Here is a 57671-nt window from a genome sequence, read left to right as displayed (position 1 = left end):
AAAAGACGCGCGAAAATATTAGGCGGAAGCGTTGATTCTGCCGGATTGGGCGCTATTACGGCCATCCGGTTTGTATAGCGTCTTCTCAGCGATTTGACGGATATAGTCTAACATTGACTGATTATGCTTCATGCGTACCGATAGCATCTGACCGGTTAGCTCATTCATGCGCGCCGCTCGCTCACTCTTCTCCAGCAAACGTTCCCATGCCGCTTGGCAGCCGGCATCTGAGGCAGCTGACTGAGCGCCGTTAGCACCATCGGCATAACCAAGACGTTTTTGTACGCCACGCCGTACCGTTTCGATACGCTCAAGCTCTACAAGCAAGGTTTGTTTCTCGAGCGCGACCTGCGTCAACGCATCGCCGTCAACATCGCCTTGAGTTAAAAGGTTTTGTTCACGGGCCAACAGCGTGGTGAGTTGATCAATACGCTGTTGCTGATCGCTCAGCAGGTTAACAAGGCTCATGCAAGCGCCCCTTATAAGTCTTTAAGATTGGCAATTAGGCCGTCGGCGATACGATCAGCGCGCATTTCCAAACGGCCATCGCGAATAGCATCGCGAATCTCTTCTACCTTGGCAGTATCGATATCTTGAGTTTCATCAATAGCCGATTGACTCAACTGCGTTGACTCACGGGTAGAACCGTCTGATTTGGCTGGCGTTACACTATCAGCCTTTTGTGTGTCGTCCCGCTGCTGGGCTTGGTTAGAGCGTAATAGCGAGTTAATGTTATCAATTTTCACGTTGTCTGCCTCATCGTCAACGTCGATGCGATTGGCGCTAAGTATAGCGGGTATAACACCAATTATCGGCAGTAATGGGGATAACTTTAGGTATTACGTCAAAAATCTACCACCAAAACGCCTTCATTAGTGACGCGTGCGGTCATGATTTCACGCGACCCAAACCGGACCCTTACGCGCTCACCAAGAGCGCCATTTTCAAGCGCCTCACCTTCGCGTGAAACACGAAAAGCGGGTCCTTGTGCTATGACCGTGACCCGCTGTCCGCGTTCAATCAGGTGAGGGGCTTGTAGGTAATGCGATAAAAACGCATTACCGCTGCGGATAGGGCGTTGGGCTATCTTTCCGATGATATCTTCTTCAGACGTGAGTGCTTGGGCCGAAAGCTCACCAAGGTTGCCGCCGCGCTCATTAAGCATTTCTGAGGTAATCAATGTGCCGCGCTCAATATCCCTTGCCGCCACCACATAATTACCAATGACATCAACCTGCGCCTGCAGGTAGCGCACTTGTCGATTGCCATCACCACAGCGGACCCCAACCGAAACACGGCCGAGCGGCGCTTGGTTGGCATTGGGTAAAAAGGGCTCTGGGTTAATACAGTCGGGCAAATGTGGCGACGGTGGGCTTAAATCAATAACAACCTCTTCGCCCAAGGTCTGTGTCTCCTGGTACAAAAACTGATGCACTTGCTGGACGAGGTTGTCGTCATTCGCCTGGGCATTGGTGAAGCACATCATGCACGCGCTTGCCAGTAAGGTGAGCACTTGCCGGAAAAATCGCGTACTTAGCAACGTGGAGCGCTTTCGAAACATGGGTGAGGCCGCTTACTTGAGAGCTAGGGGAGGAGGCCAATGAGAAAAGCCGACTGCCAAGTGTAGCGAAAAGGGTCTAGTCGTATCGTGTGAAATGCTGGTGGAAACGCAGGCTGTTCCATGCTTTAGGATGACAGTTCGAGACGTACTCTTCACCATCAACAAAAACCCTTTTATTTTTTGCCTCAAAGCGAGGATCGGCATGATTGATCAATTGGAATCTGCCTTTAATTATCATCAGAAAGCAGTGGGTCTACGCCAAGCACGCCACGAAGTGCTGGCGGCGAATATCGCCAATGCGGATACACCCAACTACAAAGCGCGTGATATCGACTTTGCCAGTGAACTCAAGAAAGCGGTAGACGGTACTCAGCGCACATCGGGTGATAGCGAAGGCGGTTTAACGCTGACACGTACTGCTGGCAGCCATATTGCTGGACAAGGCCCTGCATGGCGTGGCGCGGGCAACGCCGACTTACTTTACCGTATTCCTGATCAGCCTAGCTTAGACGGAAACACGGTAGATATGGACCGTGAGCGCACCCAGTTTGCCGATAACGCTGTTCGCTACCAAGCTGGGCTCACTATGCTTAACAGCCGTATTCAAGGGCTGAAAACTGCGATGCAGCCTGAATAGTTTAGGTCAGAATCGTTTATTTAGGCCAGAATCGTGAGGAGTTAACAAAGTATGTCGATGTTTTCCGCGTTTGACATTGCCAGTTCGGCAATGAGCGCCCAATCCCAGCGAATGAACGTCACCGCCAGTAATATGGCCAACGCCGATAGTGTCGCCGGGCCGGACGGCGAGACCTATCGAGCTAAACAGGTGATGTTTGAGACCCAAGCCCAGAGCACACGCTATGGGGTTGGCGGCGTTCGTGTGACTGAAGTGGTCGAGGATGAGTCGCCGCTACGCATGGAATATATGCCCAGCCACCCGTCGGCAGATGAGGACGGCTACGTGGCCAAGCCCAACGTTGAGCCCGTGCATGAAATGGTCAATATGATCTCTGCCTCGCGCTCTTATCAAGCCAACGTCGAAGTCTTTAATACCAGTAAGCAAATGCTAATACAGACGCTGTCGCTGGGTGAGGGGTAACGCATGAATGTCGATACGAGTGTATTGAATAACATAAATGGCGGCGGCGCGAATGGCCTTTCTGCCCGTCAATCCGATGAGCTACGTGAAAGTTTTATGACGTTGCTGATCACCCAGCTGGAAAATCAGGATCCGCTCAATCCGATGGAAAACTCGGAGATGACCTCGCAGTTAGCGCAAATAAACACGGTCAGCGGTATTGAGGAACTGAACAGCACTTTGCAGGGCATTACTAGCCAAATGGATGCTAACCAGGCGCTTCAGGCAAGCGGCTTAATTGGTAAAGGCGTCATGGTGCCTGGCAAGGATATTTTATTAGAGCAAGATAGCGAGGGGGACGTTTACTCTACGCCTTTCGGTATCGAACTTGCTAAGCCGGCGGATAACGTTAAAGCCACCATTGTGGGTCAAGGTGGCCAAATCATTAGAAAACTTGATCTGGGCTCGGTAGATGCCGGCGTCCAATCGTTTGAGTGGGATGGTATCAATGATCAGCAAGAAGCCGTTGCCAGCGGCAAGTATTCGGTTCAGTTAGAGGCGACTAATGCCGCCGGTGAGAAAATTGAATCCACGGCCTTGCAGTACGCGGTAGTCAATCGGGTGACGCCTAATGATGGCAGCGGCAGCGTTCGGCTGGATCTTGGCGCCATTTACGGCCAAATCAATCTGAATGACGTTAAACAAATTCTTTAACTATTAATTAAATGCCGCATTTGATTAAACGCAGCTTTCTTAGGGGAATGTCATGAGCTTTTCGCAAGCACTCAGTGGTTTAAGCGCCCAGCAACAAAAATTAGGCGCGGTAGGTAATAATATCGCCAACTCTCAGACCGTTGGCTTTAAGAGTTCCAACGTACAGTTTGCTGATGTTTACGCTCAGTCACGTATTGGACTTGGCGTGCGAACGTCGACAGTTCTACAGGACTTCAGCCAGGGTAATGTTGAATCCACCAACCGTAATATGGACTTAGCCATTGCGGGTGAAGGCTTTTTCCGCTTCCAGCAGCCAAGCGGCGAAGTGGGTTACTCGCGTAATGGCCAGCTAACCATGACCGCCGATGGCGATCTGGTGAATGCCCAGGGCGCGCAAATTATGGGCTACGCTGCCGATGAAGAGGGTAATGTCCAGGCAGGTGGAGACGTAGCAGCCCTTAACGTGGATTCGGAAGACCTTGCAGCAAGTGCTACGACGGCCTTATCAGTAAAGCTCAACTTAGATTCTGGTGCAGAGGGTATAGATACAAGCGCTGGGACGGGTGCCGGTGCCGTTGCTTTTAATGCGACTGATGCCAGTACTTATAATTTCTCAACGAACGCTACTATTTATGACTCTCAAGGTAACGCGCGTAACTTAACCATGTATTTCATTAAAGATAACAATGCTGTGAATCAATGGCAGATTCAAGGACGTGTCAATGGCGGGCCAGAGGATGCTGCGGAATACGGCCCGTTTAATCTGGGGAGTCTGGAATTCAATCAAAATGGTGTATTAGATACTTATAATCCAACCGCTCTTTCATTAAATACTGATGAGTTCGGTGCAGGTGAACAATTTGTGGCGCTAAATGTTGATTTAACATTTGATGGATCTAAGCAATTTGCTCAGCCCTCCACCGTTAATGATATCACTCAGAACGGTTATACCTCCGGTTCTTTAGTAGGCGTAACCATCGAAGATGATGGCACAGTAATGCGTAACTACTCTAATGAGGAGTCGCGTGCTGCGGGTCAAATCGCGATGGTGAGTTTCCGCAACCCAGAAGGGTTAAGCCCCGCGGGTGACAACCTTTGGACAGCAACCGGGGCTTCGGGCCAAGAGCTGGTCGGTGCGCCGGGTACCGGTCAACGCGGCTTGATTGAGGCAAGCGCTATCGAGACCTCCAACGTCGACATGGCGGGTGAGCTAGTCGATATGATTGTCGCTCAGCGCGCGTATCAGGCTAACTCGCAGACTATTAGCACCCAGGACGAGCTCCTGCAGACCATTATTAACCTTTAATGATCGGTCATTTGGGTAAGGAGTAAGTAGCGTGGATCGAATGCTCTATACCGCCATGAGTGGTGCCAAAAACAGTATGGATCAGCAGTCGGTGGTGAGTAATAACCTATCGAATGTCACTACGACTGGTTTTCGTGCTCAGCTACAGGCCGCGCGTTCCGTGCCCGTGCAGGGCGATGCGTTACTGGCCACACGTACGTCAGCGGTGACGACGACGCCCGGCAGTGATTTTTCTCAGGGCCCCGTTGAGTACACGGGCCGCACCCTGGATGTCGCGATGCAGGACGACGCGTGGATGGCGGTCCAGGCGGATGACGGTACCGAAACCTACACGCGACGGGGCGATTTGCAGCTCGACAGCGATGGCGTTCTGCTCAACGTCGGGCGTCCAGTCATGGGTGACGGCGGCCCCATTGCGGTACCCCAGGGCGCACAAGTCTCCATCGGTGCTGACGGCACAATTAGTGCTATTCCTGAAGGCGTAGGCCCAGAAGCGCTGGTCGAAGTTGGTCGCATTAAGCTGGTGACGCCTGACGAGGGAGCGCTAACGCGAGGTGAAGACGGCCTGTTTCGTGCGCCACCGAACGAGGAAGGCGAGCCAGGGGCCTTGCCCGCTGATGAAGATGCCAAGCTGGTAAGCGGCGCATTGGAAGGCAGTAACGTCAGCGCCATTGATGCCATGGTTTCCATGATTGATGTGGCACGTCGCTACGATATGCAAATGAAGGTACTGAGTACCGCTGACGAAAATGCTCAGCGCGCCAACGGTATCCTATCTATCCAAGGTTGATGTTGGCCATTCAGCGCTGATGTAAGTCAGTCGGTCAAGGGAGCATAACTATGATTAAGTCCTTATGGACAGCTAAAACCGGCTTGGAAGCTCAGCAAACCAAGCTGGACGTGATTTCAAATAACCTGGCCAACGTGAGTACTAATGGCTTCAAGCGCTCACGCCCCGTGTTTGAAGACCTGCTGTATCAGAACATGCGTCAGCCAGGCGCCCAGAATAATATTCAAGACCGTCTACCGTCCGGGATGCAGGTGGGCACCGGTGTACGCGCTGTCGCCACTGAACGCCTGCATACCCAAGGTGGATTAGAGCAAACTGAAAACTCCCGCGATCTGGCAATCAATGGAGAAGGTTTCTTTCAGGTGCTGATGCCAGACGGTACGACGGCTTATACCCGTGACGGCAGTTTTCAGCTAAACGAAAACGGCCAAATGGTGACGGCCAATGGCTATCCTGTTGAGCCCGCGATATTTCTACCTGAGAACGCCTTGTCGGTGAATGTCGGCGCAGACGGTACGGTAAGCGTCCGCCAGCCCGGCGTCGCAATTGATAATGAAGTGGGGCAGATAACTGTCAGCACCTTTATTAACCCAGCTGGCTTAGAGAGTGTGGGTGGCAACCTCTATCTAGAAACGGGAGCTTCAGGTGCGCCTAACGAAAATATGCCGGGTATGAATGGCGCGGGACGGTTGTTCCAAGGCTACGTGGAAACCTCCAATGTCAATGTGGTTGAAGAAATGGTCAACATGATCCAGACACAGCGTGCTTATGAACTTAATAGTAAAGCGGTCTCTACCAGCGATGAAATGTTGGCGCGGTTGAGTCAGCTGTAACGGTTTTCCAATAAAGTTTACTAACAGGCATGCGTCATGCTGGAGTTGCACCCAATGTTACGTCGTATTGCACTAGCTGGCTTGGCGCTCTTAATACTTATGGTTGCTGGCTGCGCGCAAATTCCGCGTGCTTCTGTGGTAGGAGAGCAAGAGCAGATCAGCATCGTGGATCGCCCGCCACCTATTCCCAATGGCTCTATTTATCAGGCACGGCAAGGCTATCAGCCGCTTTTTGAAGATCGTCGACCGCGAGCCATGGGTGATATTTTGACGATTGTGCTGGATGAGGAAGTCAGCGCGAGCAAAAATTCGCAATCCAATGCAGGGCGCAGCGGTAGCGCTAGCCTTGACCTCGCGCAACTTCCGGATGCGCTCGATACGCTGGCAGAATATGGTTTTGACCTCTCTGGTGAGAACGACTTTACTGGCAGCGGTGGCTCTCAGGCCAATAACTCGTTTACCGGCACCATCACGGTGTCGGTATTAGAAGTCATGAATAACGGTAATTTACGCGTGCGTGGCGAGAAGCAAATAGCCATCAATCAGGGAACGGAGTTTATTCGTTTTTCCGGGGTGGTTAACCCGCGCACAATTACCTCGCAAAATACCGTACCTTCCACCCAGGTAGCAGATGCGCGCATAGAGTACGTAGGGGACGGCTATATCAATGAAGCGCAACACATGGGTTGGTTACAACGTTTCTTCATAAATGTCTCACCGTTCTAGCGCTATGCGAGCTACCGATGACAGCACCAATAGTGGCAGATCGTTCAACAAAAGAGCTACGGCGGGTAATAGCGATGCGGGCAAGTAACGTGAGAATCAGTAAGTTGTGGATAAATAACTATCGAGCACTCAGCACTGGAATTATGCAACTGGGTGCCTTACTGCTGATGTGTGCACTGGCGTTACCTGCCCAGGCGGAGAGTGTTCGCGAGCTTTCGAGCTTTGCCGGTGTGCGCGATAACCAACTCGTGGGCTATGGCTTAGTCGTGGGCCTGGATAGTACCGGTGACCAAACGACGCAAGCGCCCTTCACTAGCCAAAGCCTAACCAACATGCTCTCTCAGTTGGGAGTAACCGTGCCTGCAGGCACTAATTTACAGTTACGCAATGTGGCAGCGGTGATGGTGACCTCCGATTTGCCACCTTTCTCTCGGCCAGGCCAGCGTTTAGATATCGTGGTGTCATCGATTGCCAATGCGCGCAGTTTGCGCGGTGGTACGTTGTTAATGACGCCTTTAAAAGGCGCCGACGGGGATACCTATGCGATTGCCCAAGGCAATATGCTGGTGGGCGGTGCGGGTGCCCAAGCGGGTGGCAGTAGCGTTCAGATTAACCAGCAGGCATCGGGCCGGATTCCCAACGGTGCCCTGGTAGAAAAAGAAGTGCCGCTTAATTTGGGCGGCAACGGCGGCATATTAGAGCTACAGCTCAACGACTCTGATTTTGGCACTGTCCAACGGATGGTGACCGCGATTAACAATGAGTTTGGTCAGTCTGTTGCCTATGCGCGTAACGGCCGGGTTATCTCGCTTGATGGCCCTATGGATGACAATGCCAGGGTCAACTTTATGGCCCGTGTCGAAAACGTTCAGGTGACGCCTACGCAAGCACCGGCACGCGTTGTAATGAATTCACGCACTGGCTCAGTCGTAATGAACAGCGCGGTTACGCTGCGGGAAGCGGCAGTCGCCCACGGTAGCTTATCGATCATGATTGATACGCAGTTCGGCGTTAGCCAGCCTAACCCCCTTGGCGAAGGGGAGACGGTGGTGGTGCCCGATGCGGATATTGATATAGAGCAGCAGGAAGCTTATCTGCAGATTGTAGAGGGGGCGCAGCTCAACGAAGTGGTCAATGCGTTGAATGCATTAGGCGCCACGCCGCAGGATTTGATGTCAATTTTGGAAGCGTTAAAAGCGGCGGGGTCACTGCGCGCCGAGCTGGAGATCATCTAATGAATGCGACTGATATGAGCAATCAATTTGCGCTGGACGTACAGGGCTTTCAGCGGCTGCAGCACACCGCTCGAATCGACCCCGAAGAAGGCGTCGGTTCGGCCGCCCAACAGTTTGAAGCCCTCTTCGTGCAGATGATGATGAAAAGCATGCGCGATGCAATCCCGACCTCCGGGTTGCTGAACAGCAGCGCGACAGATACCTACCAACAAATGTTGGACCAGCAGTGGTCGCAGGTCGTTGCGTCCAAAGGCGTGGGGCTCGCGGATGTGCTGATTGAGCAACTCAAGCGAGAGGGCGCGATTTCCAAAGGTGACGATGGTGCATCGTCTGCCGATCAACAGACGCAGGCGCTAATTGCCGGCATTCCGCGAGGCACGCCGCGTATCTTGGATAGCCCTCTAAACCCGGGTGATAAACCAGTTCCTGAGGCAGCTGCAGAAAGCCGTTTCTTGACTGAGTTAGATGCTGTGCGCGAGGGCCAGAAGCCGGAAGCTGCGCCTGTTCAGCCGGAGACGAACCGCCAGGCGGGCAGTCAGTTGCCCCATGTTGATCAGTTTATGCAAACACTGGCAGCGCCTGCTCAGGCCGCAAGCGCTAACAGTGGCGTGCCCGCTGAGTTGATTCTGGCCCAAGCCGCGTTGGAAACGGGCTGGGGCAAGCACGAAATTGCGACTCGAAACGGTCAAAACAGCCACAATCTATTTGGCATTAAAGCGGGGAGTCAGTGGCAGGGCGAAACGACGGATGTGGTGACCCATGAATATATCAATGGCCGCCGGACGCAGGTGGTTGACTCCTTCCGGGTCTACGATTCGTATGAACACGCCTTCACTGATTATGCCAACCTAATTGGTAACAACCCGCGCTACGCAGCTGTGACACAAGCACCCACTGCCGAACAGGCTGCTAGAGAGCTGCAGCGTGGCGGCTATGCTACCGACCCGCGCTACGCGGATAAATTGGTGGCGGTAATGGATAGTATCGGGCCGCTCAACGCTGGTGGCGATTTCTTGGCTGATTCTCGCTAGCCCTTTTCTCAAGTTTTTCTGCGCAGTGCCGATACTTATAGCATATATAGGTAATCGCCTAAGGAATTGAACCATGAGCATGTTTTCGATCGGCTTAAGCGGTCTTAATGCGGCGCAGAATGCCCTTAATACCAGCAGTAATAATATCAGTAATGTTTACACGCCTGGTTATAACCGTGAGCTGCCACAGCTGGGTGAGGGGCGTGCGGGAGGCGGGGTCAAGGTCAATAATATTGAGCGGCAATTTAATACCTATGTGGCCGATCAGTTAAACAGTGCCAAGACACAGTCGAGTGCTCTGGATACTTATTACAGCCAAGTTACCCAAATCGATAATCTGCTCGCAGATCGTGCGGCGGGCCTTTCGCCATTGATGCAGGGGTTTTTCTCATCGCTAGAAGACTTGGCGGCGTCGCCTTCTGACCCGGCGGCGCGTCAAGGCGTGCTGGGGACCGCGAATACGCTGAGTTCGCAGTTCCGTTCCTTTGATGGCTACCTACAGGATATGCAGGGCAATATTAACGGCCAGATCAAAGATGAAATTACTCAAATAAATAACACCACCGAGCAGATTGCGGGCTTAAATAAAGAGATTGCGCTGGCTCGTGCGCGTACAGGTGAAGCCCCCAACAGCTTGTTGAACCAACGTGACCACATGGTTTCCGAGCTGAACGAGCGTATGGACCTGCGCCTGAATATTCAGGATGGCAAAACATATAATGTCAGCTTGCCCAACGGCCAGCCGCTGGTGACGGGCACCGACTCGTTTCAGCTGGAAGCGGTGCAGGCGGAGTACGACCCCCAGCGCACAGTCGTCGGCTATCGCGATGGCGGTGGCAATCTGGTTCAGCTAGACGAGTCGACAATAACGGGCGGAGCGTTGGGCGGCTTGATGACTTTCCGTTCAGAAACCCTGGACAAGACGCAAAACCAGATCGGCCAGCTAGCCGTATCTTTGTCGACCGCTTTTAACGATCAGCATAAGCAAGGTGTAGATCTTAATGGCGAGCAGGGTGAAGATTTCTTTGCAGTGCGCTCACCGCAATCCTATGGCCATCAAGGCAATAGCGACCCTGGACTACTAACGTCGGCGGAGTTTGATCCAGAAACTGTCGATAAGCTGCGTGCCACGGATTACACCGTCTCGTTTGACGAAAACCTTGAGCCTGTGGTGACGCGTAATGATAACGGCCAAGTACTCAATAGTACGGATCCTGACAATACCAACTACGTTGACACAACCGGTTGGACTGGTGGTGTTGGTAATGGCTCGGGTGAAATTGCCTTTGGCGGTGTGACGCTTTCGTTTAGCAGCGGCAATAATGTTGCTGTAGGTGACCGCTTTGAAATCCAGCCGGTGCGGCGTGCAGCCAATGGCATGGATACCAATATTGCTGATGTAGACAAGATTGCCGCGGGCGACGCAGGTTTTATTAATGTAGGAAATGACACGGGTAACTCGTTTGAACGTGAGGGTGATTTAAACGTTAGCGATTTAGGTATAACTTCTACCGCTTTTGCCGATAATAGGAAATATCAATTTGAGGTGGAGTCGGATGGCACGCAAGGCACGCTGACAGTGACACCGGCGGCAACTATAACGGTTAATGATGCGCCCTTTGATCCGTCTAGTGAGAAGCTGTCTGTTGGAGACACTATTAAAGTTGACGGTATCAGCTTTACGGTTGGTGCCCTCCCGGATGCTGGTGAAACATCATCATTAACTGTTAACCAGACTATTTTTGCCACTGGCGATAACCGTAACGCTTTAGCGATGCAAGACCTGCAGTCCCAGTCCATTGTTGGCGCTAGCGCGACGGTTACCGGCGCCTATGCCTCCATGGTCAGCGATGTGGGTAATCGCACCAATATTACTCAGGTGAACCTGGACGCTAGGCAGGGGTTAACGGATCAGTTGACGGCGGTGCAACAGTCCGAATCTGGAGTCAATCTGGACGAAGAGGCCGCTAACTTGATTCGTTATCAACAGTACTATCAGGCCAATGCGCGTGTGATTGACACCGCAGGAACGCTGATGGACACCATCTTGAACCTGCGCGGTTAATTGGGGAGCTTAAATCATGCGTATTAGTACCGTCACCATGTTCGAGCAAAGCACGGCGTCTATGAATCGCCAGCAGAGCGACCTGATGAATATTAGCCAGCAGATTGCCAGCGGCCGACGTGTGGTTAACCCCTCCGACGACCCCCAGGCGGCTTCGCGCGCGATTGGCGTTGACCAGGCCAAGGCCGTGACTGAGCAGTATTCCGATTCGCGGGTCTCGGCGAGGAATTCATTGTCGCAGACTGAAAGCATCATCAATAGCGTCAGCGATGCGATCACCAGTGCGAAAGGGTTGCTAATTCAGGCATCTAGCGACACGCTGAGTGACTCCAATCGCGAATCAATCGCCAGTGAACTCAAAGGCGTTTATGAAACGATGCTGGGCCAGGCCAATTCCACCGATGGTAACGGCCGCTATTTGTTCGGTGGTTATAACGACAGCAACCCGCCTTTCGTTAAGCAGGGCGAAAGTGGCGTGGTCTACCAGGGTGACAGCAATGCTCGTGAGCAGCGCGTTGATGCCACACGTTTAATGCCGGTCGCCGACAATGGCGAGACTATCTTTAAAAGCGTACCCAGCGGCGCTGGCTATATAGCAGAAGCAAAGAAAGATAATGGCGACCTCAATCAAGGTAATGTGACATTCCGCGGGCCGCAAATAACGGATGTAAAGGATTCAGAAGATTTCCGCATCACTTTTAACACCCCTGCTGATACATTTAAAATTGAAGCATTCGATGGTACTGATTGGACAGCCGTTGCTGGTCAAACAGCTGTTCCTTACACGGGTGATCAAGACGGCTCCTCCCAACAGATCCCCGTTGGGGGGATGTCAATTACTCTGGAGGGGACGCCAGCGGCTGGAGATGAAATACTGGTTGCCAAATCAGGCGGCGACGTTCGCGGTGCTGATCTTTTCCGCACCATGGAAGAAGCCATTCGCGTATTAGAAAACCCGGCAGACGATCCCGTCAAGAAAGCCGATCAGCGTAATACCTTGAATACGGCTATGCGCGATCTGGATAATAGCTTGGATAACGTTCTAACGGTACGCGCGTCTGCTGGGGCACGGCTCAATGAGCTTGACGTGATAGATGCTGTTAGTAGCAACCGAACGCTAAATTACACACAGACACTGTCAGATTTGGTAGACCTTGATTACACGGAGGCGATCTCCGAATACAGCTTGCGGCAAGTAGGCATGCAGGCGTCGCAAAAAGCGTTTGTCGATATTAAAGGCTTATCGCTATTTAACTACATGTAACTGCTGTCGTTTTGTTATGTCTTATTATCCCCATACTTCTTTGTGAAGCATGGGGATTTTAGCTTAAGGGGGCCATGGTTTCGATGAGCCCCTGCATGAACGCCAGCCCTTGGCTGAATAAGCGCTCTAGAAAGCGGCTAAGATCGGTCATCAGCACCATCATTAAGATCAGCCCCACAATCAGAGAAGTGGGGAAGCCAATATTAAACACCGTGAGCTGAGGGGCGGAGCGGTTCAAGATGCCCAGGGCTAAATTGATCGTCAGCAGTGAGCCGACAAGCGGTAGCGCCAGTAACATACCCGAAGCGAAAATCGTTCCTGCATAGCGGGCGATCAACTCAAAGGCGCCTGGATTAAAGGTGCCAATACCAATGGGTAACGTCTGGAAACTCATTATCAGCGTTTCCAGCACCATAAGATGACCATTCATGGCCAAGAACATCAGCAGTGTGATCATATAGAGAATGCGCGACAGTACCATGATATTAGTACCGCTCGCCGTATCAAAAAAGCTGGCAAAGGCCAGACCCATTTGCAGCCCGATAAAATCGCCAGCCGCTTGAACAACCGCAAAGATGATGTGCATCACCATGCCCATGGCTAAGCCAATCAGGATTTGTTCGATGATAACGCCGAACCCCGCCCAGGACATGATGGCGATATCCGGCATGTCCGGTAGCACCGGCGCAATGACAATGGCAATAAGGGAAGCAAGGCCAATTTTGGCTCGGTTAGGAATACTCGAGTGTCCCCAGAGGGGGGAAGCGGCCATAAAGGCGGTGATGCGCGCAAACGGCCATAAAAAGGCCACTAGCCAGCCTTGTAGCTGCGCAAAAGTGATTTCCACCATCGAGCTACATCACCATATTAGGGATGTTGGTAAATAACCGGTGGGTAAAGTCGGTAATGAGTCCAAGCAGCCAGGGGCCGGCAAATACCAGCACCGCAAAAACGGCTAGAATTTTCGGAATAAACGTCAGCGTCATTTCATTAATCTGGGTCGCTGCTTGAAATAAGCTGATGATAAGGCCGGTAAAAAGCGCAGCCAACAGCATGGGGCCTGCAAGTAACAGCGTTACACGCATACCCTGGTACGCAATGCTCATCACCATTTCGGGGGTCATAGTCGGTTCCTTTGCGGCGTTAGAACACCGCAGGGCTTATATAAAAACAAGCTTATGGAAGGCTATATCATGTAAAAGCTTTCAGCCATTGAGCCAATAATTAGCTGCCAGCCGTCGACTAAAATGAAAAGCATCAGCTTGAAAGGTAATGAAATAGTGATGGGGGGAACCATCATCATCCCCAGCGCCATCAGCGTACTAGCGACTACAAGGTCAATAATCAAAAACGGAATAAAAATAGTGAAGCCTATTTGAAAAGCCGTTTTCAATTCGCTGGTAACAAAAGCAGGCAACAATATCCGCATGGGTAGCTCTTCCGGGCCTTGCATGGGGCCCACGTCGGCTAAGCGTGCGAACAGTGCCAGGTCAGGTTCGCGGGTTTGCGCAAGCATAAATTCGCGAAATGGGTCTTGGGCAAGGAGTATAAACTCTTCAAAATTAATCGTTTCGTCAGTCAGGGGTACCCAGGCATTGTCGTAAACCTGCGCCAATACTGGCGACATAATAAAAAAGGTTAAAAACAGCGCGACACCTAATAACACTTGGTTGGGAGGCGTTGCCTGGGTCCCCATTGCCGTACGCAGTAGGCTAAGCACGATAATGATCCGAGTAAAGCTCGTCATCATCAGCAGCATCGAAGGCAAGAACGCTAGCGAACTTAAAAACAGCAGTGTTTGCAGTGAGAGTGACCACTGCTGACCCCCATCTTCTAGCGGCTGAGACGTAATGCCGGGTATCTGCTGAGCCTGGGCAGGACCTGCAACCAGAATAAAACAAACGCCAAGCGCCAACGCCAACCATAGCCAGCGCTGGGTGTCGTTCTTTGAAGTCTTAGAAACAGTCGGGTGCATAGAAGAGCAGGCTTTAAACAAACAGGGCCAAGAAAAGTACATCCGTTGCCTCATGGCGTCTGATGTGGATCGGAGGGCGCGGATGAGTCGCTGCGACGACCAGAAGCCAGTGCTTTTGATAAACGTTGTGCAAAACGAGAGGAAGAGGGAGGCGTCGATGTTGGCGAGCGTTCCTCTGGAGCAGGGCGCTCATGCAATTTAGTAATACGACCACCGCCAACACCGAGGACTAGCCAGGTATCTTCCACTTCGACAATCACAATGCGCTCACGATTCCCCACAGCAGTGCTGCCCACGACGCGTAAGTGGGCGCCGTGAGGCGAGCGAAGATTGCCCCAGCGTTTTAGCAGTGCAGTGCAAATCAAAATGATCGCAATAACTAAGGCTAATGCGGCCGCTGTTTTGCCTAAAACAGCCATGCCTATTAACGACTCACCACCGTTACCTAGCGCATCAAGCGAGCCATTTTGCGTTGAGGTCGTTGCAACGCTCATCGGTTCAATTTGTGAATACGTTCAGAAGGCGTGATGATTTCAGTAATACGGATACCATACTTGTCTTCGATGACAACGACTTCCCCTTGAGCGATCAAGTAGCCATTAATCAAGATATCCATTGGCTCGCCGGCCAGGCCTTCAAGCTCAATAACAGACCCCTGCGCTAACTCCAGCAATTGTTTGATGGTTAGCTTGGTGCGGCCTAGTTCCACGGTGAGTTTCACCGGGATATCCATGACCATTTCGAGTTCGCGTGCCTGTGAGCCACCGCTGTCAGGGCTCAAAGGGCGAAAAACTTCGTCACTCGCGGCTTTTGCGGCAGGCGCCTTATGCTCGGGCTCGGCAGCTTCCTGCTGGCTTTCTTCAACGGCCTCCTGTTCAGCCATAGCCGCTGCCCAAGGGTCTTCTTCTTCGCTGGCATCAGCACCTGAAGAGGCTTGTTCTTGCTCAGCCATAGCGGCTGCCCAGGGATCTTCCTCTTCGCTGGCAGCGTCGGCACTTGAAGAGGTCTCTTCTTGCTCAGACATGGCATCCGCCGAATCGTCGTCAGAGACGTTCTGATCAGGTTTATTGGGATCAGTCATGCTTTGGATTCCTTGGCTTTCTGTCGCGTAGAACCTTTAATAAAGTCCTTGGACGATACGTTATTCATAGCGGCATGGTCGATCATATGTAGCACACGCAGGGCGTGTTGCTGGCGTTGGCTACCGTACTCACACTGCATGACGGGCACGCCATCGACATTTGCAGTAATCGTGCTGGGTATATCGAGAGGCAGTACATCGCCTTTTTTTAGCCCCATCACATGAGAGATACGGCTGGGTATATGCGCAAACTCAGCGACTAATTCGACTTCCGATTGCCTTAGTTCACTTGCCATGCGGCGCGACCAACTACCGTCCTGGTCGTGGTTACTATCGTTAATGGGGTTCGCCAATAAATCGCGCAGTGGCTCAATCATGGCGTAAGGCATGCATATCTGGAAGTTGCTAGATAAGTTGCCGACTTCAATATTAAATTTAGTGTTCACCACAATTTCATTAGGTGAATTAGTGATATTGGCGAATTTAGACTGTACTTCTGAACGCAAGAAGCTGACTTCGAGCGGATGAACCACTTTCCAGGCTTCTTGGTAAGCATCAATGGCTAAGTTGAGCAGACGCTGAATAATCCGCTGTTCGGTGTTAGTAAATTCCCGTCCATCCGATTTGGTCACAAAGCGGCCATCGCCGCCAAAGAGATTGTCAACCACCATAAACACAAGATTGGGCGGAAACACTACCAGCGCCGACCCGCGCAGCGGCTTCATTGAGACAATGTTCAGGTTCGTAGGCACGGGGACATTGCGTGAAAAATTACTAAAGCTTTGATAACGAACCGACTCTACGGTGATATCCGCACTGCGACGTAATAGATTGAACAAGCCGTTACGGAAGTAACGCGCAAAACGCTCATTAATAAAATCCAATGCATGCAGGCGCTCGCGGATCACGCGATGCTGAGTCGAAGGATCGTAAGGGCGGATTTTCGACTCGGCATGCTCTTGCGGCGATGAAGCCGACGGCTCATCGTCACCACTAACGCCTTTCAGTAAGGCGTCAATTTCTTCCTGGGACAGTAGATCGTCCTGCGACATGAACGGCTCCAGTTCCCGAGGTTATTGCACAATAAATTCGGTGAATAAAACTTCACGCAAATCAAGCGGCGGTTGATTTTCTGCTAGCGGCACCTTCAGTCGATCAATAATCGCTTGAGCAAGCTGCTGCTTACCTTCAGACGAGGTAAGTTCTTCAGCCTGCTTGCCAGATAACAGCATCAGTAACCGGCTGCGCACCTGGGGCATGTGTTCTTGAATAATCGTTTTGCTCGCTTCATCACCCACGCGGAGCGTGATGCCCGTATAGAGCAAACGTGACCCATAGCTGTCATCGGCGAGATTGACGGTAAAAGGCTCGATACTCATGAAAATTGGCGCTTCTGGCTCCATTTCTTGCGTCGCGTCTTCTTCAGCCACCGTATCATCACGTTGGTCGATAACCATATAAATAGCCGCTGCCGCGCCTGCCGATGAAAGCAAGACCAGAATAATCATTATCCAGAGCAGTTTTTTGGACCCACCGCTTGTTTCTGCCATTTGCGATTCCTGTGAACTCCATGCGTGTCGCTTGCAAAGCATTATGCCTAAAGCGAATGCAGGTGATGAAATGAACAGGCTTACTAGGCAAGCCTATCTTTTGGTTTAGCTAGCTAGTGCCCGTGGTGCTAGAAATAGCATCAAAGGGTAGCAGGCAGCGCTTAAGCGTAAAGGTCAACCCGTCCGTCTAGGGCAAGGGGGCTCGTTTCAACGCCCTGGTTGAGCACTTCATCGCCACTGATATCACCGCCGCCTAACTCACCACCTTGCTGGCCACCCGATTGGGCAAAGCCCTGTTCGTTGGGGTCACGCTGTTCGCCAACGGAGGTTTCGCCCAGCGAAATGCCTTGTTCAGCCAATGCCTCGCGTAGCTGTGGGATCGCCTGTTCAAGTACTTGGCGTACCTGCGCATGGGCTGATAAGAAGTGTGCCTGCGCTCCCTGCTCGCCAAATTTGAGTGAAATAGACAAGGGGCCCAGTTCGGCAGGGTGTAACTGCATCTGGACGTGCTGTTCGCCGCCACGCTGTGCAATCTGTACCAGCTGTTGGCCTAGCTGCTGTGGCCATGCGTTGCTCGTGACAGGCGTGCTTAAACTAGCGTGGCCCGGCGCTACTGAGGGCGCAAAGCCCTGGGCAGGTTGCCCCGCACCCTGCGAGCTATGCCCCGCATTGAGTGACAGCCCAGCCAGTAAGGGCTCACCTGTGGTATTGCCTTTAGGGGTTCCCTCTGACGTCAGTAGTGCCCCCATAAGAGCTTCGCTACTGATCTGCGTTGAGGAACCATTAGCGCTGACTTGAGCAAAGACATTACCGGTTTGGGCGCGCGACGCATTAAGATCAGCGGGAGCTGCGTTAGCGCGGGTCAGGCTAGCTGTATCAAGGGTGAACGGTTGCTGTGTGCCTTGCGGGGACACAAGCGCGCTCAACGCCGAAACAAGCTGCGCCGCTTCACTTTGATCAATATTCAGCTGGTCGGCGATAGCCTCAAGGGCTAAGCGCGGTTCGGTCTGTGACTGGCTGATGCCGAGTTGTTCGGCTAAGGCTTGCAGCGCTTTGAGCTGTTCGCCCTGTAATGGTTGAGCGTCCAGCTGTCCCGCAGCGGTTTGCGGTGCTGCTTGTTGCATTGCCAAGCTCGCATCGGTAAACGATGAGATTAACGTCAGGCGTGAGGCTATCTCGTCAAGCGGCGTCGACGTTTCCAGGTCACCCAGCGCTAGCGCCATATCCGTCATTTCTGAATTAGGCGTTTGCAACTGCGCTAGCAGCGCAGATAAGTCGTTCCCACTGATATCAATGCCGAGCGCCTCGAGAGCCGTGCTCAACTTTTCGCTATCTATCTCGCCCCCTTCAGGTAAGGCATTAGCCAGTGGGTTTGACCGCCCTTGCAGTGAGCCTGTCTGCGACGGGCCTTGCGCGCCAGAGGCTTGTGAAAGCGCCTGTTTAAAAAAACCATTGGACGAGTCTTGGCGGCCAAGAGCACCTTGAGACGGGGTCTGAGGCGAACTTGGGCTAGCCGATAGCAACTGGTGAATATTCATATACAGTTCCTTGACACCGCTACTGCGGAGTGTCGTTATGCTGACGAGCCAAGCGGCTAGTCACCAGATCATCGTTCGTTTTTTGTTCCTGGCGCTCACTGCGGCGGTGCTCTTCTAATAGCCGACGCGACGCCAGTGTATCGTAGGAAGAAAGCTTGCGCTGCTCTTGTTGCCAGTTCTTTTGGCTTTGCTGAACGCTTGCCTGCTGGGCCGCTAACGCTTGTCGGGCACGGCCGAGGGCGGCATCTAAAGAGGCCAGAAATTGTTGGTAGTTGTACATCGTGGCAGGATCAATGCCGTCACGCATCGCCTTCTGTAGGCGTTCAGCGTATTCGGCACGGTAGCCTAAAAGCGACTGTAACTGAGCGCTGGTTTGTTTTTCAGTTTGTCGCTCTTGGGCGAGCAATTGGCCCGCTTGGTCGCGCGCGTCTCTGGCTAAATCGGTTAACATTTCGAGCTGCGATGTGCTCATTTACGCCCTCCAACCAGTGCCTGTAACGCCTGACGAGAATTCGCCAGCGTTGCACACTCCTCAATGTTTTGTTGCAAAAAGCGCTCCAGCGATGGGAACCGGTTAACCGCCTCGTCTAATTGAGGGTCGTGACCAGGACTATAGGCCCCTACGCTAATAAGATCCCGGTTACGCTGGTAGCGAGAAAACAGCTGCTTGAAAATACGCGCTTCCTGCAGTTGCTCAGGGCCAGTAATAGAGGTCATGGCGCGGCTAATCGAGGCTTCGATATCAATCGCTGGGTAGTGGCCGGCTTCCGCTAAGGTTCTCGACAGTACAATGTGACCATCGAGAATGGCGCGGGCAGAATCAGCAATGGGGTCCTGTTGATCGTCGCCTTCCGTCAGCACGGTATAAAACGCGGTAATTGAGCCACCGCCACGCTCGGCGTTGCCGGCGCGCTCAACCAAGCTGGGTAACTTGGCAAACACCGAGGGTGGGTACCCTTTGGTAGCGGGTGGCTCGCCGATGGCCAGGGCGATTTCCCGCTGCGCCATGGCATAGCGCGTGAGCGAATCCATAATCAGCAGAACATTGCGTCCCTCATCGCGAAAGCCTTCGGCAAGGCGTGTGGCGTAGGCGGCGCCTTGCAGGCGTTGCAGCGGCGAGGTGTCGGCGGGGGCGGCAACCACCACCGCGCGGCGGCGACCTTCCGGGCCTAAAATATTGTCGATAAAATCCTGCACTTCACGCCCCCGCTCGCCAATCAAGCCGACCACAATGACGTCGGCCTTTGTGTAGCGGGCCATCATGCCAAGCAGTACCGACTTGCCGACCCCTGAGCCAGCAAATAGCCCCATCCGCTGGCCGCGGCCTACGCTTAGCAGCGCGTTAATAGCGCGAATGCCGACATCGATTTGCGCGTCAATCGGGGCCCGTGAGAGAGGGTTAAGGGTCGGCGCACTAAGCGTGGCGCGGGGGGCTTCTTCAATGTTTTCTCGGTCATCGAGGGGGTTGCCGTTCCCGTCCAAGACTCGCCCCAATAAGCTATCGCCTACGGGAAAGCGGCGCGCGCTATTGCCATTGCCCTCATCAAGCGGTGAAACGCGCGCGCCAGGCATCAGGCCGATAACTTCTTCGAGCGGCATCAGAAACAGTTTGTCGCCGGCAAAGCCAACGACCTCGGCCTCCGCGTGTCTGTCGCTGTCGGCTAAACGGCCGTCGCTACCCGGGAGTTCAATTCGGCACGCGCTACCCACGGCTACCCGTAATCCCACTACCTCAATCACCATCCCCGTCGCGCGGATCACCCGGCCGCTGTTGCGGTAGCGCGGTAAACAGCTAACACGCCGCTGCGTGCGTCGTAGCGCCTTGTGCCAGCGATGTTGATGAGGACAGGTAGTCTCTGACATAGCGTATCCGCCTACGATGAAGGAGCGTTTGACGGTGGATGAGCGCTGACGCCTCTTTTGCGCGATTGCGCTTGAATCGTATGCCAACGGCTTTCAAAGGTAGCGTCTATTTCACCCTGGGCGCTGGTGACCCGGCAGCCACCGCGGGCAAGCTGATCGTCGGGCTGCAGTTTCCAATTTGCCGCACGCAGTTCGTTGCCCAAGTGCTCTTCAACTAGGGGGTGATCATCCGGATTGAGCCATAGCCGTTGCTGGCCGACCAGCGGCGGCTCGGTGTGTAATAACTCACGCACAATCGCCAGAACCTGCTCAGGCGATTCCTGCAAGGCATCGCTAGCCAGCTGCTTGCCTGTTGCCAAGGCCAGCTCAACGAGGTCATGGGAAATCGTTTCGTCGATGCGTTCCAGCGCATCGGAAAACTGCTTGGCCAGCGTTTGCAACGGTGTCACGGTCCGGCGAACTTGCTCTGTTAACTCAGCTTGCGCCTGGGTGGCACCTTCATCCAAGCCCTTAGCCAAGCCGTCTTGCTGGCCGCGTTCGAAACCCGCTTTATAGCCTTCTTCTTCGGCCTGCTGACGAATGCGCTCGTACTGTGCTTGACGTTCCTGCTCTTCACGCTGCCGCGCCTGTTCGGCAGCCTTTTGTGCGGCCTGAACCTTGCGTTGATGGGCCGTCGGCCCACTATTATCGTTATTATCGTTGGCCCGCTGGCTTGTGGTACTGCCCAGCTCTTCCATTTGCCAACGCCGCCAATCGCCATGGCGATCGAATTTTGGCGAGTGAGTCTCAGACATATTCATCATCTCCACCCGCCAGGACGATTTCACCCGAGTCGGCTAAGCGCCGTACGACCTGCAAAATGGTCTTTTGCTCAGTTTCCACTTGGGAAACCCTGATCGGGCCGCGGGCTTCCATATCTTCGCGAACCAAGTCAGAGGCACGCTGCGACATATTGCGTAGGAATTTATTCACCAGCTCATCTTGAGCACCTTTGAGGGCCACTACCAGCGAGTTGGTCTCGACTTCTTGCAGCACCATTTGAATCGCCCGGTTGTCGAGGTCGAGCAGATTCTCGAATAGGAACATTTCGTCGATAATTTTCTGGGCCAAATCTTCGCTGTGCGCGCGGACGGTCTCAATGGCGGTTTCCTCTTGGGAGGAGTTCATCAAGTTGAGTATCTCGGCGGCGGTTCTTACCCCGCCCATTTTGCTGCGCTTGAGATTCTGGCCATCCAGCATGCTGGTGAGCACTTCGGTCAGTTCTTGCAAGGCAGCTGGCTGAACGCCGCTAAACGTGGCAATACGCAGCACCACATCGTTGCGCAGTTTTTCTTCAAACAGCTCAAGGATATCGGAGGCCTGGTGGCGTTCTAAATGGACAAGAATGGTGGCAATGATCTGCGGGTGCTCATCGCGAATCAGCTCGGCCACCATGGAGGCTTCCATCAGGTTGAGCGTATCAATACCCGAGTTGTTGCCGGTTGTTTCGAGAATATCTTCGATGAGGCTGCTAGCACGATCGCTGCCCAGCGCTTTGGTTAGTACCGAGCGGATGTGATCGCTGGAATTCAGGTTAAGCGCTACAAACTCTTCATTTTCTTCGTGGAACGCTTCAAGCACTGTTTTCATATCGTCATGGGAGACCTGATTCAAGCGGGCCATTTCCATGCTGATTTCTTGCACATCGCCAGCGCTGAGGTACTTAAAGACCTCAGCCGCGCTGTCTTCATCGAGGGCAAGCAATAAGATAGCGCTCTTACGCGCGCCGTTCATTTCAGTAATTGAACTACTCATTATTATTCATCCAGCCACGAAGGATCATCGCGATCATGCGGGGGTCTTCTTGGGCCATTTCGCGCAGATCGTTAAGGTTGTGCTCGTAGAGTGACGTTTTACGGCGACGCTTGGGCTTGTTGTAGGTCTCATCGGACTCTGCGGAGGCCGCTTCACTCTCTTCGTCATCGTCGCTACCCACTTGAGCCTCAAGCGTGCTACCGGGCACTGCGGCTGCCATGGTTGGCGACTGGGTGTAGCGCTTAATTAGCGGGCGCAGAATCAACAAGTAGAGCAACAAGATAGCAAGGGCGACGAGTAGGTAACGGCCAATGTTGGCTGCCAGTGAAAGAAGGGTCGGATCTTTCCACCACTCGACGTCCTGCGTTTCTTCGACGCTACGCACAAAGGGCGTATTGACGACTTCAACTTCATCGCCGCGGAGCTGAGAGAAGCCCATTGCTTGTTGAACCAAACGTTCAATTTGCGCCACTTCATTGTCGGTCAAGGCCACATCGACCCATTCATCCTCGTCATTCATTTCTGTCCGAAAGTTCACCACTACCGCCGCCGAGAGGCGCTCTATCTGGCCAAGCCGGTGCTGAACATGCTCAATGCTGCGATCAACTTCATAGTTAACAACGTCGTCTTGGCGCAAGTTACGCAGTGCCTCGGGAGGCGCGTCCTCTTGTTGCTCCTCGGCGTCTTCGTCGTCTGGCTGGTTGATCGGGGACGGGGCGGTGCCGGGTGGCGTGTTGCTGAGCGCTCCCGGGATACCCGTTGCCAGCGGGTTTTCACCATCATAAGCGAGGCTGAGCTGACGACTACGCACGGCCGCTTCATTGGGCGGTTGATTAGGCCCGTAGCGTTCGGACGTTTGTTCGCGCCGCGAGAAATCGATTTGTGCGGCAACCTGGGCGCGCACGTTATCGGCGCCTAAAATCGGCGTTAAGATATTTTCAATACGCTGCTGGTAAGAGCGTTCTACCTCGGCGATATACTCAAGTTGGCTGCCATCCAGGTCGCCGCCATTGCCTGTCTCAGCCGACAGCAAGCGGCCATCTTGATTGACCACGGTGACATCTTCAGCGGCTAATTCAGGAACGCTACCGGAGACCATATGCACGATAGCGCTGACTTGGCCTTGACCCAGAACGCGGCCGGGTAAAAGGGTCAGCACCACGGATGCTTTGGCCTGCTCGCGATCGCGTATAAAGACCGACGGTTTGGCCATCGAGAGGTGGACCCGCACGCCTTCAACGGGGCCGAGCGACTCAATCGAGCGCGCCAGCTCGCCTTCCAAGCCGCGTTGGTAGTTAATCTGTTCGGCAAACTGACTAATCCCAAACGCTTGGCTATCCATCAGCTCCAAGCCAAGATTGCCGCCACGTGGCAGGCCCTGTTCAGCAAGCTGTAAGCGTAGCGTGTGGACTTGGTCGCTAGGCACCATTATCGCTTGGCCATTTTGGCTAAACTGATAAACAACGCCGCGGGTGTCGAGCTCAGCGATGATGCTGCCGCCATCCGCTTCACTGAGATTGCTGTAAAGAACGCGGTAATCGGGGCTGCTTGCCCACATAAAAAGCGCGGCCACAATAGCAATAGAGGCAGCGCCTGCAATAAGCAGGGCGACCAACGGATTACCACGCAGTTGCTTCAGCGTTCGCTCGATGGGCGAGCCGCTGGCGCTATCTTGCTGAGCGTTTCCACTGCGGGGAGCGGTTTGAGACGTGCTGTTTTGACGGCCTGCCGTTGCACCGGTTTCGCTCATGCGTCTCTCCAAAGGGGCAGGCAAGTCAGGTGTCGGCCGAGGCGCATCACCAAAGAAGGCATAGGCTATATCCGTCTATCGCGGTTGTCCGCCCCAAAAAATGGGTCGGAATTATGATGGCGGCCATTATCCGGTGACTAGTCGAGCCTAAAGGAACGATAAGCTTGGCTTTTTATGCCTATTTGTCCGTATGAGGCGGCACTGTTCGATGTTAAGGTTTTTGTATTAGTTAATTTTTGCGAAAAGGTACGCTTATGAGCACTCCCGCAATCCAGTCCACGCTACAGCAGATGCAAGGCTTGGCGAATCAGGCGGCGTCTACGCAGCTAATCGGTGGTGCCCAGGCCTCGGCGGCAGTGGGGCAGAGCGGTTTTGGTGGCGAGTTGCAGGCGTCTATTCAGCGCATCAACCGGCTCCAGCAGACGGCTAACAGCCAGGCGATGGCTTTTCAGGCAGGCGACCCTAACTTAGAGCTAAACGATGTGATGGTCGATATGCAGAAAGCTAGCGTGGCGTTTCAGATGGGGCTCCAAGTTCGCAATCGCTTAGTGTCTGCATATCGAGACGTTATGAACATGCAAGTCTAAAGGTGCATTGTTTATGCATTGCCTAGATATGCACTGTTTGGTAGGCGCGGGTGGATGATGCGCCGTCGTTCAAACCTCCAGGGAGATTATCTGCCCCTGCATCTCTTCCAGGCGCTCAGCGATTTTAATGACTTCCTCTGCGGGAATTTGGCGAATGACGTCCCCGGATGCCCGGTCAATAACGCGAGTAATTACCCGCGATGTTCCTTCGCTTAATTCGAACTCTAGGCCCCGTGGGCGCATTGTTTCATTGATACGCTGTACAGGTTCCACCAGTTCGCCCTGGGTAATTTCCCGGTCTTTTTCGCCAATGTTTGTCAGTTGGTTATTGGGTGTGGCGAGTTGAACCAGGGTGCTGTCTAGGCGCTGTCTGGGGCTTAAGTTTGTTAAAGTCGACGACAAAGACGACAAGGCTGTTGCAGGTTCTGCGGGTAGAGAGCTCATGGGCACGTTCCTCTTGAGGGTCAGCCTTGGCAGCCAGATTCTAGTCCAACAGAGCAAAGCGGCAGCCATGGCTCGGATTTTTAGCAATCAATTTACTCTTCTACATTTCTATCGGCGGCGCTGAGAAAAACTTTACACTATTTAGCGCCCAGTGCGTGTTTGCTTAATAGAACCGAGTACCTAACGAACTTTTCCTCTCGCCTGAACCTTTGTATTAAGCGTCGTAATGATGGCTTATTGTGCCTACGCCATATTGCTAGCTTCTGATATGCTTCTTTGCTTTGCGGTGAGCTAATTAACGCATCAAAGCGAGCGAGGCGAGCAATGGTAGCGCAGCAGGATGAGTTTGAAACAATAGCAAACCCAACAATGATTGAGTCCCTGCTGAATACGTTAATCGAAACGGGCGGCGTTTCGCTGTGTCTTGCCGCCGCTGATGCGCGTCCAGAGCCTATCGTCTTGATGGAACAGCATGTAGCGCAAACGTTAGTGATGGATCTCTCCTCAGTTGATTATTTGCTCCGTCATCTTCAAGAAGGTGCCGCTTTCTATTTGCGTGGTCAGGCGCAGGGTAAGGTGATAAAGACGCCGCTATTGCAGCTGACCGAAACGCGCCAGGCGGGGGGGCGTTTTCTATGCTGCAGCGATTACCCAGAAACCTTGGACGTACTCCAGCGCCGGGAGGCTTTTCGTGCCGAGCTGCGTATGGGGATGCGGGTGCCTGTCCGCTTGGGCGTTGGCGATAATGCGGTGGAGGGGGAGCTGTGCGACCTTTCTCAAGATGGCTGTCAGCTGGAGTTGCCATTGGCGGCCAGTGGCTTGTTGTCAGAGGCGTCAGACCCCTTGAAACTCGCCTTTACTTTCCCCGATGGGACGTCTTTTGAAGTGATGGCGAATCCCCGCCATCAAAAGACGGATGCCGAAAAGCACCTGCTCCGCGTTGGCTTTAGTTTTACTGGCTGCAGCGCCGAGCAAGAGCGCCAAATCTGGTACTTTGTGTGCGAAATTGAACGTGAAGCGGCCCGCTATAAGAAAGAGCAGCAGGGTGAGCGCCAGCCGTCGCCATTGTTCGCCCAGCCGAATAACCGCAAGGGCGCCAGCGAGCTTCTTGGGCGGCGCGATATCCAGCGCTATGCGACGCCCATGGCGCGTCGATTGGTCAAAGTAGCTGCCTATTTAGATGCGCAGCTGTTGTCGCTGCAGCAAGGCAGCGATATCGATGGGCGCCAGCTCTCCCGCTACGCCGACCGGATACTGGATTTTCATGAAGAGGATCGTGAGGCGCTATTGTTCGCCTCCCGCTGCTTGTTCCCAGAGCCTTTAGTGGTGCGTCACGGTATTGCCGTGGCCATTTGCCTGCTCGATTTTGTCGGCGGCAGCATGCCGCGCGAGTTGCGTAAGGCGGTGGTTGCCAGCGGCCTCATTCATGACCTTGGCAAGGCACTGGTTCCTCAGGTGTTATTCAAGGCCCCTCACTTTGAAGCAGGTCATCGAGAGGCCGTTAGTGAGCATGTCCCGTTGTTGCTTGACCGGCTAAACGGCTGCCAGTGGCTGTCGGCGGGGATCGTTCAGGCCGTCGTTGGAGGGATTAATGAGCGCCTGGATGGTAGCGGCTATCCCGGCAGGCTCAGCGGGGCTGATCTTAGCGAGCTGGCCAAGGCCAGTGCCATTGTTGACGTGATTGAAGCAATGCGCCGCGACCGTTCTGATCGGCCAGCGAAGACGGTGCAGCAGATATATCGCCACCTATTGCAGCATCCCCATCAGTTCGATATGCGTTGGATCAAACGTTATATCGAGCACTTCAAGGTTCTGCCCGTAGGGTCGCTGGCGCGTTTTTCCAGTCAGCAGCAGGGCTGGATTCTGCGTCTCGATGCTAAGGGTAACCCCACTGAAGTACTGCTTGCGTCGCAGGTTGAAGCCCCCATGCGTGACAATGTGGGAGAGGTGGTGAGTAGTGACATCACCGAGCGGCTTGGGCGATGCCTAAGCGAGGTTGCTGTATCTACCTGAAAGGGTAAAGGCCGTAAGGCGTGAGCGCATAAGCGGCGATCCTTTACGGTTTTAGATTTTCGACATAAAAGCGCCGCAAGGCATTAAAGTCGGCCTGCGTTACGCCGATACATAAAGGTAGCAGAGGGCAATTTGCTACCCTTTTAACTTTTTATACCTGTGGCAACCCATTGATGATAATGGGGTAACAAAGCCACGCACAGGAGTTTCGCTTATGACTTACTCTCGCGGTGGCGCCGCCTATGGCCGAGGAGCAAATGCTTATGCGCGCGTTGGCGTGGAAAGCGGAGTGATGTCGGCCGATCCTCATCAACTTATCGTCATGCTGTTTGACGGTGCCCAGGCCGCTATTCGTGCTGCGCGCATTCATATGCAGGCAGGCAATATAGCCGAGAAAGGTAAGTCGATCTCTAAAGCCCTGGATATCGTGAATAACGGTCTCTCTGCCGCTCTGGATCAAGATAAAGGCGGAGAAATTGCCGAGCGCCTAGCGTCGCTCTACGATTATATTGTCCGCCTGCTGTTGGCTGCTAACCTGCGCAATGACGAAGAGAGCTTGAATCAGGCCGAATCCTTGCTTGAAGACATAGCGTCAGCATGGCGCGACATTGGTCAACAACAGAGCGCGTGAGGCAATAATGTCATCTACACTTGCCCATGATGGTGAAAACGCTCAAAAAACGTTGTTAGAGAGCTATGAAACGCTTTTGAGTCGCGTTGCCCACATGCACGAACTTGCCGATGCCGAGCAGTGGGCGGAGCTGATTGACCAGCGAACCCACTATGTGGTGCTGGTGGAGCAGCTGCGTGAGTTGGATGCAACCGCGGTGCTTGATGCCCCTGCCCAACAGCGCAAGGCAGAGCTGTTGGAGCGTATCCTGGAGCACGATGTGGACATTCGTCGCCGTTTAGTCTCACGTCGCGATGAGCTGGGTAAGCTCATCGGCGTCACGCAGCGTCAGCGTGACTTACATCGCGCGTATGCCCCTCAGCAGGGGGCCGAGGGGCACTATTCAGCGGATGACGCTGACGAGACGAGGTCGACGTGAGCGGTATTACCCCGCTTATTGATACGCTTTTGCACCAGGTGCTAGGGCGTCAAGGCGAGGTGTCGTTGCAGCGGGCGCTGGAGCAGCCTGTGAAGCCGATTCCGCCAGGCGAAGGGCCGCGTGCGTTGATGGGCGATGCCAACTTGGATGGACGCCCGCCGACCTCACCGTTAAGCGATTTAAAACGTCTGCCGCTGCCTGGAGAGGGTGGACGCACGTTACCCCGCGGTGATGTGCCGCCATCTACACCGGGGTCGACGCAGACACACTTTAGCCCCGCTGCACGCACGATCGCCGATGTTCTGTTACGGTTTCCCGCGCCTCCTTCGGTGATGCGGCCCGAAGCGCCTCTCATTACCAGTCAAGAAGCGCCGTCAGTGAGCGCTGTTGCAACACGCCTAGAAGCGAGCATTCGCGATAGCGGTTTATTTTACGAGGCGCATTTAAAGCGCTGGTTTCAGGGCGAAGGCACCCGCCAGCAGCTCTTAAATGAGCCGCAAATGCAAGCTGGGCCACGTCCGCCCGCTCCGCCCGCTTCTCTTTTACCGACTGATTTGCGTGTCTCGCAGGCACTTAATGGGCTGGCGCCATTGGCGTCGCCGGGCGCGCCAATGAGCGGCCAAGGGGGAATGTCCATCCTCCCCAACTCGCCGTTAGTGCCGATGGCCGCTGAAGCGGGCTTGGTGTCTCGTTCAGGGGTTGCGACGGCTTCCAGTCAGCCGCCTGCTGCCGCTGCCCAGACTGCTTCGCCCCAGGCGCCGGCTGCGCCCCAAGCGTCTGCTTCGACGGCGGGAGAGGGGCGCGAAAGCAGTCAGCCAAGAGTCGATGTCAGTCATGCAAGGGAAATGAACGAGCTAATTGCTAATCGATCGGGTCGTGACGTCGTGCATGAAAGCCTGCAGAGTCTGGTGCGTCAGCAGCTAGAAATGCTGGTGATGCCGACTATCCGCTGGGAGGGAGATGTCTGGGCCGGTATTTTTATGGCCCTGGTGATTAACCTGCCCGCTCGCGAGGAAGGGCAGGAGGGGGGGGCGCAACAGGGTGAGCCCGACGGCGGGTGGCGTTCCGATATGCAGCTGGAAGTGCCCAATTTAGGCGCATTCAAGGCGTCGTTGTGGCTGTATAAAAATATGTTAAGTATCGATTTCACCACCGCAAGTAGCAAAGCGTATGAGCGCATCGACGCTGGCCTTCCGGCATTGGAAAAACGCCTGGGGGCTTTGGACTTGCAAAAAGTGCAGCTGCGGGCTCGCTATATTGAGGCGGAGGATGTGCATGGCGACTTCGGGTGAGCGTCGACGCCAAGCCGTTGCCTTGGCCTATCAAGACAATGACCGGGCGCCCCGTGTCGTGGCAAAAGGTTACGGTGACTTGGCCGAGCGCCTAATGGCTGAAGCTCAGCGTCAGGGTATTTATGTGCACGACGCGCCTGAGCTGGTCGCGCTGTTAATGCAGCTAGATTTGGACGCGGAAATTCCCGCGGGGCTTTACCAAATCGTCGCGGAACTTCTGGTGTGGGTGTTCGAACTGTCAGACGAGGGGCTCAGTTATCGTGATAGGCCTAAGTAGCCAATTACAGTTGATCTATGCAACCATAAGGCTAGGCAATAAAAAGTCATTAATGACGCCAATATAATGGTCACTATGTCGCGTCTAAGTCTTCTATGGGACATCATGAGTCAATCTAACTTTCTCGATGAAATTCAAGAAATTAATTTAGCTTATTTGCTTCTGGCGCAACGCTTGCTTGATGAAGATCGTGAGGCTGCTATGTTCCGCTTAAAAATAGACAGCGAAGTCGCCGAGTTAATTGTATCGCTTAATGCGCGTCAACTGACAAAACTGGCGCGGACCAGTCAGCTATTGTGCCGGTTTAGTCAGACCAGCGCCGAGCGGCTGCGTCAACTTACCGATAATCCTCGCGATCAAGGGCTGTCAGGTTTGCACGCATCGCTGTTACTCGCCGGCGAGGCGTTTGAGCCCATGCCGCCAGGAGGAGAGACGTGAGCCAGAAAAGCTTGGTTGATGAAATGCACCAAGTGCAGCTGGCCATTGAGTTGATTGAGCTCGGCGCGCGTTTGCAGGTGCTTGAAACAGAGACTGAATTAAGCCGAACACGTTTGATTAAGCTGTATAAAGAAGTGCGTGGAGTGTCACCGCCTAAAGGCATGCTGCCATTTTCCACCGACTGGTTTATTACCTGGCTACCGAATGTTCATTCGTCACTTTTTTACAACATCTATATCAGTTTAAAAGGTGAGGCTGACTGCGATCGCATTGATGCGTTTGTAAAAGCCTATCGGCTTTATGGCGAACAAATGGCACTTGAAAATATGGAGCCGGTACTGGGACTAACACGCGCCTGGACGCTGGTACGCTTTTTTGATAGCGATTTGCTCCAACTGAACCGCTGCACGCGCTGTAATGGACAATTTGTGGCGCATGCGCATAGCCCCAGCCAGCATTACGTATGCGGTATATGTCAGCCGCCTTCACGGGCAGGCAAGACGCGCAAAGCACAGCAAGATAGTGAAAAAATGTGACATCGTCAGCCCGAACAGTACACCCGCCTGACGTTGAGGTATAAGACATAGCAATGAGCGCTTCAAGATTACGGATGAGTGCATTGGCATAGATAAGCGCAAAAGCCAGTGATACTTTTTCATTAAAAAGCATCTCAGCCCTAGTATGATAAGGCTAAGTAATGCTCAGGCTGGAACAGCTTCGATTCATCAGAACAGATGACCAAGGTTTGGTTCCCTTAATCATACTGAAATACCGTAAGGACTGTGCTTGTGCTGATACCTATAGGCTATATAGTTGTTTTGCTATCTGTTTTTGGTGGCTATGTGCTGGCAGGTGGCAGCTTAGGCCCACTCTACCAACCCCTGGAACTACTCATCATTGGTGGGGCCGGTGTCGGTGCCTTTATCGCGGGTAACAATATCAAAGCGATCAAGGCAGCGTTTAAAGTACTGCCCAGACTGAAGCGAGCAAAAAAATATAACAAAGCCCTTTACATGGAACTCATGGCGCTGCAGTTCAAGCTGCTGTCCAAAATCCGTCGCGAAGGCATGCTTGGTATCGAACGCGATATTGATAATCCACAAGAAAGTCCCTTGTTCCAAGAACACCCAGACGTATTAGCTGATCCGCATATCATGGATTTCCTGACTGACTACCTACGCCTAATGGTCAGCGGCGGTATGGAGCCGATGGAAATTGATGAGCTGATGCTGCACGAGATTGAGGTCTTTGAACAGGAAGCCCATATTCCCATCGATGCGATCGCCAAAGTGGGTGATGCGATGCCTGCTTTTGGCATTGTGGCAGCGGTCATGGGGGTTATTAAAGCGTTGACGTATGCCGATGCCAGCCCAGAACAAATGGGCGAGATGATCGCTCACGCGTTGGTGGGTACGTTCCTGGGTATTTTGCTGGGTTACGGCTTTATCAGTCCCATCGCCAGCTACGCCGATCGGCAAGCCAAAGAAGCTGAAAAGATGCTGCAATGTATGCGTATTACGCTGCTTGCCAGCTTGCACGGCTACGCGCCGCAGCTTGCCGTTGAGTTTGGCCGTAAAGCACTCTTTACCGCAGAGCGACCCAGCTTTATAGAGCTTGAAGAATATGTCAAAGATGCCAAAAAGGGCGGTAATGCATGAGTAAGGGCGGTGACAAGCGCCCAATCGTCATTCGGCGCAAAAAGGTCGTTCATGGGCATCACGGCGGTGCATGGAAAATTGCCCTAGCGGACTTTATGACCGCGCTGATGGCACTGTTCCTTGTTATGTGGATTTTGAGTGTATCCGATGACGAAACGCGCCAAGCCGTCGCTGACTACTTCAGTACGCCCTTGGTGAGCGCTATTACCGGTGGAGACCGCTCAGGCAGTACTAGCGTGATTCCCGGCGGTGGTCCTGATCCGACGCATAGCGATGGAGAGCGTGCGCGCATTGATACCCTGGAGCGTACGCGTCCCAGCATGCAAGAGCGCAACTTCTTCAGAAATCTTCAAGAACGAATTGAGCGCGCCATTGAGCGTGACCCTGAACTGCGCCAGTTACGCTCGCAGATGCGCTTTGACTTAACCCGCGAAGGGTTACGTATACAGTTATTAGATACCGACCAGCGACCCATGTTTGAGCTCGGCAGCAATCAAGTGGCGCCGTACATGCGCAGTTTGTTGCGCACTATCGCGCCGTTACTGAATGAGCTTCCCAATGAGCTGAGTATTAGTGGCCATACCGATAGCGTTCCCTACGCCGGCGGCTATAGCGGCTACAGCAACTGGGAGCTTTCAAATGACCGTGCCAATGCTTCCCGGCGCGAGCTTATTGCCGGCGGGTTTGATCCAGATCAATTGCTGCGGGTATCGGGCTTTGCAGATAGGGTGCTGTTACCGGACACTGACCCAACGAATCCGATCAATCGACGCATAGAGCTGGTCGTGCTGTTTCCTGAAATTGCTGACGCTATTCGCAATCCAGCCGTTATGGACGCTGATGGTTCATTGCCGGAAGCTGCAACCGACGCGTTACCTGAATTACCCGAAGCGCTAATAGAATCAACACAACAAGACGAGCCTCAGGCGCAAGAAGCAGAATAATCTGAGCTGGTCACAAAATACGACGTTAAGGTGGAGCGGTGTATGGATATAGCGGATTTTTATGACACCTTTTTTGAAGAGGCCGAAGAACTGCTGGCAGATATGGAGCAGCTCTTGTTGGAGCTGGATGTGGACGACCCGGACAGTGAGCAGCTGAATGCCATTTTCCGTGCCGCTCATTCGATCAAAGGGGGAGCGGGCACGTTTGGTTTTAGCGTGCTGCAAAAGACCACACACATTTTAGAAAACCTGCTCGATTACGCACGTAAAGGCGAATTGACGCTGCGAGCCGACCTCGTAGATACCTTTTTAGAGGCTAAAGACATCATGCACGAGCAACTCGATGCCTACCGCAGCGAAGAAGAGCCTGATCAAGAGGCGTTTGAGCGCATTTGCCAAACCCTGCAACAGATTGCCCTTGATGAAATTGGCGCGTCGTTGGACGCACCGGCGACCCCCGCCGCCCAACCCAAAGCAACCCCAGCGGCCTCTTCTGACACTGAGGATGCCGCGCAGTCGGGCGGTAACCACCTCGTGGTGGCGCTGCTTAATGTCAACGACAAAGATCGCACCCTGCTGGTCGAAGAGTTAGAGCAGTTAGGCGACGTCCTTGCTCAGTCGGGCGACGAAAAGCGCTACGAAGTAACCCTGAAAAGCAGCGACAGCGCTGACGATATTGAAGCCGTTATGTGCTTTATTATCGAGCCCGATCAAATTGAAATTAACGCCATCGCGAGCGTTGCTGCTGAACCTGGCGCTGTTGATGCCGCCAGCCCAGAGCAAGAGGCTCCCGAAGCGGCCGCTGCCCCAGCGCCCAAGGCCCCTGCCAGCCAGCCGACCGCTGAGGCGAGTCCAGCGAAAGCGGCGGCTAAAGAAAAGCCCAAAAAAGCCGCCGCCGAGTCGTCATCCATTCGTGTATCAGTGGATAAAGTTGATCAAATTATCAACTTGGTAGGCGAGCTGATTATTACTCAGTCGATGCTGGATCAAACGGTCAGCGATTTAGAAGATCAGTCGGTAGGCAATAGTTCACTGCAAAATGGCATGAGCCTGCTGCAGCGCAACGCACGGGACCTCCAAGAGTCGGTGATGTCGATTCGTATGATCCCGATGGAGTTCGTGTTCAGCCGCTTCCCCCGCGTGGTGCGGGATACCGCCGGTAAGCTGAACAAAGAGATCGAACTGATCACCGAAGGTAAGTCGACCGAGCTGGATAAAAGTCTGGTAGAGCGGATCACCGACCCGCTGACACACCTTGTGCGCAATAGCCTTGACCACGGCGTTGAAATGCCCGACGTACGTGAAGCGATTGGCAAGCCACGGGTGGGTAAGTTAACCCTGTCCGCACGTCATCAGGGCGGTAATATTCTGATTGAAGTACGCGATGATGGTGCCGGTATGGACCGTGATCGCCTGCTCGCCAAAGCGCGTGAAAACGGCCTAAACGTGTCTGACACGATGTCCGATGACGACGTTTTCCAGCTGATTTTTGCCCCCGGCTTCTCAACCGCCAACGAGGTCACCGACGTGTCGGGCCGCGGGGTGGGCATGGATGTGGTGAAGCGAAATATTCAAAGCATGGGCGGTCGCGTCGAAATTCAGTCGAAGCTAGGCGAAGGCACCAATACCCGTATCGTGCTGCCGCTGACGTTGGCGATTCTGGACGGCATGTCGATTAAAGTCGGCGGCGAAACGTTCATACTGCCGCTGTCAACCGTGCTTGAGTCGCTGCAGCCGTCTAAAGACGATATGTATGCCATGGCGGGCGACGATGTGGTCATCAAAGTTCGCGACGAATACCTGCCCGTCATCGCGATCCACGAAGTGCTGGACGTCGAAAATGCGATTACCGATCCGACCAAAAGTATCGCCGTCATTGTTCAGGGGGAAGGGCGCCGCTACGCCATGTTGGTGGACGAGCTGATCGGCCAGCAACAGGTCGTGGTTAAAAACTTGGAAGACAATTATCGCAAAGTGCCGGGTATTTCTTCCGCGACGATTTTAGGCGACGGCAGCGTTGCGCTAATTCTCGATATTTCCGGCTTACATCGTTTAAGTCGGCTCAAGAAAGAAGCCGGTAAAAAAGTCGTCAATAATCAAAATTTTTCATTTTATAAGGAGGCTGAGACGTCATGAGTCAAGCCAATAGTGGAGCGGTACTAACCGCTGAAGCCGAAAGCCGCGAATTTCTGGTGTTCTCGTTGGGTGAAGAAGAGTACGCGGTTGATATTTTAAAAGTGCAGGAAATTCGCGGTTACGAAAATGTAACCCGGATTGCCAATGCGCCCGATTTTATAAAAGGCGTCACTAATCTACGTGGCGTTATTGTGCCGATTGTGGATTTGCGCATTAAGTTTCACCTTGAAAGCGTCGAATACGGTGGCCAAACGGTGGTCATCGTCGTCAACGTCGCCGATCGCGTGGTCGGCATTGTGGTGGATGGCGTTTCCGACGTGATGACGTTGACGCCCGATCAGATCAAGCCGGCGCCGGAATTTGGTGTCACGCTCTCGTCTGACTTCTTGAGCGGTTTAGGCAGTTTAGACGACCGTATGCTGGTCCTTGTGGATATCGATAAGCTATTGACCAGCGAAGAGATGGCGTTGGTCGACAGCACTAGCAGCCACTAATTCAAAGCACCTTGGCACAGGGAACGTGCCTGATCCGTCCTACCCAAAGAATGCATTCTCGCGCTAGGGAAAGTGCCTGCGAGTGCCGTTTGTGCGTGGAGAAAAGCGCGTGAGTCAGCGAATGCGGCAATTAATGAATAATATGACGGTGCGCTTAAGCTGGGGGCTAGTGTTAGCGACGCTGTCGATACTGGTATTAATTGCCAGTGGTATTGGTCTTTATGCGCTGCATCATGGCGCCGCCATTGTGCAGGGCGCTAACGATATACAAGCTCAGCAGACGGCTTTCAGCGCTTTTGCCGCCACGATTCGGTGGGCGTTACTGGGTATTGTGATGATGACAGTGGCCACGGTTATCGTGGTTATTTGGGGTGTAACGGCGAACGTGCTGCGCCCGTTGGATCGCTTGGTGGGGCATTTTGAGCAGATGGCTCAGGGCGATTTAAGCCAAACCATCGCATCGCCGGGTAACAATGAGATAGGGCGGCTTTATAGCGCGATGGCGCATATGCAGCACTCTCTTTCGCAGACGGTCGGTATTGTACGTAGCAGCGGTACGTCGATTTATGAGCGCTCCCAGCAAATTGCCAGCGGTAATAATGATCTTTCTTCGCGCACCGAGCAGCAGGCATCCTCATTAGAGGAGACGGCTTCCAGCATGGAGCAGTTAGCCTCCACGGTGGGCCTCAATGCCAATAATGCGCGCCAGGCCAGCCAGCTGGCAGACAGTGCCACCTTGACGGCACGGCGCAGTGGTGAAGAGGTCGGGGCAATCGTTGAAACCATGCAGGACATCAGCGCGAGCTCCAATCAAGTTGCTGATATCATTACCGTTATTGATAATATCGCGTTTCAAACCAATATTTTAGCGCTGAACGCCTCGGTAGAAGCGGCGCGTGCCGGAGAGCATGGCAGAGGGTTCGCCGTGGTGGCCCAAGAGGTGCGCAGCTTGGCGAGCCGAAGTGCCGCGGCCGCAAAAGAGGTGCGCACACTGATTGACTCCTCGCTTAGCAAAGTCGATACCGGCACCCAGCGGGTCAACCAAGCCGGGGAAACGATGCGAGACCTGGTGGCCGCGGTCCAGCGGGTGAACGACATTATGGACGAAATTGCCTCCGCGTCTGAGCAGCAAAGCAGCGGCATTGGCCAGGTGAACCAGGCCGTGGCGCAAATGGATCAAGTCGTTCAGCAAAATTCCCAGCTGGTTCAGCAGGCGGCGCGCAGCGCCAATGAGCTGGAAAGCGAAGCAGCGCGGTTACGCGAGGCCGTAGAGCGCTTTCGTGTCGCTGCCCCCTCCGGCCATCATGCCTCTTCCTCCTCGGCTACGTTGCCTCCCGCAACGTCAAGCCCGCTCGCGATACACAAGCAGCCCGCAAAACAGACCGCCGAGTGGGAGTCGTTTTAATTTTTTGTTAGGTCAGGCCAGGGACGTTCTTTCAGATAAAAAACACTAAAAAAGGCAGCTCATGCGTAATAACCAGCCAGTCACTCAGCGTGAAGTCGAGTTAAAAGAAGACGATTTTTTAGTCTCGCGTACCGATACCAAGGGGCGCATCTCCTATGCCAACCCTGCTTTTATCGCTATTAGCGGCTTTGAGCACGCCGAGCTGATAGGCGCGCCGCATAACGTGATACGCCACCCGGATATGCCACCCGGGGCATTTGAGAACCTCTGGCACACTGTCAAAACGGGGGAAACCTGGCGCGGGCTGGTTAAGAACCGCTGCAAAAATGGCGATCACTACTGGGTAGACGCCAATGTGACGCCGATTATCGAAGATGAACAGGTTGTGGGCTATACCTCTGTGCGCGTGCAGGCAAGCCGCGAAGCCATTGAGCAGGCAGAGCAGGCCTACGCTGAAATGCGCGAAGGCCGCAATAAGCGGCTGTACTTAGATAAAGGCCGGTTACGCCAGAAAGGGCTGATCTCACGTTTGGCCCGGGTACGTCTCGATACCATCCGCGCCAAGTTGGCAGGCATGATTGTCGTCGCCGGGCTACTGCTATTGGTAAGTAGCGGGTTAGGCCTGTATGGCTTGAACGTGGCGGGCGAGCGGTTAGGGCAGCTGAACAATGATGGCCTGGGCGATGTTATTCGTTTGCAGCAAATTGATCAGACCATTGCCCAAACCCGTCAGGCGATGATCGAGCCTGAGCGCATGGAGCTGATTAGTCAGCGTTTTGAAATGGGCGAAAGTGTCCAGGAGAACGCTGCAGACGTCGCCGCGGTGTGGCAGGCGTACTATTCGCGGGAAGTTAATAAGACGGAACTTGCCACCGAGTTTGACCAACGGCTCCAGGCCTTTCTACAAAACGGTATGGGCCAAGCCGCCAGCGTGCTTCAGGCCGAAGAAGCTTATCAGGTGTTTACCGGCCTGGATGCGGTCATCCAGGTGATGACCAACGATGGGCGTGCCCTGTCCGGCATGGTCAACCAGCTGATTGCCCAGAAGCAGCAAGCCGCGGAAGCGATGGCCGAAGAAGCACAGCAAGGCCAAGCCACCATGCTGGGTGCGCAAGCCATTGTCTTAGCGATTGGCTTGCTGCTGCTTATTCTCATTGGTGTCATCACGCTGCGCGCTATTGTGCGCCCGTTAAACAGCGCGGCGCGTTTCACGCTACAAATTGCAGGCGGCAACTTAGCCGCTAAAGTACCGCCCCGGCGCCGCGATGAAGTGGGCCAGCTGATGGTGTCGCTCGACACGATGCGTAAAAGCCTCAGCAGCATCATTGGCGATGTTAAAGGTGGTATCGATGTCGTTACTCCCGCGGCGCAAGACATCGCCAGCGGTAACGAAGAGCTATCGTCGCGCACTGAACAGCAGGCCGCGTCTTTACAGCAGACCGCCGCCAGCATGGAAGAAATGACCGCGACGGTAAGACAAAACAGCGATAACGCTCAAGAAGCCCGCCGTTTAGCCGATAACAACGCTATGCAGGTAACGAACACGGGCGAGTTGATGACGCAGCTAGTCGATAATATGCAGCGGATCACTCAACGCTCTCAGCAGATGACCGACATTATCAATGTGATCGACTCGATTGCGTTTCAAACCAATATCCTGGCCTTGAACGCATCTGTAGAGGCGGCGCGCGCCGGCGAACATGGCCGCGGTTTTGCGGTCGTCGCCGACGAAGTGCGCAACCTGGCGGGGCGCAGCGCCGGTGCTGCCCAAGAAATTCGCGGTTTGATCGATGGCTCGAACAAAGAGGTGAGTTCGGGTGCTGTGACCGTGAAAAAAGCCGAAGTCGCGATTGCCGAGGTCGCCGAAGCGGCGCGCAGCGTGACGCAAATTATGCACGAGATTTCAGCTGCCTCCGAAGAGCAGAGCAGTGGTATCACGCAGGTCAATCAAGCCATCGCCGAAATGGATCAAGCCACCCAACGCAATGCCGTGCGGGTGCAAGAAACGGCACGTGCGGCGGGTGCTTTGGAACAACAGGCCGGCCTGTTAGCGCTATCGGTTGAGGCGTTTCGGCTAAACAGTCAGGGGGCGCTACGTCCACCTGCGACGAGTGCAGCAAGCGGCGGGGTGCAAACGCCCCATATGCTGGCGCCTCACGCGCAGGGTAAAACGTCGCCAAATCCGCCCGTTAAACGGCAAACAGCCTCTTTAGAGGAGTGGGAAGAGTTTTGACCGAGCAACGAGAACGGGCTGCCGATACAAGCCAGTGGGCCTCCGGTAACCAGATTGAACGTGATTTGACATTAACGGATGCGGATTTCACGCGTATTCGCGAGCTGATTTATCAGCGCGCCGGGATCGTGTTGGCCGAGCATAAGCGTGAAATGGTTTACAGCCGCTTAGCGAAGCGGCTGCGTCACCATGGAATGACGCGCTTTACCGATTATTTGGTGCGCTTGGAGCGCCAGCCAGAAGCCAAAGAGTGGGAGGCGTTTACCAATGCGCTGACCACCAACCTAACGGCTTTTTTCCGTGAAGGGCACCATTTTCCGCTGTTGGCTGAACACATTAAAAATGCCCAGGAGCCGGTCACCATCTGGTGTTCGGCAGCCTCGACGGGGGAAGAACCCTACTCGCTGGCGATGACGCTACTCGAAACATTGGGGCCTAAAGCATCGCAGGCCAAAGTGATTGCCACCGATATTGACACCGATGCGCTGGCCAGAGCGCGCGCCGGCGTTTACCCCCAAGAGCAGGTGCGCAAGCTCGACGACGCGCGCGTCAAACGCTTTTTCCAAAAAGGCACGGGGCAGCACGCGGGGTTTGCCAGAATTCGTCCCGAAGTGTCGGCGCTTGTCGAGTTTCTGCCGCTTAATTTGTTGGCGCCGCAATGGTCGATTAAAGGGCCTTTTGATGCGGTGTTCTGTCGAAATATCATGATTTATTTTGATAAAGATACACAGGCAAAGATTCTTAAACGGTTTGCGCCCCTGATGAAACCCGATGGCTTGCTGTTTGCAGGCCACTCGGAAAACTTCTCGTATATAACGGACGCATTCAAACTGCGCGGCCAGACGATTTATACGCTGGCAAAAAAATGAACCATTTACGTGTTGTTTTAATCGCGCTAGGCGCTGTGGCTCCGGCGGTTGCAATCACATATCAGGCGTCTACAGCCATAGGAGGCGTGCTTTGAGCGCAGCCAAGATCAAAGTACTGTGTGTCGATGATTCGGCGCTAATCCGTGATTTGTTAACGGAAATTATTAATTCTCAGCCTGATATGGAAGTCGTCGCAGTGGCGCCGGACCCCATTGCGGCGCGGGATTTGATCAAGCAGCACCATCCTGATGTGTTAACGCTCGACGTCGAGATGCCGCGTATGGACGGCCTGGATTTTCTTGAGCGTTTAATGCGTCTGCGCCCCATGCCGGTGTTGATGGTGTCATCGCTTACCCAAAGTGGCTCGGAAATCACCTTGCGTGCGCTGGAGCTGGGGGCGCTCGATTTTGTCGCCAAGCCAAGTCTCGGTATCCGCAACGGGATGATGGAGTACGCCGACGAGATCGCCGAAAAACTCCGCGCCGCAGCCCGTTCACGGCCCCGCCAGGCGCGACACAAAAATACCCCGCCGCCTGCTGCTTTGAAAGCGCCGTTAGTGTCGAGTGAGAAGCTGATTATTATCGGCGCGTCCACTGGCGGTACCGAAGCCATTCGGGCAGTGCTTGAGCCGTTGCCCGCGAACGCCCCGGCGATCTTGATCACCCAGCATATGCCTGGCGGTTTTACCCGCTCGTTTGCCGAGCGATTAGACCGGCTGTGCCGGATTACCGTTAAAGAAGCCACCGACGGGGAGCGGATTCTACCCGGGCACGCTTATATAGCCCCTGGCGATCAGCACCTTAAATTAGCCCGGAGCGGGGCCAACTATGTGGCGCGCCTGGATGATGGCCCGCCAGTGAACCGCCACCGACCGTCGGTGGATGTGCTGTTTCACTCAGCGGCTCAGCACGCCGGAAAAAATGCCATCGGTGTGATTCTTACCGGCATGGGTAAAGATGGCGCCGCAGGGCTGCTAGAAATGCGCCAAGCCGGGTCGCCCACCGTGGCACAAAACGAAGAAACGTGCGTGGTCTTTGGTATGCCGCGTGAAGCGATTGCCGTGGGCGGCGCCGTTGAAGTGGTGGCGCTGGATGACATCCCAACACGCATGATGGCGCTTATCGCAGCCTCCGGCCGCGCGCAGCGTGTTTAGTGTTAGCTATAAAGACAAACAATTAACCATGACACCGGGGAATTTACCATGAATCGTTTGCTGCGCAATTTGAGTATCCATGCCGCTGTGGTCTCCGCACTGGCCTGCTTTGTCGCGCTGATTTTAGCGATCGCAGGCTTGGGGGTTGTGGCCGATCGTAGTGCCCAAAGTAACTTAGCGACGCTCAGTAATATTAGCGATGCGCAGCTAAATGAAATTAACCGCGCCGACTCGCTATTAAATCAGGCCATGCTGGCGATGGAAACGGCCGCGAACCATCTGATGGTTGGCAGAATGCAGCAATCAGACGAGCAAGTTGCCGCCGCTGGTGAGCATATTGAACGCGCCGAGCAGCGTTTTGAGCGCTTTGCTGCGCAACCGCTTACCCCCCAGGGTGAGGCGCTGGGGAATGCCCTGGCTGAAGATTTTCGAGCGGTGCTGGGTTTGGTCAAGCAGCAGTACGCCACCTTTGAGTCTATGGATCTAACTGCCTATAACACGCTGCGCGATGAGATGGATGAGCCGTTAAGCCGCTTATCCACCAGCATGACCGCGTTTGTTAGCTATGGTTTTGCGCGGGTGGACACCATTCGCGACGAAGCGGAAGCCCAAAGCAACTTGTTTGACATCATTAAAGTAGCTTTAGTGGTGTTTGCACTGCTGATGACGCTAGTGATTTATGTGGGGCTACGCCGCACGGTAATCGCGCCACTGAGAGGTGCCATTCAGCGCCTGGATGCGATTGCCGAGGCAGATTTAACCGATCCGCTGCCAGCGGCGGGTAACAATGAAATTGGCCGTTTGTTTGGGGCCATGGGCACCATGCAGCAAAATCTCACCAATATCGTTGGCCGGGTGCGCGAAGGCAGTAACGAAATCCACCACGGCACCCGCGAGATTGCCAGCGGTAATGCCGACCTTTCTTCGCGCACCGAGCAGCAGGCGGCATCGATTCAACAAACCGCCGCCAGCATGGAAGAGATGACCGCGACGGTAAAACAGAATGCCGATAATGCCCGCCAGGCGAGTACGTTGGCAGCCGACGCCTCTACGACGGCTGAGCGTGGCGGCGATGTGGTCGCGCAAGTGGTACAGACCATGCACGGCATCTCGACCAGCTCGAAAAAAGTCGCCGATATTACCAGCGTGATAGACTCGATTGCTTTTCAAACCAATATCTTGGCCCTCAACGCCTCAGTAGAAGCCGCCCGCGCCGGAGAACAGGGCCGCGGTTTCGCGGTAGTGGCGGGTGAAGTACGTAATTTGGCCAGCCGCAGCGCGGACGCCGCTAAAGAGATTAAAACCCTGATAGATGCCTCGGTGACGCAGATTAAGCAAGGCTCTACCTTGGTAGAGCAGGCGGGAACCACGATGTCGGATGTGGTCACCGCGGTGCGCCGCGTGACCGATATTATGGATGAGATTTCCGCCGCCTCCCAAGAGCAGAGCGACGGCATTGAACAGGTCAGTCAAGCCGTGGGCCAGATGGATCAAGTTACCCAACAAAATGCCGCACTGGTGCAACAAGCAACGGCGGCGGCGGCCTCGCTTGAAGAGCAGGCCAATCGTTTAGAGCAAGCGGTTGCGGTCTTCAAGTTGGTAGGCATGCAGCAGGCCGCGTCACCCCAGGCGCTAGCGCCTGGGCCGACAACCCCCAAGGCGGCGTCAACGCCCAGGGTGGGCCACTCGCAAGCACGGCCTCCAGCCGCCAAGCCTAACGACCACGAAGAGTGGGAAGAGTTTTAAAGATTGGTTTTAAAGGTTGGCTTTAAAGATCGGTTTTAAGGCCAAGATTTCAGTAAACGTTTAAACCCCCTGACTGTACTTTTCAGTCTCCCCCGTGCCATATACGGATTGATGAGAGGATGACCCATGGCAGATAAGAATATGAGTTTCCTGGTCGTAGACGACTTTCCCACCATGCGTCGGATCGTACGTAGTCTGCTGAAGGAGCTAGGTTTCACCAATGTGGATGAAGCGGAAGACGGGCAAGATGCGCTCAATAAGTTGCGCGCTGGCAACTTTGAATTCGTGGTGTCGGATTGGAACATGCCTAACCTGGATGGCCTGGAGATGCTCAAGGAGATCCGTCAGGATGACGCCTTGAAAGGGCTGCCCGTGCTGATGGTGACCGCCGAAGCCAAGAAAGAGAATATCATTGCGGCTGCACAAGCGGGCGCCAACGGCTATGTTGTCAAACCGTTCACGGCCGCCACCCTAGAAGAAAAGCTCAATAAGATTTTCGATAAAATGGGCAAATGAAGCGGCTGGGCCTGGGTGCCTGGTTAGCGAGGAGACAGCATAATGAGTCAGAATGAGCAATCCGATTCTGCCCAGTCGTCTGAAGAAACCGCTGAAGACCTGCTTCACCGTATTGGTAAATTAACCCGTATGCTGCGCGAAAACATGCGCGAGCTGGGGTTAGACAAAGAGATTGAAAAAGCGGCAGAAGCGATTCCTGATGCACGTGACCGCCTGCACTATGTCGCCACCATGACGGAGCAGGCGGCCGATCGCTCACTCAATGCGGTCGATCGTGCTCAGCCAATACAGGATCAGTTGGCAGACCGTGCCGGCGAGCTGGATAAGCGCTGGGCCGAGTGGTTTGAAGCGCCGAAAGAGTTAGATGAAGCCAAAGCGCTGGTCAAAGAGACGCGGACTTATTTGGGCGATGTACCCGATATGGCGGCGGCGACCAACAAAGAGCTGATGGAAATCATGATGGCCCAGGACTTCCAAGACCTGACCGGCCAAGTGATTAAGAAGATGATGGATGTGATCCATGAGATCGAACATCAGCTGGTTCAGGTGCTGATTGATAACGTGCCGAGCGCCCATGCACGAGAAACGATGCAGCGCAAGGCCGAGGATCAGTGGAAAAGCGACAGTGCACGGCGCAACGAAGAGCTTTTGAATGGACCCCAAGTGAAGGACAATGCACCCGATACCGTCACTGGGCAAGACCAAGTGGACGATTTATTGGACGAGTTAGGCTTTTAAAGCACCTTCTTAAAAGCCCTTTGGGCAAGAAAGTACGCCATTCAGCCGTCCCTATGGGCGGCTGAATAGGTGTTAAGCTTCGCTTCACCTGGCCGGATGACCGCATGGCAGAAAACGATAGCGACCAGGAAAAGACCGAAGAGGCCACGCCCAGGCGAATGGAAAAAGCGCGCGAGGAGGGGCAGGTTCCCCGTTCCCGCGAATTAAACACGTTTTTACTGCTGCTGGGCGGGGTGATCGGCCTGTGGAGCATGGGCAGGATGCTCTACGACCAGCTGGGCACGGTCATGGAGCAGGCGTTTTTGTTCGAGCGTCGCGAGGCGATGGAAAGCACGCCGATGCTGGTGAACGCGCTTGATCTGGGGCAGCGGACGCTGTTTGCCATGATACCGCTATTTTTACTGTTAGTGGTCATCGCGATTGTCGCCCCAGCGCTGCTGGGGGGCTGGCTGATATCGGCTAAATCGATGCAGCCTAAACTATCCAAGTTAAACCCTATTAAGGGCGTAGCGCGTATCTTTTCAAGCCAGGCGCTGATCGAGTTGGCTAAGGCTATCGCCAAGTCGGTCTTGGTGGGGGGGATCGCTGCGCTATTTCTGTACTTCAACATCGGCAAGTTTATGGCGCTGATGAATCAGCCGGTTCAGCAGGCGCTCACCAATGCGCTGCAGATGGCGGCCCAGGCGGCAGGGATAATGATATTGTCGCTCATCGTGGTTATTTTGATCGATGTGCCTTACCAGCTGTGGAGCAATGCCAAGAAGCTGCGCATGACCCAGGACGAGGTCAAGCGCGAGCATAAAGAGTCTGAGGGTGACCCCCAGGTAAAAGCCCGCATCCGCCAGCAGCAGCAGGCCATGGCGCGCGGCAGAATGATGAGCAAAGTACCCCAGGCGGACGTAATCATTACCAACCCGACCCACTATGCGGTAGCGCTGAGCTACCAGGAAGGCAGCATGGGCGCGCCGCGGCTAGTGGCCAAAGGCGCCGATGCCGTGGCTGCGCGGATTCGCGAAATTGGTGAGGAAGCCGGCGTTGCCCGTTTGCAGGCAGCGCCGCTGGCGCGGGCGCTGTATCATCACGTGGACCTGGAGGCGGAGGTGCCCGCCGAGCTGTATACCGCGGTGGCGGAAGTAATGGCCTGGGCCTACCGCCTCAAGCAAGTCGCACAACAAGGAGGCGAGGTGCCGCCAACCCCTGATAATCTGCCGGTTCCGCCGGAGCTGGAAAACCCCGGGCATAGTCCCGGTGGTAATGAGGCGCAACCATGAAAGGCTTGAGTCAGCTAGTGGGTAAGCGCGACTGGGTGAGCGATGTACGCATGAAGCTGCTGGTCGGGCCACTGCTTATCCTCATGATCTTGGGCATGATGATTGTGCCCTTGCCGCCTTTCGCGCTCGATTTACTCTTCACCTTCAACATCGCGCTGGCCATTATGGTGCTAATGGTCAGCATGTTTACCCAGAAGCCGCTGGATTTCGCGGCGTTTCCCGCGGTGCTGCTGTTTACCACACTGCTGCGCCTGTCGCTCAACGTCGCGTCTACCCGCGTGGTGCTCATGGAGGGCCACCAAGGCGGCGCCTCCGCGGGTAAGGTGATTGAAGCATTCGGGGCGTTCCTGGTCGGCGGTAATTTCGCCGTTGGCTTGGTCGTTTTCCTGATTCTTGTCATCATCAACTTTATGGTAATTACCAAAGGTGCCGGCCGTATTGCCGAAGTCGGTGCCCGTTTTACGCTGGATGCGATGCCCGGTAAGCAAATGGCCATCGATGCCGACCTAAATGCCGGCTTGATCGGCGAAGAAGACGCCAAAAAGCGCCGTGCAGAGGTCTCACAAGAGGCCGATTTCTTTGGTTCCATGGACGGCGCGAGTAAGTTTGTCCGCGGTGATGCCATTGCCGGTTTGGTGATTATGGTGGTCAATATCATCGGCGGGCTGATGATCGGCATGCTGCAGCACGACATGAGCTTTGGCGCGGCAGGCCAAACCTATATGCTGTTGGCGATTGGTGATGGCCTGGTGGCGCAAATACCCGCCCTGGTGATCTCCACCGCAGCGGGTGTCACGGTATCCCGCGTGAGTATGGATACCAACGAAGACATTGGCCAGCAAATGCTCAGCCAGCTGTTCGTTAATCCCCAGGTACTGATTTTGGCCGCCTTGGTGATGGGCCTGCTGGGCATGGTGCCCGGCATGCCCAATGTCGTGTTTTTATTCTTTACCGCGCTGCTGGCGGGTCTTGCGTGGCTTATTATGCGCCAAAAAGAGCGCTCAATGGTCAAGGAGGAAATTGCCGCCGCGCCGGTGCCTTTACAGGAGACCCCCGAAGCAAGTTGGGAAGACGTGCAGCTGGTCGATACGCTTGGCTTAGAGGTGGGGCACCGCTTAATACCGCTGGTCGATTCGCGCCAAAAAGGCGAGCTGCTTGGGCGGATTAAAAGCGTGCGTAAGAAGTTTGCCCAAGAGGTCGGTTTCCTGCCGCCAGTCGTGCATATCCGTGATAATTTGGAATTGCCGCCCAACGCCTATGTGCTGTCGATGAAAGGCGCTGAAATCGGCCGCGCCGAAGCGCAGCCCGGCAAGTGGCTGGCGATTAATCCCGGCCAGGTCTCGGGTGAGCTGCAGGGCACCCATACCCAAGACCCCGCCTTTGGCCTGCCCGCGATATGGATTGATAGCAACCAGCGTGAGCATGCCCAGGTGTATGGCTACACCGTGGTGGATGCCAGCACGGTGATCGCGACCCATTTGAACCACCTGTTGCATCGCCACTCGCCTGAAATGCTGGGCCGGCAAGAAGTCCAGAAGCTGCTGGATAAAATGGGCGATGAGCAAAAGGCGCTGGTCGAAGAGGTGATTCCCAAAGCGATTTCGCTGACCGTGCTACAGCGTATTTTACAAAATCTGTTGGACGAAGATGTGTCTATCCGCGATATGCGGACTATTTTGGATACCCTGGCGGAGTACGCCCAGCAGCAAAAAGATCCCAACGAGCTGACGGCGCTAGTGCGCGTGTCGCTGGGACGCGCGATTGTCCAGCAGTGGTTTGCCGGCCAGGAGACGCTCAATGTAATGGGGCTGGATGCCCAGCTGGAACAAGTGCTGGTGCAGGCCATGAACGGCAACGGCGCAATGGAGCCAGGCTTGGCAGAAACACTAATGACCCAGGCGCAGCAGGCGTTGGAGCGCCACGAAAGCTTAGGCGAACCACCGGTGCTGGTTGTACAGCACTCGCTGCGGGCAGTGTTGTCGCGTTTTTTACGCCGTCGTCTGCGCCATATGTCGGTATTGTCTCAGGCAGAAATTCCCGATGACCGCACGCTAAGAGTGACCACGGTGGTGGGCGGGCGTTAATGCCCCCAGCGCGTGATAGGCTAGCGTCGACCATTTCCAGTATAGGCAAAGGGTAAGTCATGAGTGTGAGACGTTTCGTGGGAGTCAACAGTCGCGATGTGATGCGCCAAGTGCGCGAAACGCTCGGTGAAGATGCTCTGATTGTGGCCAATCGACGTACCGAAGGCGGCGTGGAAATTCTGGCCATGGCGGACGAAGCCATTGATCATTTTGAGCCCTCACCCGAGCCCGAACCTTTGCCCCCTGAAGCCCCGGCTCAAGCGCCGCCGCAAGACGCGATGCAGGCAATGAGCGAGCGTTTACTGCGCGAAATGCAGGACATGCGAGAGCTACTCGCCAGCCAGCCGGCAAAAGCGGTCACGGCTGTCCAGGCGGGACCAACGGGCAGCGCTGAACGACTGCGCCAATTGCTAAGCAAGGTGGGCTTTAGCAGCGAGCTTGCCGACGAGTTGCTAGCAGGGCTTCCCGAACCGCTGGCGGCCTTAAACGCCGATAGCGAAGCGCCGCTGGAGTGGCTGCGTCAGCAGTTAATGCAGCGGCTCTGTGTCCTTAGCGATGAAGCGAGCTTTTTCGATCAAACCGGTATCGTGGCGCTCGTGGGGCCAACGGGCGTGGGCAAGACCACCACCACCGCCAAGCTAGCCGCGCGTTTTGTGATGCGCCACGGCACGCGTCCGGTGGCGCTGGTCACCACCGACAGCTTCCGGATCGGTGCCCACGAGCAACTGCGGATTTACGCGCGCCTGCTGGATACCCCCATGTACGCGCTGGATGCCGAGCAGCCCATCGACGATTTGCTGGGCCGTTTGCAGGGCAAGCAGTGGGTGATTATCGACACCGTGGGCATGAGCCAGCGTGACCAGCGGGTGATTGAGCAAATCGCCCACCTTCAGGGCGGGCGCTCGCGGGTGCGCCTGGTATTACTGCTCAACGCCGCCAGCCAGCCGGAAACCCTCGAAGAAGTTGTGCTGCGCTACCGGCAGGCTGCGCGCTCAGCGGGTGCTGAATTGGATGACTGCATTATTACCAAGCAGGATGAGGCGGGTTGCCTCGCGCCGGTGTTGGATATCGTGATGCGTCATGGCATGCGGGTGCTGTTTGGCTCCCACGGGCAGCAGGTGCCTGAAGATATGGCCATCGCTACGCCGGATACGCTAGTGGATCAGGCGCTCAGCACGGCATCCCCGCAGCGTGAACGCGCGCAACGTCCCGACGCGCCAATGGCGATGCCGCGCTGGTCGCGGGATGTGCTGGGACAGGGGCGGCGGTTATCGTCGCTGCTGGCACGTCTGCGCCAGCGTATTACAGGGTTTGCAGCGTTAGAAGCGCTCTGGAACCTAGCCGCACTGCCGAGCAGTGTACAAGAAGAGCGTCTTAATGCTCTGCTGGCGGTCTACCCGCCGAGCGACACTATGCTGGGCATGGCATGGTCAGCGCGGCGCAATGAACGTGGCTGCGACTGGGCAATGCCCGATATAGGCTTGGACACCGAGGGCGCGTGGCTGGCGCTACCGTGGCTGCAGCACCGTCACGTGGCCGGTTGGCAGCCGCGCTTGGCGGCGCTGTCAGCCTCAAACGGCGTCGCAGTGCACCTACTGCCGCGCTTGCCCGAGGCCGATGCGCTAGCGTGGCTGGAAGCCCAGCATTTGACCTGGATCAGCCAAGTTAACGCCAGTCAGCGTATATTTGCTTACCGCGAACGTCAGACGCTGCGTCAACTGTTTCATGACAGCGTGCTAACCCACCATGTGGGCGTACGTTTTCGCGGCCAGTCCATGCAGTTGTGGACCGCCTACGCTGAAGTTGAAGATGCCTCTGGCCTAGCGCTCCTGGCGTGGTATGGAGAAGTGCGTAACCCCGAAAGTGCCAAGGTGGTAACGCGGCGCTATTGGCTGACCCCCGCACGCCTGGGTTCGGAGGTGCTGTCGCTGCTACTCACCCAGCTACACAGCGAAGGGCTGGCGCCGCTGACACGGCGCGCCTGGCAGCAGCTAAAAGACGCCGACAGCGGCGATGTGAACGCCGATGTGCGCCTGCTCATGGCCAGCGGCGTGGCAGCGGTCGCCGGGCACCTCGATGTGGCCGACGATGACGACGCCCAGACGCTGCGCGGTGACCTGCTCAACCTATTGGGTGCCCGTCGGCGGCGGCGCGATAGCGGTATGCTCGATGCGCTGGTCTACGCGTTTATGGCCCGCGATGCGATTCGCCAAATGGGCAGTATCAGTCGAGAGGGTGTGGCGTGAGCGAACAAGATCAAGCCTCAGGGCTGCGCAAGTGGGCAAATTTGCAGCGTCAACAGCAGGCCGAAGAAGCGTCTGTCGATGTTTCTGCGGCTGAGTATGTGGCAGAGCATGTGGCAGAGAGCGTCCAGGAACCGCCGCTAGCCGCGGCGACGGCGTCAGCGGTGGTGGCACCTGTGGCAGCCAAGCCGCCTGGGCCCAAAATTCCACTGGTGGTGGTCGGGTTGCCCGGTAGCGGTGCGCCGCAGGTAAGCAAGGTCAAGGCTCGCCTGGGGCAGTGGTCAGCGCTAGGCCGCAGCTGGGCCGGTGACCCCGACGATTGGGACATTCATATCGTCAAGGCGGAGGCTACCAACCTCGCCCAGTTGCGCGATGAATACAGCCGATGGGCGCTGTGGATCAATAGCGACGCCGACGCTTTTGCCGCGATGTACCGTACGTTGCGCCTGCTGCGTGAGCACGGCGGGCCGAACCGATTACTGGCACTCCATGAACCGCACTTGCCGCGCCAAGGATTACTCGATAACTTGCGGGAAGCTGCTGACTATTATTTAAGTATGCAATTACTGGTACTGGCACGATGAGCCTACTCCGCCGAGGACAACAAGCATGCTAAGCTGGCCTTTTAAATCGTTAGGTTGGGCTGTGTTATTAATAGCACAACTGGGTAACGCCCACGCGGCCACGGGGAGCTGGAGCACTCAGGTGCCCGGGCTGATGGTGGCGATGAGCGATCGAGCCAGCGCCAGCCAAGAGGTCGCGCCACCGGCGGCGGCCAACGTTCAGGCCGCCCAGATCGAACGTGTTCAGTGGCAGTTTCAGCATTCTCCCGGTGCGCTGTTAAGCGCCTGGCTGTGCCACCCAGAGCAGTGCGTTGCGTTACCCGGAATGCGTGGCTCTACCCGCGCGCTAGCAGGGCGAACAGCCGATGCGCCGTTACATTTTCGCTTCGCCTTACGCCCAGGTCAGCGGCCTGTTCGTGTGCAGGGGTTGCAAATGATTGTGAACTATCAGTGAAGGCTGTATAGCCGCGAGGCGAGAGCATGTACACAGCACAGGGTAGAATCCAGCAAAGCGAGCTATTGACGCAGTATATGCCCCTGGTGCGACGTCAGGCCTTGACGCTACAGGTCCGACTGCCCGCCAGCATTGAGCTCGATGACCTTATTCAGGCCGGTATGGTGGGATTGCTGGAAGCGCTCGGTCGTTTCGATGCCAACCAAGGCGCCACCTTCGCCACCTTTGCCAGCCAGCGTATTCGTGGCGCGATGATGGACGAGCTGCGCACCCGTGACTGGCTGCCGCGCAGTGTGCGCCGTTCAGCGCGTGCGGTAGACGGCGCCGTTCGTCAGCTAGAGCAGCAGCTAGGGCGGGCGCCTGAAGAGCAAGAAATCGCCCAGCACCTCGACATGCCGTTGAGTGAGTACCAGCAGCTTCTCAGCGATACCAACAGTGGCCAGTTACTGCCTTTTGAGGAACTGGTCGCTGACGGTGGAGAACCCATCAACCATGAACCCGGCAACTCGCCGTTTGAGCAATTGCTGGACGGTCAGCAGCGCCAAACCTTGATTGACGCGATTGAAGCGCTGCCCGAACGTGAAAAGCTGCTGATGGCGCTGTACTACCAGGAAGAGCTTAACCTCAAGGAAGTCGGCGCTGTGCTTGGCGTGACTGAATCACGCGTTTCTCAACTGCACAGCCAAGCCGTGAGTCGTTTACGCGCGCGGTTACACGACGCGTTGTAATTGCAACTTTTCCTCATTTGTGACCGGTAAGGAGCCGTGGATGAATCCTTCAACGCTGATTGGCATCTTTGCTAGCATATTACTGCTGGTGAGCGTGCTGTTTTTTACCGCAGAGTCCCCCGAGAGCTTTGTCAATCTGCCGGGCCTGGCGATCGTGATCACCGGCACCCTGGCGGCTACCTTTATCAGCTACCCGCTGAGAGAAGTGCTGCGCGTCGTGCGTTTGGTGGGGTTGGTGTTTCGGCGCGAAAATACCTATATGCGCGACGACATCCGCGAGCTGGTGGATATGTCGCGGCTGTGGTTCAAGGGCGACGTGCGGGCGGTGGAGCGCGAGCTTGAGCATACCCGCAACCCTTTTCTGCGCACCGGGATCCAGTTGGTAATTGCCAACACCAAAGAAGACGAAATTTTTGACATGCTGCGCTGGCGGATTGCCCGCCTGAAAGCCCGCGAGCATGCCGAAGCGCAAATATTTCGCACCATGGCCACCTACGCGCCGGCATTTGGCATGATTGGCACCCTGGTCGGGCTTGTGAACATGCTGGAAGTCATGGACGCGGGCGACCTGCAGGTCATCGGCCCGCGCATGGCGGTGGCCCTGCTCACCACCTTCTACGGTATTTTGCTCGCTAACTTAGTGTTTAAGCCGATCGCCGTAAAACTAGAGCGCCGCACCGAAGAGCGCCTGATCACCATGAACATGGTGCTCGAAGGCATCTCACTGATTACCAAGCGTCGGCTACCGTCGTTTATCGAAGAGACGCTCAACTCCTTCGTTGCGAACTACCATGATGAAATTCGGGATAACAGCGTCAAGCCAAAACCTGACGCGGCGGCTAGTTCGGCGGCGAAGGGGTAAGCCAGATGCTGGATCGCGATACGCGCAACGCGCTGGAGATGACGCCGTCGCCAGGCGATGGCGACGAAGGTTGGCTAACCAGCTACCTGGATGTATTGACGCTGCTCATCACGCTGTTTGTACTGCTGCTTTCGCTGACCCCGCCGGGCGGCGGTGAAGCCGCTGATACCGCCTTCATGCGTTCGGTAAGCGCTGTGTCCTCATTGCCGCTGGCGTCTTTGGCCACCGGCATACAGCCTCGCCACGAGGGATTGCAGCCGCAGTTTTCGGGGCTCAATATCCCCGGTGTGAATGTTTCGCAAGGCCGCGAAGGGGTCACGCTGCGGATTGATACCAACCTGCTGTTTCCCAGCGGCCAAGCCGTGCTTACGACCCAGGGGCAAGGCGTGGTAGAAAGCCTGATGGATGTGCTGGCCAGTTTTGACGGTGAGATATCGGTGGAAGGCCATACCGACAGCGTGCCTATTGCAACAGCCCGCTTTCCGTCTAACTGGGAACTCTCATCGGCCCGGTCGATTGCCGTTGTGCGCCATTTAGAGCGCCAAGGGTTCGACGTTTCACAGATGCGGGCCGTCGGCTACGCCGATACTCAGCCAATAGAGTCAAACGCCACCGCGGCTGGGCGAGCGGCCAATCGGCGCGTGGAACTGTTGCTCAGGCAGCCGCCCGGCTAATAGCCGAGGGCACCTTAACTCGTCGGCCGACTGCCGCCACACTGGCTAAGCATCCGCTTCATCGCCGCCTTGTAGGCTAAAGCCCATGTACCACGGCTCGCGCGCTTTTGGGTCGAAACTGCGAAACAGCTCACTGCCCTCGTTTTTAACATCGTTCTTAACAGCGTTTCTAGCACAGTGATTAACCCCAATCCTCAGTTTAAAGCGTGTTGGCGATAGGCAGCAGAGTAACGCGCTGATTTTTCTATATATGGTAGAAAAATTCCCCAACAAAACTGCATATAGTAAAAAGCCGTGTCTATACTTCATTCCAACGCTATTGAAAGTGCGTCTATGTGAGCGCTATCGTTATCTTGTTGTGAAGGAGTTTTGCCACATGAGCACCGCTGCCAAGGCTGTGAAGACCTCAAATGATGTTCCCATGCAGGCCCCCTCGCGGGAGATTTGGGATGCCAAATACCGCCTCAAGGATCGCCATAGCCAACCCGTCGATCAGGACGTCGCTGCAACGTTTGAGCGTGTGGCGCAGGCCTTAGCCGCGGTCGAAGGTGACAAAGCCGAGGAGTGGCTGCCCAAATTTCGTTGGGCGCTGGAAAATGGCGCCATTCCCGCCGGGCGTATTCTTTCCAACGCGGGCGCCGAGGCCTATAAGCCAGCGGTGAGCCTGATTAACTGCACCGTCTCGCGCACCATTCGCGATTCCATGCGCGATATTCTCGACTCGGTGGTCGATGCAGGCATGACATTAAAGTCCGGGGCGGGCATCGGTTACGACTTCTCGACGCTGCGCCACAAGGGCGCCTTCGTCTTCGGCGCTGGCGCGGGCACCAACGGCCCGCTGGCGTTTATGGATATTTACGACAAGATGTGTTTCACCGTGGCGTCTGCCGGCGGCCGGCGTGGCGCTCAGATGGGCACCTTTGATGTGGGCCACCCGGATGTACGCGAGTTTATTCAGGCCAAGCGCGAAGCCGGGCGTCTGCGGCAGTTTAATCTGTCACTGCTGATCACCGATGAATTTATGGAAGCGGTCAAAAACAATACCGATTGGCCGCTGGCCTTTCCGCTGCACCCAGGTGAGAAAGACGACGTTAACACTGAAGACCTGATCTACCGGGATTGGCCGGTGGTTGAGGAGGGCTACACGGTGGATGCCGAGGGCCGCGTCGCCTGCCGCATTGTGGAGGTGATCAAAGCGCGCGAATTGTGGGACACCATCATGTCCTCCACCTACGACTACGCCGAGCCGGGCTTTATTCTGATTGATCAGGTTAACCGCATGAACAATAACTGGTTCTGCGAGGATATCCGGGCGACCAACCCCTGCGGCGAACAGCCATTGCCACCAGAAGGCGCCTGCCTGCTGGGCTCGATTAACCTGACCAAGTTTGTGATTGACCCCTTTGGCGAGGAGCCGCGCTTTGACTGGGAGCGCTACCGTAAAGTGGTCGCCATTTTCACCCGTATGCTCGACAACGTGGTCGAGATTGCCGCTCTCCCACTGCCCCAGCAGCAGCGTGAAATTGAAGCCAAACGCCGCCACGGCATGGGCTTTTTGGGCTTGGGGTCAACGCTCACCATGCTCAAAATCCCCTATGGCTCAAAGCAGTCGCTGGTGTTTACCGAGGAAGTCAGCCGCCATTTGGCGATCGAAGGCTGGAAACAGGCGCTGGCACTTTCTAAAGAGAAAGGCATGGCCGCGGTGCTGGCGCAGGAGCACACCGTCACCCCTAAAATGCTCCGCGAGCGGCCGCAGCTGGCCAACGATGGCTACGAAGTGGGCGATCAAGTCCCGGGGCGTATTCTACACGCTCGTTACAGCCAATATATGGCACAAGTGGCCGAGCATGAGCCGGAGCTGGTGGCTGCGCTGTCGGAACACGGCGCTCGCTTTACCCACCACAGCTCGATTGCACCGACCGGTACGATCTCACTATCGATGGGTAACAACGCCTCCAACGGCATTGAGCCCTCGTTCTCGCACCGCTACTTTCGCAATATTATTCAGTCGGGCAAAAAAACCAAGGAGCAGGTCGAAGTGGTCTCTTTCGAGCTGGCGGCCTACCGTCACTTTATTGCTGCTGATGCGGTGGACAGCGATCTGCCCGATTACTTTGTCACCGCCGATGCGGTCTCCCCCGAACAGCATGTGGCCGTTCAGGCCGCCGCCCAGCACTGGGTTGATTCGGCGATCTCAAAAACGGTTAATGTGCCCACCGAGTTCCCCTTTGAACAGTTCCAGAATCTCTATTTGCAGGCTTATGAGAGTCGCTTAAAAGGCTGCACTACCTTCCGCTTTAACCCCGAAGCTTTCCAGGGCGTGCTGGTGCGCGAAGACGATCTCAAAAACACCACCTACGTGTTTGAACTGGAAAACGGCGAAACCCTTGAGCTTGCCGGGGATGAAACGGTGATTTACGACGGGGAAGCGCATAACGCGGCGAATCTATTTGATGGCTTAAAAGAAGGCACCTACGGCAAATGGTAGCGGTGGGCGGCGCTGACTAACGACCGCTTGATTACCTTGGCATTGCCGTCGCTTTGTGGAGAACACTATGGCTGTAGAAATTACCTCAAAAATTGTGGGTTATCGTATCAAGCAGAAGGAGCCGGCCGCGCCCGCGGCTGAGCTGCAGGATGAAAACCCGCTGACGGTGCGTATTCCGTCGCGCCCGGAAGGCACGTTAGAAGCAGTGTCCGAAAAGATCGCTTACGTGGGCGCGGAAGGGCGCAAGAAAGTCTATCTGCTGGTGTCGTTTATGCCGGTGGAAGGCGTTCTCGGGGGCAAGCGCGTGGTGATCGAGCGCCCGGTGGAGTTCTTTTTCCCATCGGGGCAACTCTCCAGCGAGCATCAGTGGATCACCGCCACCATGCGCAATCTTTCGCTAGCGGCCCGCGGCGGTTATGCCACCCAGGCAGTGGCGGACCTGCGCAAAGTGGCCTGGGATAAAGGTCTGGTGCGCTGTGGGGTGAATCGCTGGAACAAACCCATGTTCCACGATTCGGAGGTTGCGGCGATTGCCTGGTCGATTCAGCAGATTCTCTATCGTCGCGGCTTTTTGGATCAGGATGGCCACCAGGTACCGGTTGAGCAGCTGGTGGAGCGCTACGCCCACCGCATGACTCACGGCCACGCCTGGCAGCCCAGCGGCGGTGAAGGCATTGCCGATGCCACCGTTGAGGCGGGCGCGGTAGCGCCTATTGGCGGGGCAGCCACAGCGGAAAAAAAGCCTGAAGGCAGTGGCCCCGCTATTGTGGGTCACTGCCCCGAGTGTCGCGGCGAGCTGATCATGATGGATGGCTGCCCCACCTGCTACGCAGGCTGCGGCTGGTCCAAATGTGGTTAGGCGATTTCGCCTAACAGTGGCCTGACGTTGTCGCTGAGGTAGTAATCGTTAAACTCACCTTCGGCACATAGCGCTGATAAATCTGGAATCGTGACACGGTGGCGGTCGCGAAATACGAGGCCGTCTTCGCTAAGCGCCGTAAAGGTGCGGCTAACGTGCACCGGGCTAAGGCCGAGTATATCGGCTAATTGCTCTTGAGAGAGCGGTAGCCGCAATTGATTGCCAATACCTGGGTTGGTTTGACGCAGCCGCATATGCATTTCGCAAAGAAAATGCGCCATTTTCTTACGTGCGCTGAGTCTGGCCAAGGTAACCAATCGCTCAGTCAGTAACGCCTGCTGGCGACTACCGATGGCAAACATCACCGACGTAAGGGTGAGCGACTGGCGAAATACGTCGAGCATCGATTTATGGGGGAAGTGGCAAACCACGCTGTCATCAATCATGCGTACATTTTCAAGGCGTTGCGAGAAAGCAAACTCGCGCAGACCAATAATATCGCCAGGCAAAAACACTTCAAGAATTTGCCGGTCACCGTCCTCTAAGTGACGGTAGGAGTAGGCCCAGCCGCTTTTTAGCGTGCAGAACTCGTTGGCCGGATCACCCATCTCCCAAAGTAGCGTGCCCGACTTAATATCAGTTGGGCTGTCCTCAAGTGTCATGAGCAGTTGTTTCTCACCACTACTCAATGAGCAGTAGTGACTAAAGTGCCTGATAATACAGCTTATTTCTTCGTTCATGACGGTCCCCTAACAGAGGCTTGCATTATTTTGCTAACAGATTCTCTATTAACCACACTACATGAGTTGGTCGGGTACTGCGTCGTCATATATTGCTAGATAGCGTGGTTATAGCGTGGTTATTTAGTCTGGGGTGAGTGAATGCTCACCCCAGCTCTACTCTATTAGCGTTTGGCCGCGCGTTTTTGGCTACGCGCCAGCAACGGCGCTAAGAAACGGCCGGTATGCGAGACGTCCTGCTTGGCAATCTGCTCGGGGGTGCCTTCGGCAATAATCTGCCCGCCACCGGAACCGCCTTCGGGGCCGAGATCGACAATCCAGTCGGCGGTTTTGATCACGTCCAGGTTGTGTTCAATCACCACGATGGTGTTGCCGTGATCGCGCAGGCGGTGGAGGACCGTTAGCAGCTGGCGAATATCCTCAAAGTGCAGGCCGGTGGTCGGCTCATCCAAAATATACAGCGTCTTGCCGGTGTCGCGTTTGGCCAGCTCGCGGGCAAGTTTAACCCGTTGCGCTTCGCCACCGGAAAGCGTCGTCGCGCTCTGTCCCAAACGAATGT

At 55.0% G+C, this 57671-nt stretch carries 59 protein-coding genes (1 of these 59 cut by a window edge); 40 read left to right on the top strand and 19 right to left on the bottom strand.

What is annotated here, in order from left to right:
* Positions 1 to 18 precede the first annotated feature (18 nt).
* The 3 genes from HVA01_RS08240 to flgA form a co-directional block, all read right to left on the bottom strand.
* Positions 19 to 468, bottom strand: coding sequence for a flagella synthesis protein FlgN (locus HVA01_RS08240; protein WP_146874741.1), 450 nt, complete (start codon positions 466 to 468; stop codon positions 19 to 21).
* 11 nt (positions 469 to 479) lie between these two features.
* Positions 480 to 746 (bottom strand): flagellar biosynthesis anti-sigma factor FlgM, encoded by a 267-nt coding sequence (gene flgM, locus HVA01_RS08235; RefSeq protein WP_146874739.1) that lies wholly within the window; start codon positions 744 to 746, stop codon positions 480 to 482.
* A 98-nt stretch (positions 747 to 844) separates the two neighbouring features.
* Positions 845 to 1561 (bottom strand): flagellar basal body P-ring formation chaperone FlgA, encoded by a 717-nt coding sequence (gene flgA / locus HVA01_RS08230; RefSeq protein WP_146874737.1) that lies wholly within the window; start codon positions 1559 to 1561, stop codon positions 845 to 847.
* 202 nt (positions 1562 to 1763) lie between these two features.
* On the opposite strand from flgA, the gene flgB reads away from it, so the two are divergent.
* The 11 genes from flgB (at position 1764) to flgL (ending at position 12603) form a co-directional block, all read left to right on the top strand.
* A complete protein-coding gene (flgB, locus tag HVA01_RS08225; protein ID WP_146874735.1) occupies positions 1764 to 2198 on the top strand; it encodes a flagellar basal body rod protein FlgB in 435 nt (144 codons plus the stop codon).
* A 51-nt stretch (positions 2199 to 2249) separates the two neighbouring features.
* Complete coding sequence (gene flgC / locus HVA01_RS08220) at positions 2250 to 2660, top strand: flagellar basal body rod protein FlgC (protein WP_146874733.1); 411 nt, start codon at positions 2250 to 2252, stop codon at positions 2658 to 2660.
* A gap of 3 nt (positions 2661 to 2663) precedes the next feature.
* Complete coding sequence (locus HVA01_RS08215; RefSeq protein ID WP_146874731.1) at positions 2664 to 3353, top strand: flagellar hook assembly protein FlgD; 690 nt, start codon at positions 2664 to 2666, stop codon at positions 3351 to 3353.
* Positions 3354 to 3405: 52 nt separating this feature from the next.
* Positions 3406 to 4659, top strand: a complete 1254-nt coding sequence (gene flgE, locus HVA01_RS08210) for a flagellar hook protein FlgE (RefSeq protein WP_146874729.1) — start codon at positions 3406 to 3408, stop codon at positions 4657 to 4659.
* A 31-nt stretch (positions 4660 to 4690) separates the two neighbouring features.
* A complete protein-coding gene (gene flgF / locus HVA01_RS08205; protein ID WP_146874727.1) occupies positions 4691 to 5449 on the top strand; it encodes a flagellar basal-body rod protein FlgF in 759 nt (252 codons plus the stop codon).
* A gap of 50 nt (positions 5450 to 5499) precedes the next feature.
* On the top strand, positions 5500 to 6282 hold the full coding sequence (gene flgG, locus HVA01_RS08200; RefSeq protein WP_146874724.1) for a flagellar basal-body rod protein FlgG: 783 nt from the start codon (positions 5500 to 5502) through the stop codon (positions 6280 to 6282).
* Positions 6283 to 6318: 36 nt separating this feature from the next.
* The gene (locus HVA01_RS08195; protein WP_146874722.1) at positions 6319 to 7008 is read left to right on the top strand and encodes a flagellar basal body L-ring protein FlgH; all 690 of its coding nucleotides are present in this window, start codon (positions 6319 to 6321) and stop codon (positions 7006 to 7008) included.
* A gap of 143 nt (positions 7009 to 7151) precedes the next feature.
* Positions 7152 to 8243 (top strand): flagellar basal body P-ring protein FlgI, encoded by a 1092-nt coding sequence (locus HVA01_RS08190; RefSeq protein WP_146874720.1) that lies wholly within the window; start codon positions 7152 to 7154, stop codon positions 8241 to 8243.
* A complete protein-coding gene (gene flgJ / locus HVA01_RS08185) occupies positions 8243 to 9274 on the top strand; it encodes a flagellar assembly peptidoglycan hydrolase FlgJ (RefSeq protein WP_146874718.1) in 1032 nt (343 codons plus the stop codon). Before HVA01_RS08190 ends, flgJ begins: the two co-directional genes overlap by 1 nt.
* Positions 9275 to 9347: 73 nt before the next feature.
* Positions 9348 to 11339 (top strand): flagellar hook-associated protein FlgK, encoded by a 1992-nt coding sequence (flgK, locus tag HVA01_RS08180; protein WP_146874716.1) that lies wholly within the window; start codon positions 9348 to 9350, stop codon positions 11337 to 11339.
* A gap of 16 nt (positions 11340 to 11355) precedes the next feature.
* Positions 11356 to 12603, top strand: coding sequence for a flagellar hook-associated protein FlgL (gene flgL / locus HVA01_RS08175; RefSeq protein ID WP_146874714.1), 1248 nt, complete (start codon positions 11356 to 11358; stop codon positions 12601 to 12603).
* A gap of 58 nt (positions 12604 to 12661) precedes the next feature.
* Here flgL and fliR read toward each other — a convergent pair whose 3' ends face one another.
* The 13 genes from fliR to fliF form a co-directional block, all read right to left on the bottom strand.
* Positions 12662 to 13453, bottom strand: a complete 792-nt coding sequence (gene fliR / locus HVA01_RS08170) for a flagellar biosynthetic protein FliR (RefSeq protein WP_146874712.1) — start codon at positions 13451 to 13453, stop codon at positions 12662 to 12664.
* A gap of 4 nt (positions 13454 to 13457) precedes the next feature.
* Positions 13458 to 13727, bottom strand: coding sequence for a flagellar biosynthesis protein FliQ (gene fliQ, locus HVA01_RS08165; protein ID WP_146874710.1), 270 nt, complete (start codon positions 13725 to 13727; stop codon positions 13458 to 13460).
* 62 nt (positions 13728 to 13789) lie between these two features.
* A complete protein-coding gene (gene fliP / locus HVA01_RS08160) occupies positions 13790 to 14578 on the bottom strand; it encodes a flagellar type III secretion system pore protein FliP (RefSeq protein ID WP_146874708.1) in 789 nt (262 codons plus the stop codon).
* 50 nt (positions 14579 to 14628) lie between these two features.
* Positions 14629 to 15072, bottom strand: coding sequence for a flagellar biosynthetic protein FliO (gene fliO, locus HVA01_RS08155; RefSeq protein ID WP_146874706.1), 444 nt, complete (start codon positions 15070 to 15072; stop codon positions 14629 to 14631).
* Complete coding sequence (gene fliN, locus HVA01_RS08150; RefSeq protein ID WP_174787769.1) at positions 15069 to 15659, bottom strand: flagellar motor switch protein FliN; 591 nt, start codon at positions 15657 to 15659, stop codon at positions 15069 to 15071. Before fliN ends, fliO begins: the two co-directional genes overlap by 4 nt.
* Positions 15656 to 16711 (bottom strand): flagellar motor switch protein FliM, encoded by a 1056-nt coding sequence (fliM, locus tag HVA01_RS08145; RefSeq protein WP_146874704.1) that lies wholly within the window; start codon positions 16709 to 16711, stop codon positions 15656 to 15658. Before fliM ends, fliN begins: the two co-directional genes overlap by 4 nt.
* A 21-nt stretch (positions 16712 to 16732) precedes the next feature.
* A complete protein-coding gene (gene fliL / locus HVA01_RS08140) occupies positions 16733 to 17209 on the bottom strand; it encodes a flagellar basal body-associated protein FliL (RefSeq protein ID WP_146874702.1) in 477 nt (158 codons plus the stop codon).
* Between the two features lie 161 nt (positions 17210 to 17370).
* A complete protein-coding gene (locus tag HVA01_RS08135; protein ID WP_146874700.1) occupies positions 17371 to 18747 on the bottom strand; it encodes a flagellar hook-length control protein FliK in 1377 nt (458 codons plus the stop codon).
* Positions 18748 to 18766: 19 nt separating this feature from the next.
* Positions 18767 to 19219, bottom strand: coding sequence for a flagellar export protein FliJ (gene fliJ / locus HVA01_RS08130; protein ID WP_146874698.1), 453 nt, complete (start codon positions 19217 to 19219; stop codon positions 18767 to 18769).
* A complete protein-coding gene (gene fliI, locus HVA01_RS08125; protein WP_146874696.1) occupies positions 19216 to 20610 on the bottom strand; it encodes a flagellar protein export ATPase FliI in 1395 nt (464 codons plus the stop codon). The genes fliJ and fliI overlap by 4 nt, the downstream gene beginning before the upstream one ends.
* A gap of 11 nt (positions 20611 to 20621) precedes the next feature.
* The gene (fliH, locus tag HVA01_RS08120; RefSeq protein ID WP_146874694.1) at positions 20622 to 21404 is read right to left on the bottom strand and encodes a flagellar assembly protein FliH; all 783 of its coding nucleotides are present in this window, start codon (positions 21402 to 21404) and stop codon (positions 20622 to 20624) included.
* Positions 21397 to 22404 (bottom strand): flagellar motor switch protein FliG, encoded by a 1008-nt coding sequence (gene fliG, locus HVA01_RS08115; protein ID WP_146874692.1) that lies wholly within the window; start codon positions 22402 to 22404, stop codon positions 21397 to 21399. Before fliG ends, fliH begins: the two co-directional genes overlap by 8 nt.
* Positions 22397 to 24154, bottom strand: a complete 1758-nt coding sequence (fliF, locus tag HVA01_RS08110) for a flagellar basal-body MS-ring/collar protein FliF (protein ID WP_146874690.1) — start codon at positions 24152 to 24154, stop codon at positions 22397 to 22399. Before fliF ends, fliG begins: the two co-directional genes overlap by 8 nt.
* Before the next feature lie 254 nt (positions 24155 to 24408).
* Here fliF and fliE point away from each other — a divergent pair, with 254 nt between their 5' ends.
* A complete protein-coding gene (gene fliE, locus HVA01_RS08105) occupies positions 24409 to 24741 on the top strand; it encodes a flagellar hook-basal body complex protein FliE (RefSeq protein ID WP_146874688.1) in 333 nt (110 codons plus the stop codon).
* A 69-nt stretch (positions 24742 to 24810) separates the two neighbouring features.
* Here the strand turns inward: fliE and HVA01_RS08100 are convergent, their stop codons facing one another.
* Entirely contained in the window at positions 24811 to 25185 is a 375-nt protein-coding gene (locus tag HVA01_RS08100) for a flagellar protein FlaG (RefSeq protein WP_146874686.1), read from the bottom strand.
* Positions 25186 to 25509: 324 nt separating this feature from the next.
* Between HVA01_RS08100 and HVA01_RS08095 the strand changes: the two genes are divergently transcribed.
* From HVA01_RS08095 to HVA01_RS07960, 28 genes are all read left to right on the top strand, one after another.
* The gene (locus HVA01_RS08095) at positions 25510 to 27198 is read left to right on the top strand and encodes an HD domain-containing phosphohydrolase (protein ID WP_146874683.1); all 1689 of its coding nucleotides are present in this window, start codon (positions 25510 to 25512) and stop codon (positions 27196 to 27198) included.
* 214 nt (positions 27199 to 27412) lie between these two features.
* Positions 27413 to 27829, top strand: coding sequence for a flagellar export chaperone FliS (gene fliS, locus HVA01_RS08090; protein ID WP_146874682.1), 417 nt, complete (start codon positions 27413 to 27415; stop codon positions 27827 to 27829).
* Between the two features lie 7 nt (positions 27830 to 27836).
* Complete coding sequence (locus HVA01_RS08085) at positions 27837 to 28247, top strand: flagellar protein FliT (RefSeq protein ID WP_146874680.1); 411 nt, start codon at positions 27837 to 27839, stop codon at positions 28245 to 28247.
* Complete coding sequence (fliK, locus tag HVA01_RS08080; protein ID WP_170243486.1) at positions 28244 to 29539, top strand: flagellar hook-length control protein FliK; 1296 nt, start codon at positions 28244 to 28246, stop codon at positions 29537 to 29539. The genes HVA01_RS08085 and fliK overlap by 4 nt, the downstream gene beginning before the upstream one ends.
* A complete protein-coding gene (locus tag HVA01_RS08075) occupies positions 29523 to 29816 on the top strand; it encodes an EscU/YscU/HrcU family type III secretion system export apparatus switch protein (RefSeq protein ID WP_146874678.1) in 294 nt (97 codons plus the stop codon). The genes fliK and HVA01_RS08075 overlap by 17 nt, the downstream gene beginning before the upstream one ends.
* Positions 29817 to 29921: 105 nt before the next feature.
* On the top strand, positions 29922 to 30254 hold the full coding sequence (flhD, locus tag HVA01_RS08070; protein ID WP_146874676.1) for a flagellar transcriptional regulator FlhD: 333 nt from the start codon (positions 29922 to 29924) through the stop codon (positions 30252 to 30254).
* A complete protein-coding gene (gene flhC / locus HVA01_RS08065) occupies positions 30251 to 30790 on the top strand; it encodes a flagellar transcriptional regulator FlhC (RefSeq protein ID WP_146874674.1) in 540 nt (179 codons plus the stop codon). The genes flhD and flhC overlap by 4 nt, the downstream gene beginning before the upstream one ends.
* Before the next feature lie 252 nt (positions 30791 to 31042).
* The gene (motA, locus tag HVA01_RS08060; protein WP_146874671.1) at positions 31043 to 31912 is read left to right on the top strand and encodes a flagellar motor stator protein MotA; all 870 of its coding nucleotides are present in this window, start codon (positions 31043 to 31045) and stop codon (positions 31910 to 31912) included.
* Positions 31909 to 32856: a flagellar motor protein MotB gene (motB, locus tag HVA01_RS08055; RefSeq protein WP_146874668.1), complete on the top strand. Its 948-nt coding sequence runs from the start codon at positions 31909 to 31911 to the stop codon at positions 32854 to 32856. The genes motA and motB overlap by 4 nt, the downstream gene beginning before the upstream one ends.
* 42 nt (positions 32857 to 32898) lie before the next feature.
* Positions 32899 to 34992, top strand: coding sequence for a chemotaxis protein CheA (gene cheA, locus HVA01_RS08050; protein WP_146874666.1), 2094 nt, complete (start codon positions 32899 to 32901; stop codon positions 34990 to 34992).
* Positions 34989 to 35486: a chemotaxis protein CheW gene (gene cheW, locus HVA01_RS08045; protein ID WP_146874664.1), complete on the top strand. Its 498-nt coding sequence runs from the start codon at positions 34989 to 34991 to the stop codon at positions 35484 to 35486. The genes cheA and cheW overlap by 4 nt, the downstream gene beginning before the upstream one ends.
* A gap of 133 nt (positions 35487 to 35619) precedes the next feature.
* Positions 35620 to 36891, top strand: a complete 1272-nt coding sequence (locus HVA01_RS08040; protein ID WP_246129547.1) for a methyl-accepting chemotaxis protein — start codon at positions 35620 to 35622, stop codon at positions 36889 to 36891.
* Between the two features lie 61 nt (positions 36892 to 36952).
* Positions 36953 to 39124, top strand: coding sequence for a methyl-accepting chemotaxis protein (locus HVA01_RS08035; RefSeq protein WP_146874661.1), 2172 nt, complete (start codon positions 36953 to 36955; stop codon positions 39122 to 39124).
* Positions 39121 to 39993, top strand: a complete 873-nt coding sequence (locus HVA01_RS08030; RefSeq protein WP_146874659.1) for a CheR family methyltransferase — start codon at positions 39121 to 39123, stop codon at positions 39991 to 39993. The genes HVA01_RS08035 and HVA01_RS08030 overlap by 4 nt, the downstream gene beginning before the upstream one ends.
* Positions 39994 to 40084: 91 nt before the next feature.
* Entirely contained in the window at positions 40085 to 41146 is a 1062-nt protein-coding gene (locus HVA01_RS08025) for a protein-glutamate methylesterase/protein-glutamine glutaminase (protein ID WP_146874657.1), read from the top strand.
* 48 nt (positions 41147 to 41194) lie between these two features.
* On the top strand, positions 41195 to 42892 hold the full coding sequence (locus tag HVA01_RS08020) for a methyl-accepting chemotaxis protein (protein WP_146874655.1): 1698 nt from the start codon (positions 41195 to 41197) through the stop codon (positions 42890 to 42892).
* Between the two features lie 126 nt (positions 42893 to 43018).
* A complete protein-coding gene (gene cheY, locus HVA01_RS08015) occupies positions 43019 to 43408 on the top strand; it encodes a chemotaxis response regulator CheY (protein ID WP_146874653.1) in 390 nt (129 codons plus the stop codon).
* A gap of 42 nt (positions 43409 to 43450) precedes the next feature.
* Positions 43451 to 44146, top strand: coding sequence for a protein phosphatase CheZ (gene cheZ, locus HVA01_RS08010; protein ID WP_146874651.1), 696 nt, complete (start codon positions 43451 to 43453; stop codon positions 44144 to 44146).
* Between the two features lie 104 nt (positions 44147 to 44250).
* Positions 44251 to 45417 carry a flagellar biosynthesis protein FlhB gene (gene flhB, locus HVA01_RS08005; protein ID WP_146874649.1) on the top strand — a complete coding sequence of 389 codons (1167 nt, stop codon included), beginning with the start codon at positions 44251 to 44253 and terminating at the stop codon, positions 45415 to 45417.
* Positions 45414 to 47501, top strand: coding sequence for a flagellar biosynthesis protein FlhA (flhA, locus tag HVA01_RS08000; protein ID WP_146874647.1), 2088 nt, complete (start codon positions 45414 to 45416; stop codon positions 47499 to 47501). The genes flhB and flhA overlap by 4 nt, the downstream gene beginning before the upstream one ends.
* Before the next feature lie 59 nt (positions 47502 to 47560).
* Positions 47561 to 49747 (top strand): flagellar biosynthesis GTPase FlhF, encoded by a 2187-nt coding sequence (gene flhF, locus HVA01_RS07995; protein WP_146874645.1) that lies wholly within the window; start codon positions 47561 to 47563, stop codon positions 49745 to 49747.
* Entirely contained in the window at positions 49744 to 50328 is a 585-nt protein-coding gene (locus HVA01_RS07990) for a hypothetical protein (protein WP_146874643.1), read from the top strand. The genes flhF and HVA01_RS07990 overlap by 4 nt, the downstream gene beginning before the upstream one ends.
* Before the next feature lie 61 nt (positions 50329 to 50389).
* A complete protein-coding gene (locus HVA01_RS07985) occupies positions 50390 to 50761 on the top strand; it encodes a flagellar protein FlhE (protein WP_246129545.1) in 372 nt (123 codons plus the stop codon).
* A 26-nt stretch (positions 50762 to 50787) separates the two neighbouring features.
* A complete protein-coding gene (locus HVA01_RS07980) occupies positions 50788 to 51489 on the top strand; it encodes an RNA polymerase sigma factor FliA (protein WP_146874639.1) in 702 nt (233 codons plus the stop codon).
* Between the two features lie 40 nt (positions 51490 to 51529).
* A complete protein-coding gene (locus HVA01_RS07975; protein WP_146874637.1) occupies positions 51530 to 52351 on the top strand; it encodes a motility protein A in 822 nt (273 codons plus the stop codon).
* A 5-nt stretch (positions 52352 to 52356) separates the two neighbouring features.
* Entirely contained in the window at positions 52357 to 53025 is a 669-nt protein-coding gene (locus HVA01_RS07970; protein WP_146874636.1) for an OmpA/MotB family protein, read from the top strand.
* Between the two features lie 376 nt (positions 53026 to 53401).
* Positions 53402 to 55513: an adenosylcobalamin-dependent ribonucleoside-diphosphate reductase gene (locus HVA01_RS07965; RefSeq protein ID WP_146874634.1), complete on the top strand. Its 2112-nt coding sequence runs from the start codon at positions 53402 to 53404 to the stop codon at positions 55511 to 55513.
* Between the two features lie 67 nt (positions 55514 to 55580).
* On the top strand, positions 55581 to 56372 hold the full coding sequence (locus HVA01_RS07960; protein ID WP_146874632.1) for a ribonucleoside-diphosphate reductase: 792 nt from the start codon (positions 55581 to 55583) through the stop codon (positions 56370 to 56372).
* Here the strand turns inward: HVA01_RS07960 and HVA01_RS07955 are convergent.
* Together HVA01_RS07955 and uvrA are read right to left on the bottom strand one after the other, a co-directional pair.
* On the bottom strand, positions 56369 to 57112 hold the full coding sequence (locus tag HVA01_RS07955) for a Crp/Fnr family transcriptional regulator (protein WP_146874630.1): 744 nt from the start codon (positions 57110 to 57112) through the stop codon (positions 56369 to 56371). The two genes, HVA01_RS07960 and HVA01_RS07955, sit on opposite strands and share 4 nt — an antisense overlap.
* 164 nt (positions 57113 to 57276) lie before the next feature.
* Positions 57277 to 57671, bottom strand: the 3' end of a protein-coding gene (uvrA, locus tag HVA01_RS07950; protein ID WP_146874761.1) for an excinuclease ABC subunit UvrA. It continues 2455 nt past the right edge of the window; the window shows 395 of its 2850 coding nt (coding positions 2456–2850); the start codon falls outside the window, past its right edge; it ends in the stop codon at positions 57277 to 57279.

The sequence above is a fragment of the Halovibrio variabilis genome (assembly GCF_007991175.1).
Lineage (GTDB): Bacteria > Pseudomonadota > Gammaproteobacteria > Pseudomonadales > Halomonadaceae > Vreelandella > Vreelandella variabilis.
The sequence above is the reverse complement of the archived record's forward strand: the minus strand, read 5'-3'. Positions and strand labels throughout refer to the sequence as shown.

Bases quoted from the DNA above. Each gene is read 5' to 3' on its own strand.
- fliN (WP_174787769.1), bottom strand. From the start codon at position 15,659: ATGACTGATCCCAATAAACCTGATCAGAACGTCTCTGACGACGATTCG.
- fliG (WP_146874692.1), bottom strand. From the start codon at position 22,404: ATGAGTAGTTCAATTACTGAAATGAACGGCGCGCGTAAGAGCGCTATC.
- HVA01_RS07965 (WP_146874634.1), top strand. From the start codon at position 53,402: ATGAGCACCGCTGCCAAGGCTGTGAAGACCTCAAATGATGTTCCCATG.
- HVA01_RS08190 (WP_146874720.1), top strand. From the start codon at position 7,152: ATGCAACTGGGTGCCTTACTGCTGATGTGTGCACTGGCGTTACCTGCC.
- fliE (WP_146874688.1), top strand. From the start codon at position 24,409: ATGAGCACTCCCGCAATCCAGTCCACGCTACAGCAGATGCAAGGCTTG.
- HVA01_RS08195 (WP_146874722.1), top strand. From the start codon at position 6,319: ATGCTGGAGTTGCACCCAATGTTACGTCGTATTGCACTAGCTGGCTTG.
- fliS (WP_146874682.1), top strand. From the start codon at position 27,413: ATGACTTACTCTCGCGGTGGCGCCGCCTATGGCCGAGGAGCAAATGCT.
- flhF (WP_146874645.1), top strand. From the start codon at position 47,561: ATGAGTGTGAGACGTTTCGTGGGAGTCAACAGTCGCGATGTGATGCGC.
- flhB (WP_146874649.1), top strand. From the start codon at position 44,251: ATGGCAGAAAACGATAGCGACCAGGAAAAGACCGAAGAGGCCACGCCC.
- fliO (WP_146874706.1), bottom strand. From the start codon at position 15,072: ATGAGCGTTGCAACGACCTCAACGCAAAATGGCTCGCTTGATGCGCTA.
- cheA (WP_146874666.1), top strand. From the start codon at position 32,899: ATGGATATAGCGGATTTTTATGACACCTTTTTTGAAGAGGCCGAAGAA.
- cheZ (WP_146874651.1), top strand. From the start codon at position 43,451: ATGAGTCAGAATGAGCAATCCGATTCTGCCCAGTCGTCTGAAGAAACC.
- flgC (WP_146874733.1), top strand. From the start codon at position 2,250: ATGTCGATGTTTTCCGCGTTTGACATTGCCAGTTCGGCAATGAGCGCC.
- HVA01_RS07975 (WP_146874637.1), top strand. From the start codon at position 51,530: ATGAATCCTTCAACGCTGATTGGCATCTTTGCTAGCATATTACTGCTG.
- flgB (WP_146874735.1), top strand. From the start codon at position 1,764: ATGATTGATCAATTGGAATCTGCCTTTAATTATCATCAGAAAGCAGTG.
- fliF (WP_146874690.1), bottom strand. From the start codon at position 24,154: ATGAGCGAAACCGGTGCAACGGCAGGCCGTCAAAACAGCACGTCTCAA.
- flgL (WP_146874714.1), top strand. From the start codon at position 11,356: ATGCGTATTAGTACCGTCACCATGTTCGAGCAAAGCACGGCGTCTATG.
- fliJ (WP_146874698.1), bottom strand. From the start codon at position 19,219: ATGAGCACATCGCAGCTCGAAATGTTAACCGATTTAGCCAGAGACGCG.
- flgG (WP_146874724.1), top strand. From the start codon at position 5,500: ATGATTAAGTCCTTATGGACAGCTAAAACCGGCTTGGAAGCTCAGCAA.
- fliR (WP_146874712.1), bottom strand. From the start codon at position 13,453: ATGGTGGAAATCACTTTTGCGCAGCTACAAGGCTGGCTAGTGGCCTTT.
- fliM (WP_146874704.1), bottom strand. From the start codon at position 16,711: ATGTCGCAGGACGATCTACTGTCCCAGGAAGAAATTGACGCCTTACTG.
- cheW (WP_146874664.1), top strand. From the start codon at position 34,989: ATGAGTCAAGCCAATAGTGGAGCGGTACTAACCGCTGAAGCCGAAAGC.
- HVA01_RS08215 (WP_146874731.1), top strand. From the start codon at position 2,664: ATGAATGTCGATACGAGTGTATTGAATAACATAAATGGCGGCGGCGCG.
- HVA01_RS07960 (WP_146874632.1), top strand. From the start codon at position 55,581: ATGGCTGTAGAAATTACCTCAAAAATTGTGGGTTATCGTATCAAGCAG.
- flgJ (WP_146874718.1), top strand. From the start codon at position 8,243: ATGAATGCGACTGATATGAGCAATCAATTTGCGCTGGACGTACAGGGC.
- HVA01_RS08100 (WP_146874686.1), bottom strand. From the start codon at position 25,185: ATGAGCTCTCTACCCGCAGAACCTGCAACAGCCTTGTCGTCTTTGTCG.
- fliL (WP_146874702.1), bottom strand. From the start codon at position 17,209: ATGGCAGAAACAAGCGGTGGGTCCAAAAAACTGCTCTGGATAATGATT.
- flhA (WP_146874647.1), top strand. From the start codon at position 45,414: ATGAAAGGCTTGAGTCAGCTAGTGGGTAAGCGCGACTGGGTGAGCGAT.
- HVA01_RS08075 (WP_146874678.1), top strand. From the start codon at position 29,523: ATGGCGACTTCGGGTGAGCGTCGACGCCAAGCCGTTGCCTTGGCCTAT.
- HVA01_RS07955 (WP_146874630.1), bottom strand. From the start codon at position 57,112: ATGAACGAAGAAATAAGCTGTATTATCAGGCACTTTAGTCACTACTGC.
- HVA01_RS08240 (WP_146874741.1), bottom strand. From the start codon at position 468: ATGAGCCTTGTTAACCTGCTGAGCGATCAGCAACAGCGTATTGATCAA.
- fliQ (WP_146874710.1), bottom strand. From the start codon at position 13,727: ATGACCCCCGAAATGGTGATGAGCATTGCGTACCAGGGTATGCGTGTA.
- flgA (WP_146874737.1), bottom strand. From the start codon at position 1,561: ATGTTTCGAAAGCGCTCCACGTTGCTAAGTACGCGATTTTTCCGGCAA.
- flhD (WP_146874676.1), top strand. From the start codon at position 29,922: ATGAGTCAATCTAACTTTCTCGATGAAATTCAAGAAATTAATTTAGCT.
- HVA01_RS07980 (WP_146874639.1), top strand. From the start codon at position 50,788: ATGTACACAGCACAGGGTAGAATCCAGCAAAGCGAGCTATTGACGCAG.
- motB (WP_146874668.1), top strand. From the start codon at position 31,909: ATGAGTAAGGGCGGTGACAAGCGCCCAATCGTCATTCGGCGCAAAAAG.
- HVA01_RS08095 (WP_146874683.1), top strand. From the start codon at position 25,510: ATGGTAGCGCAGCAGGATGAGTTTGAAACAATAGCAAACCCAACAATG.
- flgE (WP_146874729.1), top strand. From the start codon at position 3,406: ATGAGCTTTTCGCAAGCACTCAGTGGTTTAAGCGCCCAGCAACAAAAA.
- HVA01_RS08035 (WP_146874661.1), top strand. From the start codon at position 36,953: ATGCGTAATAACCAGCCAGTCACTCAGCGTGAAGTCGAGTTAAAAGAA.
- HVA01_RS08040 (WP_246129547.1), top strand. From the start codon at position 35,620: ATGAATAATATGACGGTGCGCTTAAGCTGGGGGCTAGTGTTAGCGACG.
- fliI (WP_146874696.1), bottom strand. From the start codon at position 20,610: ATGTCAGAGACTACCTGTCCTCATCAACATCGCTGGCACAAGGCGCTA.
- HVA01_RS07970 (WP_146874636.1), top strand. From the start codon at position 52,357: ATGCTGGATCGCGATACGCGCAACGCGCTGGAGATGACGCCGTCGCCA.
- HVA01_RS08085 (WP_146874680.1), top strand. From the start codon at position 27,837: ATGTCATCTACACTTGCCCATGATGGTGAAAACGCTCAAAAAACGTTG.
- HVA01_RS08135 (WP_146874700.1), bottom strand. From the start codon at position 18,747: ATGAATATTCACCAGTTGCTATCGGCTAGCCCAAGTTCGCCTCAGACC.
- flgK (WP_146874716.1), top strand. From the start codon at position 9,348: ATGAGCATGTTTTCGATCGGCTTAAGCGGTCTTAATGCGGCGCAGAAT.
- fliH (WP_146874694.1), bottom strand. From the start codon at position 21,404: ATGTCTGAGACTCACTCGCCAAAATTCGATCGCCATGGCGATTGGCGG.
- cheY (WP_146874653.1), top strand. From the start codon at position 43,019: ATGGCAGATAAGAATATGAGTTTCCTGGTCGTAGACGACTTTCCCACC.
- HVA01_RS08020 (WP_146874655.1), top strand. From the start codon at position 41,195: ATGAATCGTTTGCTGCGCAATTTGAGTATCCATGCCGCTGTGGTCTCC.
- fliP (WP_146874708.1), bottom strand. From the start codon at position 14,578: ATGCACCCGACTGTTTCTAAGACTTCAAAGAACGACACCCAGCGCTGG.